The organism is Bifidobacterium sp. MSK.13.1 (assembly GCF_019131435.1).
GTDB lineage: Bacteria > Actinomycetota > Actinomycetes > Actinomycetales > Bifidobacteriaceae > Bifidobacterium > Bifidobacterium pseudocatenulatum.
In genome coordinates this window covers 461,374-519,044 of the sequence record NZ_JAHOMM010000001.1, presented here as the reverse complement: position 1 = coordinate 519,044, position 57,671 = coordinate 461,374, and the positions used below count along the sequence as shown (strand labels likewise).

General features: G+C 56.7%; 37 protein-coding genes, 1 tRNA gene, 1 pseudogene and 1 riboswitch (2 of these 40 only partly in view). Of the genes and pseudogenes, 28 read left to right on the top strand and 11 right to left on the bottom strand.

Going from position 1 to position 57,671, the window contains the following annotated elements; translation table 11 throughout:
• Positions 1 to 53: the 5' portion of a sulfur carrier protein ThiS gene (thiS, locus tag KSY55_RS02170; RefSeq protein WP_003833700.1), read on the bottom strand. It extends 142 nt beyond the left edge of the window; the window shows 53 of its 195 coding nt (coding positions 1-53); it begins with the start codon at positions 51 to 53; the stop codon falls past the left edge of the window.
• Positions 54 to 401: 348 nt separating this feature from the next.
• Positions 402 to 505, bottom strand: a riboswitch (TPP riboswitch).
• Between the two features lie 104 nt (positions 506 to 609).
• Here thiS and KSY55_RS02165 point away from each other — a divergent pair.
• From KSY55_RS02165 to KSY55_RS02150, 4 genes and pseudogenes are all read left to right on the top strand, one after another.
• Positions 610 to 1,662 (top strand): aldo/keto reductase, encoded by a 1,053-nt coding sequence (locus KSY55_RS02165; RefSeq protein ID WP_022244788.1) that lies wholly within the window; start codon positions 610 to 612, stop codon positions 1,660 to 1,662.
• A gap of 116 nt (positions 1,663 to 1,778) precedes the next feature.
• Positions 1,779 to 2,273, top strand: coding sequence for a MarR family winged helix-turn-helix transcriptional regulator (locus KSY55_RS02160; RefSeq protein ID WP_022244787.1), 495 nt, complete (start codon positions 1,779 to 1,781; stop codon positions 2,271 to 2,273).
• 305 nt (positions 2,274 to 2,578) lie between these two features.
• Positions 2,579 to 4,438 (top strand): annotated as a pseudogene (locus KSY55_RS02155) (ABC transporter ATP-binding protein); the annotation flags it as partial.
• Positions 4,439 to 4,547: 109 nt separating this feature from the next.
• Complete coding sequence (locus KSY55_RS02150) at positions 4,548 to 6,380, top strand: ABC transporter ATP-binding protein (protein ID WP_117791196.1); 1,833 nt, start codon at positions 4,548 to 4,550, stop codon at positions 6,378 to 6,380.
• A gap of 85 nt (positions 6,381 to 6,465) precedes the next feature.
• Here the strand turns inward: KSY55_RS02150 and KSY55_RS02145 are convergent, their stop codons facing one another.
• Complete coding sequence (locus KSY55_RS02145) at positions 6,466 to 7,434, bottom strand: FAD:protein FMN transferase (RefSeq protein WP_217749472.1); 969 nt, start codon at positions 7,432 to 7,434, stop codon at positions 6,466 to 6,468.
• Positions 7,435 to 7,603: 169 nt separating this feature from the next.
• Here KSY55_RS02145 and KSY55_RS02140 point away from each other — a divergent pair, with 169 nt between their 5' ends.
• The 8 genes from KSY55_RS02140 (at position 7,604) to KSY55_RS02105 (ending at position 17,726) form a co-directional block, all read left to right on the top strand.
• Positions 7,604 to 8,947 carry an MFS transporter gene (locus tag KSY55_RS02140; protein ID WP_226557226.1) on the top strand — a complete coding sequence of 448 codons (1,344 nt, stop codon included), beginning with the start codon at positions 7,604 to 7,606 and terminating at the stop codon, positions 8,945 to 8,947.
• Positions 8,948 to 9,339: 392 nt separating this feature from the next.
• A complete protein-coding gene (locus KSY55_RS02135) occupies positions 9,340 to 11,103 on the top strand; it encodes an FTR1 family protein (protein ID WP_181991355.1) in 1,764 nt (587 codons plus the stop codon).
• A gap of 91 nt (positions 11,104 to 11,194) precedes the next feature.
• Positions 11,195 to 11,857, top strand: a complete 663-nt coding sequence (locus tag KSY55_RS02130) for an iron transporter (protein ID WP_022244781.1) — start codon at positions 11,195 to 11,197, stop codon at positions 11,855 to 11,857.
• A 345-nt stretch (positions 11,858 to 12,202) separates the two neighbouring features.
• Positions 12,203 to 13,474: a DUF2318 domain-containing protein gene (locus tag KSY55_RS02125; RefSeq protein WP_118240082.1), complete on the top strand. Its 1,272-nt coding sequence runs from the start codon at positions 12,203 to 12,205 to the stop codon at positions 13,472 to 13,474.
• 16 nt (positions 13,475 to 13,490) lie between these two features.
• The gene (locus KSY55_RS02120; protein ID WP_217749471.1) at positions 13,491 to 14,846 is read left to right on the top strand and encodes an ABC transporter permease; all 1,356 of its coding nucleotides are present in this window, start codon (positions 13,491 to 13,493) and stop codon (positions 14,844 to 14,846) included.
• Between the two features lie 221 nt (positions 14,847 to 15,067).
• Positions 15,068 to 16,288: an ABC transporter permease gene (locus KSY55_RS02115; protein WP_117649796.1), complete on the top strand. Its 1,221-nt coding sequence runs from the start codon at positions 15,068 to 15,070 to the stop codon at positions 16,286 to 16,288.
• A gap of 2 nt (positions 16,289 to 16,290) precedes the next feature.
• Positions 16,291 to 17,112: an ABC transporter ATP-binding protein gene (locus tag KSY55_RS02110; RefSeq protein ID WP_117656123.1), complete on the top strand. Its 822-nt coding sequence runs from the start codon at positions 16,291 to 16,293 to the stop codon at positions 17,110 to 17,112.
• A gap of 56 nt (positions 17,113 to 17,168) precedes the next feature.
• On the top strand, positions 17,169 to 17,726 hold the full coding sequence (locus tag KSY55_RS02105) for an FMN-binding protein (protein WP_034880185.1): 558 nt from the start codon (positions 17,169 to 17,171) through the stop codon (positions 17,724 to 17,726).
• 139 nt (positions 17,727 to 17,865) lie between these two features.
• Here the strand turns inward: KSY55_RS02105 and KSY55_RS02100 are convergent, their stop codons facing one another.
• From KSY55_RS02100 to KSY55_RS02090, 3 genes are read right to left on the bottom strand one after another with little or no spacing between them, the layout of a single operon-like run.
• Positions 17,866 to 18,519, bottom strand: a complete 654-nt coding sequence (locus tag KSY55_RS02100; RefSeq protein WP_118240081.1) for a TetR/AcrR family transcriptional regulator — start codon at positions 18,517 to 18,519, stop codon at positions 17,866 to 17,868.
• A complete protein-coding gene (locus KSY55_RS02095; protein ID WP_022244773.1) occupies positions 18,516 to 20,708 on the bottom strand; it encodes a YhgE/Pip domain-containing protein in 2,193 nt (730 codons plus the stop codon). The genes KSY55_RS02100 and KSY55_RS02095 overlap by 4 nt, the downstream gene beginning before the upstream one ends.
• Positions 20,705 to 23,452, bottom strand: coding sequence for a YhgE/Pip domain-containing protein (locus tag KSY55_RS02090; RefSeq protein WP_055062927.1), 2,748 nt, complete (start codon positions 23,450 to 23,452; stop codon positions 20,705 to 20,707). Before KSY55_RS02090 ends, KSY55_RS02095 begins: the two co-directional genes overlap by 4 nt.
• A gap of 372 nt (positions 23,453 to 23,824) precedes the next feature.
• Here KSY55_RS02090 and KSY55_RS02085 point away from each other — a divergent pair, with 372 nt between their 5' ends.
• A complete protein-coding gene (locus KSY55_RS02085; protein WP_217749470.1) occupies positions 23,825 to 25,096 on the top strand; it encodes a putative ABC transporter permease in 1,272 nt (423 codons plus the stop codon).
• 160 nt (positions 25,097 to 25,256) lie between these two features.
• Here KSY55_RS02085 and KSY55_RS02080 read toward each other — a convergent pair whose 3' ends face one another.
• The 3 genes from KSY55_RS02080 to KSY55_RS02070 form a co-directional block, all read right to left on the bottom strand.
• Entirely contained in the window at positions 25,257 to 25,493 is a 237-nt protein-coding gene (locus tag KSY55_RS02080) for a glutaredoxin family protein (RefSeq protein WP_003833732.1), read from the bottom strand.
• 887 nt (positions 25,494 to 26,380) lie between these two features.
• Entirely contained in the window at positions 26,381 to 27,694 is a 1,314-nt protein-coding gene (locus KSY55_RS02075; RefSeq protein ID WP_217749469.1) for an InlB B-repeat-containing protein, read from the bottom strand.
• A 431-nt stretch (positions 27,695 to 28,125) separates the two neighbouring features.
• Positions 28,126 to 28,198 (bottom strand) — tRNA-Lys (locus KSY55_RS02070).
• A gap of 158 nt (positions 28,199 to 28,356) precedes the next feature.
• On the opposite strand from KSY55_RS02070, the gene KSY55_RS02065 reads away from it, so the two are divergent.
• Positions 28,357 to 30,012: a C69 family dipeptidase gene (locus KSY55_RS02065; RefSeq protein WP_217749468.1), complete on the top strand. Its 1,656-nt coding sequence runs from the start codon at positions 28,357 to 28,359 to the stop codon at positions 30,010 to 30,012.
• A gap of 354 nt (positions 30,013 to 30,366) precedes the next feature.
• On the opposite strand, the gene KSY55_RS02060 is transcribed toward KSY55_RS02065, so the two are convergent.
• The gene (locus KSY55_RS02060) at positions 30,367 to 31,398 is read right to left on the bottom strand and encodes a glycosyltransferase family 2 protein (protein ID WP_022245663.1); all 1,032 of its coding nucleotides are present in this window, start codon (positions 31,396 to 31,398) and stop codon (positions 30,367 to 30,369) included.
• A 305-nt stretch (positions 31,399 to 31,703) separates the two neighbouring features.
• The gene (locus KSY55_RS02055; RefSeq protein WP_117662931.1) at positions 31,704 to 32,513 is read right to left on the bottom strand and encodes a TetR/AcrR family transcriptional regulator; all 810 of its coding nucleotides are present in this window, start codon (positions 32,511 to 32,513) and stop codon (positions 31,704 to 31,706) included.
• A 217-nt stretch (positions 32,514 to 32,730) separates the two neighbouring features.
• Here KSY55_RS02055 and ftsY point away from each other — a divergent pair, with 217 nt between their 5' ends.
• The 9 genes from ftsY (at position 32,731) to KSY55_RS02010 (ending at position 44,809) form a co-directional block, all read left to right on the top strand.
• Positions 32,731 to 33,993 (top strand): signal recognition particle-docking protein FtsY, encoded by a 1,263-nt coding sequence (gene ftsY / locus KSY55_RS02050; RefSeq protein WP_217749467.1) that lies wholly within the window; start codon positions 32,731 to 32,733, stop codon positions 33,991 to 33,993.
• Positions 33,994 to 34,485: 492 nt separating this feature from the next.
• A complete protein-coding gene (locus KSY55_RS02045) occupies positions 34,486 to 35,781 on the top strand; it encodes an ammonium transporter (protein WP_034880156.1) in 1,296 nt (431 codons plus the stop codon).
• Between the two features lies 1 nt (position 35,782).
• Entirely contained in the window at positions 35,783 to 36,121 is a 339-nt protein-coding gene (locus KSY55_RS02040; protein ID WP_003814240.1) for a P-II family nitrogen regulator, read from the top strand.
• A gap of 194 nt (positions 36,122 to 36,315) precedes the next feature.
• Entirely contained in the window at positions 36,316 to 38,142 is a 1,827-nt protein-coding gene (locus tag KSY55_RS02035) for a nucleotidyltransferase domain-containing protein (RefSeq protein ID WP_217749466.1), read from the top strand.
• Positions 38,143 to 38,561: 419 nt separating this feature from the next.
• Positions 38,562 to 40,010, top strand: a complete 1,449-nt coding sequence (dnaB, locus tag KSY55_RS02030) for a replicative DNA helicase (protein ID WP_022245668.1) — start codon at positions 38,562 to 38,564, stop codon at positions 40,008 to 40,010.
• Between the two features lies 1 nt (position 40,011).
• Positions 40,012 to 41,520, top strand: coding sequence for a Mur ligase family protein (locus KSY55_RS02025; protein WP_217749465.1), 1,509 nt, complete (start codon positions 40,012 to 40,014; stop codon positions 41,518 to 41,520).
• A 65-nt stretch (positions 41,521 to 41,585) separates the two neighbouring features.
• Positions 41,586 to 42,344: a type 1 glutamine amidotransferase gene (locus tag KSY55_RS02020; protein ID WP_022245670.1), complete on the top strand. Its 759-nt coding sequence runs from the start codon at positions 41,586 to 41,588 to the stop codon at positions 42,342 to 42,344.
• Positions 42,345 to 42,501: 157 nt separating this feature from the next.
• Positions 42,502 to 42,750: a phasin family protein gene (locus KSY55_RS02015; RefSeq protein ID WP_034880148.1), complete on the top strand. Its 249-nt coding sequence runs from the start codon at positions 42,502 to 42,504 to the stop codon at positions 42,748 to 42,750.
• 202 nt (positions 42,751 to 42,952) lie between these two features.
• On the top strand, positions 42,953 to 44,809 hold the full coding sequence (locus KSY55_RS02010; RefSeq protein ID WP_254881822.1) for an AarF/ABC1/UbiB kinase family protein: 1,857 nt from the start codon (positions 42,953 to 42,955) through the stop codon (positions 44,807 to 44,809).
• Between the two features lie 2 nt (positions 44,810 to 44,811).
• Here the strand turns inward: KSY55_RS02010 and KSY55_RS02005 are convergent, their stop codons facing one another.
• Positions 44,812 to 45,831 carry a LacI family DNA-binding transcriptional regulator gene (locus KSY55_RS02005; RefSeq protein WP_065435409.1) on the bottom strand — a complete coding sequence of 340 codons (1,020 nt, stop codon included), beginning with the start codon at positions 45,829 to 45,831 and terminating at the stop codon, positions 44,812 to 44,814.
• A gap of 484 nt (positions 45,832 to 46,315) precedes the next feature.
• Here KSY55_RS02005 and KSY55_RS02000 point away from each other — a divergent pair, with 484 nt between their 5' ends.
• The 5 genes from KSY55_RS02000 to hypBA2 all read left to right on the top strand — a co-directional run.
• Positions 46,316 to 47,641 (top strand): ABC transporter substrate-binding protein, encoded by a 1,326-nt coding sequence (locus KSY55_RS02000; RefSeq protein ID WP_022245673.1) that lies wholly within the window; start codon positions 46,316 to 46,318, stop codon positions 47,639 to 47,641.
• Between the two features lie 297 nt (positions 47,642 to 47,938).
• Positions 47,939 to 48,865 (top strand): carbohydrate ABC transporter permease, encoded by a 927-nt coding sequence (locus tag KSY55_RS01995; protein WP_021913224.1) that lies wholly within the window; start codon positions 47,939 to 47,941, stop codon positions 48,863 to 48,865.
• A 19-nt stretch (positions 48,866 to 48,884) separates the two neighbouring features.
• Complete coding sequence (locus tag KSY55_RS01990) at positions 48,885 to 49,703, top strand: carbohydrate ABC transporter permease (protein WP_003836777.1); 819 nt, start codon at positions 48,885 to 48,887, stop codon at positions 49,701 to 49,703.
• 130 nt (positions 49,704 to 49,833) lie between these two features.
• The gene (locus KSY55_RS01985; protein WP_117675773.1) at positions 49,834 to 51,807 is read left to right on the top strand and encodes a glycoside hydrolase family 127 protein; all 1,974 of its coding nucleotides are present in this window, start codon (positions 49,834 to 49,836) and stop codon (positions 51,805 to 51,807) included.
• 406 nt (positions 51,808 to 52,213) lie between these two features.
• Positions 52,214 to 57,671 carry the 5' portion of a beta-L-arabinobiosidase HypBA2 gene (gene hypBA2, locus KSY55_RS01980; RefSeq protein ID WP_217749464.1) on the top strand. 125 nt of this gene lie beyond the right edge of the window, so only the first 5,458 of its 5,583 coding nucleotides appear in the window; its start codon is at positions 52,214 to 52,216; its stop codon lies off the right edge, out of view.

The window sequence follows — 57,671 nt, the reverse complement described above, 5'->3', positions numbered from 1 at the left end:
TCGGCCACGGTGATCGGCGTGGCGATGTTCTCTTCCTTACCGTTGATGATCATTGCGGTTCCCTTCTGTGTCTGTCATGACACATGCTTTCCTGCACTCCGGATGTCCGTTTCTGGTGAATCGGACATCCGGAGGTTCATTGTCGGTCTCTAAATGTCCGATTCTGCAGAATCGGACACGCACGGCATCTATTTCAGTCCACGAATGTCCGATTCTGGTGAATCGGACACGTAGGCGCTTGTTCGAGCCGCTTGTGCGTCCGTTTCTGCAGAATCGGGCACTCAAGGTTGGTACGAAAAAAGGGTCGCCGAAGGAACCGTACCCTATGAGGTGGTGCGCCCCTCCGTGACCCTAATCACGCGATATTCGGTTATCGCGAACGGAAGATGAGATACGTCTTGCGGCGTGAACAACCCGTCTCCTTACGGCGGCATTACCCGCATCAAGTCCTCGGTCGAAGCTCTATGAGCTCCCTCTCAGCCTTTCGGCTCCCGTTCGGTTGTGCCTTCATCTTCGCGCACGCGCCCGACAAGCTTGCGCCGGTTCACGTTGGGTTAGTCTTGATGTGAACATGTGCGAATCGGCTGAGTGCTTGCAAGGAAGGGGAAGATGATGATGGACGGCGAGTTGGCAGGATTTGCGATTCCTCGGCTTGGTATGGGAACGATGGCTTTGGCGATTGAGGGGCGCCCGGATCGCGATACCGCGATTCGTACGATTCATGCCGGTTTGGACGCGGGTGTTCGCTATTTGGACACGGCTTGGTCATATTATCTGCCGAGCGAGCCTGGCACCGGCACTGCGGAAGACCTTGGCTACGGCGAAAAGTTGGTGCGTGATGCGCTCACTTCGTGGAATGGCCCCCGAGATGAAGTGCTGGTCGCCACGAAAACTGGCTATCGACGCACCATGGAGGTCCCCGCTTTTGTTGCTCCTGTGTCCGATTCTGGAGAATCGGACAAACAGGGTGCCGGATTTGGGGTACAGATGTCCGATTCACCAGAATCGGACACTCAGGGGCGGGATTCTGAGGGATGCAGCCGTCGGCCTGGCGAGGAACGCCAGCATTTGCAGGCGGCGGGCAGTCAATACGGGTGGATGGCGGATTCGCGCCCCGAAACCATGATTCGTGACGCCAAGGAGTCCGCGTTGCACTTGGGCGTCGATACGCTCGACCTGTTGTATTCGCATGGCCCCGATCCCGCGGTGCCTTACGAAGACCAATGCGGCGCGTTGAAGCAGCTGCTCGACGAAGGCGTGATCAAATATGCGGGCATCTCCCGTGTGAATAACGAGCAGATCGATCTTGCGCGCGGCATTATCGGCAGCGGCTTGGTCGCCGTGCAAAACCAGTTCTCGCCGTCGCATCCCGATCCGGAACATACGATGGAGCATTGCGCCGAATTGGGGCTCGCTTTCGTCTGTTGGTCGCCGCTCGGCGGATTCCTCGATACGTTCGATCAGAGCGCGTACGATCCGTTCCGCACGGTTGCCGCGCAACGTGGTTGCTCCTACCAGCGTGTGGTGCTGGCGTGGGAATTGACCCGTTACGAACGTCTGTTCACCATTCCCAGCGCTCGCAATCCGCAGGAAATCAACGATTCCTTCGCTGCAACGCAACTTCAGCTCACTCAAGAAGAGCTTGCGATGCTTCCTTGCTGATTATCGTTTCCTTTTTGGGCGTTTTCCTGTACTTGCACGTTGCGATCGAAAAATGTTTACAGTAAAAGATATTATCGAGACATAACTGATGGGCATCGAATAAGGCGAGGTGAAGCGTGGGCTTCGAGCGGGAGTCGTTTGACAAGCTGATGAAAGTGGTCTGGGGTAAGAAGTCTCAGATGCAGCAGGCGATGTCGCGTGATTCCAAGGGCGAGCCATTCATTATTCGCGAGCTTGAGTTCAAGGGCGCGCAAACGCCCTCGCAGTTGGCTACCGCGTTGAAGGTCACGTCGGGCAGGATTTCCACGCTGTTGGCTGCGTTGGAAAAAAAGGGTCTGATCGAGCGTGAGGTCGATCCCAACGACCGACGCATTGTGCATGTGAATCTTACCGAGCAGGGGCGGGCGAAGGCCAAGCAGCAGCGCGAGGATATGCGCGACGCCGTCTGCTGGGTCTTTTCGCAGATGGGGGAGCGTCGCACGCGCGAATTCGTGGATCTTACCGAGGAATTTGCCACATACGTGACCATCTGCATCCCTGGCCAGCCCCGCCCCACCGCCGAAGAAGTAAAGCAAGCCTTCGCAAAAGCCGAATCTGAAGATCCTGCGTAGGGACTGCCTACCACGTAAGCGTGCGCCTCACATGTGCCGTTCGCGACTGTAAGCTTGGCCAAACGGCCTTGAGTGTGTCGCGAATGGTATATGTTGGCCGCGCGCGACCGAGCTGAGAAGAATCGCTCTCAGCAAATACACAGAAATATGAGATTGTCTTACACTGTAAGTAATTAAATATCGTAAGACAATTCAATAGGACTTATGTAAATCATTAATCGCAATTCGATCAACTCATGTAGTTGATCCAACCAATCCATCAATCGCAAAAACTTCAAACGCAACACAAGAGAAGGAATCCAAGCATGTTCCGCATTATGCGATACCTCTCCAAAGCGGAGATAGGCCAGATGCTCATTGCACTGGTCAGCATCGTCGGGCAGATCTGGCTTGACCTGACCCTGCCGGACTACATGTCCGACATCACCACCCTCGTGGAAACCCCTGGCAGTGAAATGCACGATATTTGGATCGCCGGCGGCAAAATGCTGCTTATTTCGCTTGGATCGGCAGCATGCGCCATCATCACCGGCTATTTCGCGGCACGCATCGGCGCATCGTTCAGCCAGCGTCTGCGTTCCATGGAATTCCGCAAGGTAGAATCGTTCGGACCGGCTGAAATGAGCCGATTCTCCACAGCCTCGCTGATTACGCGTTCCACGAACGATATTACGCAGATTCAGATGTTCATCACCATGGGATTGATGATGATTGTCAAATCGCCGATTATGGCGGTTTGGGCCGTCTGCAAGATTGCGGGAGACGGTCTCGAATGGACGCTCGCCACCGGCATCGCGGTAGTGGTGCTGCTGGTCTCCATCACGATCCTCATGGTTCTCGTCATGCCGAAGTTCAAGTCCATGCAGCGACTGACCGATAACATCAACCTTGTGGCGCGCGAGAACCTCACCGGCCTGCGCGTGGTGCGCGCCTACAATGCCGAGGATTACCAGGAAGCCAAGTTCACCAAGGCCAACAAGGAACTCACCGACACCCAGCTGTTCACCAACCGTGCCATGGCCTTCATGATGCCGTTGATGAACACCATCATGAACGGTCTTATGCTTGCCGTGTACTGGATCGGCGCCTACCTGATCGACGCGGCCGACGCGGCCGACAAGCTCACCACCTTCTCCAACATGGTGGTGTTCTCCAGCTACTCCGTGCAGGTGATCATGAGCTTCCTGCTGATGAGCATGGTGTTCGTGCTGTGGCCGCGAGCGGACGTGTCCGCACAGCGCGTGCTCGAAGTGCTCGACACCGAACCGCTGATCACCGACGGCACCCGCAGCGATGCTGGCGAAGCAGGCAAGCAGGGCGAAATCGAATTCCGCAATGTTTCCTTCACCTACCCGGATTCGCGTGAAGCCATGCTCGAAGGCATCAACTTCACTGCCAAGAAGGGCGAAACGGTCGCGTTCATCGGCTCCACCGGCTCCGGCAAATCCTCGCTCATCAACCTCGTGCCGCGTTTCTATGACGCGACGCAAGGCGAGGTGCTCGTCGACGGCGTGAACGTGCGCGACTACACGCTCAAGGCATTACGAGACAAAATCGGATATGTGCCGCAACAATCCTTCCTGTTCAAAGGCACGATCGCATCCAATGTCAGCTATGGCGACAATCCGCTCGACACCACCGATGCCGGCATCGTCGACATGACCGATACCTCGACCGCGGCCGGCAGAAAGCGCGAAAAAGAGCTGATCGCAACGCAAAACGAGCATCGCACACTCACTTCGGAACAGCGCGCCGACGTGCGCAACGCATGTGAAGTTGCACAGGCGACCGAATTCATCGCAACCAAGGAAAAGCAGTACGATTCCGCGATTTCGCAGGGTGGATCGAACGTGTCGGGCGGGCAGAAACAGCGTCTGTCGATTGCACGTGCCGTCTATCGTCATCCGGAAATCCTGATTTTCGACGATTCCTTTTCCGCACTTGATTTCAAAACCGACCGTGCCGTACGCGACGCGCTCGCCAAGGAAGCGAAAGATTCTACCAAACTGATTGTCGCGCAGCGCATCGGCACCATTATGGACGCCGACCGCATCGTGGTGCTCGACGACGGCAAGGTGGTCGGCCAAGGCACGCATAGCGAACTGCTGGAAAACTGCGATGTGTACCGTCAGATTGCGCAGTCTCAGCTGAGCGAAGACGAATTGAACGGCGGCAAGTCGGGCGAAAGCAAGCTGCCGGGCGAAACCGGCAAACCGATTGAAACCGGCAAGCCGTCCGTCGAAAGCGAATTGAACGAAAGCGAGGGTCGCTGATATGCCAGGAGGACCTATGGGACGCGGCCGCGGAGCCGTTGAAAAACCGCAAGATTTCGGTGGTGTGATGAAGAAACTGGTGCATTTCTGCCGCCACTACATTCCCGCCATCATTGTGGCGCTCGTATTGGGCGCGATCGGCACGGTATGCCAGATCGTCGGTCCGGACAAGCTCAAGGACATGACCAACGAGATCGCCAAAGGCCTGCCTGCGCTAGTCAATGGCAAGCCGGTGCTCGGTGCGATCGACATGGACGCGGTCACGCACATCGCATGGCTGCTGGTGGCGCTGTATGTGGGGTACGCGGTGCTGTGCTACGTGCAAAGCTGGATGATGGCGAACGTCACGCAGCGCACCGCACAGGAGCTGCGCGAAGCCATCAGCGTGAAGATCAACAAGCTGCCGCTCAAGTATTTCGACAAGGTCAGCTACGGCGATGTGCTCAGCCGCATCACCAACGATGTGGACGCCATCGGCCAGACGCTCGGCCAGTCGGTCGGCTCGCTGATCACGTCGGTCACGCTGTTCGTGGGCGCGCTCATCATGATGTTCTACAACAATGTGATTATGACGGTGTGCGCCATCGCTTCCAGCCTGGTTGGCCTGCTCATCATGGGCGCAATCATGAAGGTTTCGCAGAAGTACTTCTCCCGTCAGCAGATCGCATTGGGCGATGTCAACGGTCACGTCGAAGAGATGTACGCCGGCCACACCGTGGTCAAGGCGTATTGCGGCGAGGCTGATTCGATTCGCGCGTTCGAAAAATATAACGATGATTTGTACGATTCGGGATGGAAGAGCCAGTTCCTTTCCGGCCTGATGATGCCGTTGATGAATTTCGTCGGCAATTTCGGCTACGTGGTTGTGTGCGTGGTTGGCGCTGTGCTTGCGATGGATGGCAAGATCGAGTTTGGTGTGATCGTTGCGTTCATGATGTACATTCGACTGTTCACCCAGCCGCTTTCCCAGTTCGCGCAGGCATTCCAGAACCTGCAGCGTTGCGCGGCCGCTTCCGAGCGCGTGTTTGGCTTCCTTGAAGAGCCGGAGATGGCCGACGAATCCGACAAGCAGGCGCTGCTCGGCGTGAACGGCAAACCGGTGCGCGGTGACGTTGAGTTCAGTCATGTGAAGTTCGGTTACGATCCGAGCAAGACGATCATCAACGATTTCTCCGCTTCGGTGAAGTCCGGTCAGAAGGTTGCGATTGTTGGTCCGACCGGTGCCGGCAAGACCACGATGGTGAATCTGCTGATGCGTTTCTATGAGATTTCGGGCGGTTCGATTGCGATTGATGGTGTGGATACGAAGTCCGTGCCACGCTGGAACGTGCATGACCAGTTCTCCATGGTATTGCAGGATACGTGGGTGTTCCGTGGAACAGTGCGTGAAAACATCGCGTATTCGAAGCCGGGCGTCACCGACAAGCAGATCGAGGACGCGTGCAAGGCCGTGGGGCTGCACCACTACATCATGTCGCTGCCGAATGGCTATGACACAGTGCTTGACGACAAGGCCACGCTTTCGCAGGGTCAGAAGCAGTTGCTCACCATTGCGCGAGCCATGGTTGAGGATGCGCCGATTCTGATTCTCGACGAGGCCACCTCTTCGGTCGATACGCGTACGGAAGAGCTGATTCAGAAGGCCATGGACGCGCTGACCGTGGACCGTACGTCGTTCGTGATCGCGCACCGTCTGTCCACCATCCGCGATGCGGACATGATTTTGGTCATGAACCATGGCGACATCGTGGAAAGCGGTACGCATGAGGAGCTGCTCGCCAAAGGCGGTTTCTACGCCGACATCTACAACAGCCAGTTCGCCCTCACCGACTGATTCGCCGTTCTGGCTGGCTGATTCACAGGAGCCGCACGTCCCCAAAGACGTGCGGTCTTTGTTTATTTCGGCTGGTATTCGGCTGTTATGCGGATCGCAGGAAGAGTTCGGCCGGGAAGTTGCGGCTGACTGCGATTTGGCGGGATTCGTCCAATGTTGCGTATGTGAAATCGAACGTGCGTTGCAGTTGTGCTACGTCGGAAACGAACAGGGCCGTGGCCAGGCCGTCCGCAACGGCGGTGGGGTAGTCGCGTGCAAGATTGAGCGTTGCGTTCGCTGGAATGTATACCCAGCTGGCTTCGGTTTGTTGCGCGGGCAGTCCGTCGATGGCATTGAGCAGATGATGAATGGCGATTTGGGTGCGCTCGTTGACTGCCACGTTCCAATGGCGTCGGCTGGGTGCGCTTGCGCACAACGCTCCGTTCGCAATATGTGCGATTCCGATTGCGTGGGACTGATCTTCCGGATCCTCAAGTGCGACGGAAATGGGCTGTTCCGCATGAATCAGCAAATCACCTCCCGCATCAATCACGAATTGTGACGACTGCAGCATGCGCCCGAGCAGATCGACGAGATAGCCTTTGCCGCAGGCGCCGAAATCCAACTGCACCGGCTCATGCGTTACCAATGTGGTTCCGTGGCGGGTCACATCGCGTCCCCAAACGGCGCGTCCGCGCAATGCGCCCAAATGTTCGGGCGCATCTTGTGTAACCGTGAAACTCAGCGACGCATCGTATCCAAGTCGAATCAAATCCTCGCCGACGCACGGATCAATCGCGCCGGAAGTGGCGGAAAATAGCGCATCATACAGATCGAACAGCGGCGCGCACCAATCCGGAAAATCGAAACTTCCGCCATGCTCGGCCTTGCCGATCGCCGCAATCAGCGAATCATTGCGGAATCGAGACAGCACGTGTTCGTAATCCTCAATGAGCGATTCCATTGCGGAACGCACCTTGTCGTCGATCGGCGAATCCACGGAAATCACCATACCGGTGCCGAGCGCCCTATAAAACGCCGTGACAAACGGCATGCGTTGCGTCAAAGAATCCATGCCTCCGATGCTACCCGCCCATTTCCTCCAGCTACTGGGGGAAATGGGACTTTCGCGATGGGGCGCATGGTACAGTTGCCGGCAGGGCGTCAACATGGAGGTTGATATGGGGAACGTCGAGAATGCAAGTGCAGCCACGCGCACAACAAAAACGGTGAAGAGCCTGCCGATGCCCAAAGTCTGGGCTTTCGCCGTCGGCCAATTCGGCTGGGCGCTACTTTCCGGCATTATTTCGAATTGGCTCGTCTACTTCTACCAGCCTGACAGCGAAACCATCTCGCAAGGGCAAACCGTGTTCGTACCGCAAGGTCTTGCCGTACTCGGCGTGGTGACCGTAGTCGGCGGCATCACCGCGTTCGCCCGCTTCTTCGACGCATTCGTGGATCCGGCCGTGGCAAGTCTTTCCGACCGTTGCACATCAAAATCCGGTCGTCGCATGCCGTTCCTCAAATTTGCGGCCCTTCCGCTCGCCCTCGTCACCGTGCTGGTGTTTTGGAGTCCAATCAACGATACGAGCTGGATCAACGGCGCGTTCCTGTTCGTCACGGTGATCGGCTACTACATTGCGCTCACGTTCTACTGCACGCCCTACAACGCGCTGATCGCCGAGCTTGGTCACGATTCCAAACAGCAGCTCACCATCTCCACCGCCATCTCGTTCACGTGGGTGGCCGGCACCGCCATTGCATACGTGGCACCGGTGATTTGGGCTGGTTTCGTGCCGGGCTTGGGGCGTGTGAACGCCATTCGTTTGACGTTCACCATCATGGCGGCCATCGCATTCGTGTGCATGCTGGTTCCGCCGCTCACCATCAAGGAACGCGATTACGTCAACTCGCAGCCCACGTCCGAATCGACCATCGAATCGTTGAAGCAGACGTTCGGCGACGGCGAATTCCGCAAGTTCGTCTGCTCCGACGTGGTCTATTGGGTTGCGATCACTACATTCCAGACTGGTTTGCCGTTCTTCGTGACAAGCCTGCTCAAACTTCCCGAGACCACGACCACCATCTATTTCGTGCTCATGACCGCAGTGTCGGTGCTGTTCTACATGCCGGTGAATGTATTGGCGAATCGTGTTGGCAAGAAGCGGATTCTGCTGGTCGCTTTCGTGATTTTCACATGTGCGTTCGCGTTTGCGGGCGCGCTTGGCTCCGGTCTGCTCGCTGCGATTCCGCCGATGGCGCAGGGCTTGATTCTCTCGATTGTCGGCGCGATTCCGATGGCCGCGTTCGGCATTCTTCCGCAGGCGATTGTTGCGAATATTGCCGACGCGAGCTCGAAAACGACCGGTCAGGATCGTCAGGGCATGTTCTATGCGGCTCGCACGTTTGCGATGAAGATGGGTCAGTCGGTGGCGATGCTGCTGTTTACCGGCGTGAGCACGATTGGCATGGCGTCGGGCGCCGGCTATCGCATTGCGGCTGTTTGCGCCGCGGTATTGTGCGGCATCGGCGGTGTGGTGTTCGCGTTCTACAACGAACGCAAGGTGCTTGACGTGCTCGAATCCTGATTCCGTCCATGCGCCCGCTGGCCTCACGATTTTGTTTTTCGTTGCTTTTTCGGAATCGTGAGGTCACCAGGGCGGAATCGTGAGGTCAGAAAGTCCAGCTCCATCCCAAATCCCCCAATTCCCGAATCTTCCAATCGCACGAATATGCATGGAGAGGAACGGCGAAAGCGCCTCAAAAAATCACTATGTGAGACGACTCGCGCGGATTACAGAAAAGAAGAATGGCGGAATTCCGCCATTTTAAAGGTTTCTACAACAAAACTGCCAAAAAATCAAGACTGTTCTTTCGATTTTTTTCGTTTTATCTTGTGAAGTCGGTGCGCACTGTGCGTATGGCAAAGGTGGCGCACTCGTGAATCGGATTGTGAACGGCTGAGAGAGGAAGCGGTCTTATGTCATCCTGCGATACGCAGCGGGCTACAAGTGTGTCCGGTCGCCTTGTCGCGTTCATTGCGGCATTGATGATCGCGTTGACCACGCTTTTCGCGACTACCGCAGTTCCGCAGCCGGCAATTGCCGCCGATGACGGTCAAACGAATTTTGATTCCTGGACTGCCGCTGCGAAGAACATCGAAGACCAGCTTGCGACTGCCGAAAAAGACTACAATGACGGCAATTACGGTCAGGCCGGCACCGATTTCCAGACCGCGCATTGGATCGGTTACGACGCATCCAACTTCTCGAAAGTCGTCAACGACACCATCAGTGCCGACAAGCAGAAGGAACTGCTGCAGCAATTCACCGATCTTGAAGGTCTTGCCTACCAGCAGGACCAAGGCGACGCCATCGCAGCCAAAATCGACGCGCTGACCGCCGAAATCAACGCAACCGCGCAAACGCTTGACGCGAACGCAGACCTCGCCAATCCTAAGGAATACGCGAAGCAGCGTGCCGCGCAAACCGCGGAAGAGCGCAAGAAGCTCGACGCGGCCAAGAAGAATTCATCCAAAGGCAAAGGCGACCGCACGTGGAGTGAGGTTGCCAGCGAAATGACCGTCATTCTCGACCAGGCATACGAGGCTGCCGCTGCCGGCAAGGGCGACGAAGGCTCCACGCTGGTCAACAATGCCTACTACCAGTACTACGAGAAACTCGGCTTCGAAAAGAACGTGATGAACGTGATTTCCGGCGATCGTGTTTCGCAGGTCGAATACCAGTTCAAGATGACTCGTAAGACCATGCGCGACGGCGGTTCCGACAAGGAAATCAAGCAGCATGTCGACGATTTGAAGAGCTGGCTCGTGGAAGACGCGGCCACCCTTGACGGTGGCGCGTCCGGCAATGTCAACGGCTTCACCAAGCTCGTCACCAGCTCCGCCGGCCAGGCGTTCCTCATTCTGATCCGTGAGGGCCTCGAAGCGCTGCTGGTGGTGGCCGCAGTGATCGCCTACCTGGTGAAGTCCGGCAACGAGCGTTTCACTAGGTGGATCTACCTTGGCGTGGTCGCAGGTTTGGCCGGTTCCGGTTTGGTCGCCGTACTCTTTACGTTCCTGTTCGGCGGTTCCGGCCCGATTCAGGAGATTTCCGAAGGCGTGTGCGCGCTGATCGCCACTCTCATGCTGCTGTGGACCAGTAACTGGATGCTCAACAAGAGCTCCGTGGAAGCGTGGAACAACTACATCAGGAATAAGACCGAAGCGGCTGTGGCCGGCGCGCAAAGCAAGGTCGAATCCGGTCAGAGACTGGGCTTGGGCATGATCACCTCGCTTGCCATGCTGAGCTTCCTCGCCGTGTTCCGTGAGGGCGCCGAAACGGTGATCTTCTACGAGTCCATCTACTCCATGAGCCAGGATGCGCACGGCATGTGGGTTGGTGGTCTGGCCGCCGCCGCGGTGCTGCTCGTCATCTTCCTGATTCTGCGATTCACTTCGGTGAAGATTCCGATCGGCCCGTTCTTCCTCGTAACTTCGATTGTGATGGCCGCATTGGTTGTGATTTTCGCGGGTGGCGGCATCCATGCGCTCATCGAGGGTGATCTTATTGAAGGCACCTACTTGAGCACTGTGCCAACTAACGATTGGATCGGCTTGTATCCGTACGTCGAAACGATTACGGCACAGGTGATTGCCGCGATCGCGGTGGTTGTGCTGTTCGTGGTCGGTTTCATTAAGAAACACAGGATGAAGTTGGCCGCGCAGGCGGAACAGGCTAAGTAAGCGCCAATCAATAATCACAAGTAAAGATTTAGAGATTTCCATAAGTTTCCAACGTTCCTCAAGGGACCAAAGAAAAGGAAGAGAAAAAACAATGAAGAATAAGAAGATCGCCGCCCTGCTCGGCATCCTGCTGGCCGGCTCCATGGCCTTCTCCCTGTCCGCATGCGGCAACTCCAACGATTCCGCATCCGATGCCAAGTCCGACACCTCCACTTCGGACACCACCGACAAATCCAGCGATTCCAGCGCTGATGACAGCAACGGCGCCGGCTTCGAAGAGATTCAGGTCGACGAGAAGCACTCCGATCAGGATGTTGACGCTCTGACCGTCAACGCCGTGTACTTCCAGCCGATCGATATGGAACCGTCCGGCATGGGCCTGAAGGCTGCCGACGCTTCCTTCCACCTGGAAGCCGACATCCATGCCAACGAGAAGGGCACCGAGCTCGGCTATGGCAAGGGCGACTTCGTGCCGGATCTGACCGTGAACTACGAGATCATCAACAACGCGAACAACGAGACCGTTGGTTCCGGTACCTTCATGCAGATGAACGCTTCCGACGGCCCGCACTACGGCGCCAACGTCAAGCTCGACGAGGCTGGCTCCTACAAGCTCGTGCTGAAGATCGAATCTCCGGAGAAGAAGGGTTGGATGCTGCATGTTGATCCGGAAACCGGCGTCAAGGGCCGCTTCTGGACCGAGCCGCTCGAGGTCACTTTCCCGGAGTGGAACTACACCCCGCAGGAGTGGTGATCTGAAACGTGAGTTCCGGCACATGCCAAGCGAAACGGTTTGGATGTAAGCCTGAATTCATGTTGAGATTCAACTCGTGGTTAACGCCGTTCACGTATCGCGAAACGTATGCAAGTAGCGCGAATATGGGTACGGCGTTCGCGGTTGCCTGGATAGTCGTTCGACGCGCTCAAGGCCGTTTGGCCGAGCCTACGGTCGAACAACCATCCAAGCAACCGCTCTCTTGCGTTTTAGGGGATACGCTTTTGGGAGATAACGCGCTTTTGGGGGAATCTTGGTAAGGGGGTTCCTTTTGTGTGCCGAATTCACTAGGCTTTGACAGGGATATATAACGAAAGGTGTGAGATGCTGACGCAGTACGTCACGGTGTTGCAGGGAACGCTGGCACCGGCTTTGCTGATTATGGCGCTGAACGTGATGCTCACGGTCGGTGAGGGGCGTGACAAGCCGTTGAGCGCGTACTGGCGTCTTGCGGGCTTTGTTATCGGATTCGCGGGTGCCATTGCGTTCGCCGCGTTGCGTGCGTCCGCGGTGATCAATCAGCGTACGTTCGTCAATTACCCTACGTTGTGGTGTTGTGTGATTTTCGATATCGCGGTGTTCGTTATTGCGCTGTTCGCACGTCGCATCACTACGAATTGGCATGATCATCGCGCGTTGCTCGATATTGCGAATGCGATTGGCGCTCTTGCGATTGCCTCCACCACCTTCCGTGCGTTGCCTGATGTTATTTTGCGTTTGACGATTTTCGTGGAGCCAGGAGATCCGATCTTCACTTCGGATATGCTGCTTCGTGCGCTTGGTTTCGTATTGGGTGCGGCCACTGCGATTGTTGCAGCGTTGATTTTCCGTACGATGCGTTCCACTGCGATTCGTTGGTCGTTCACCACGGCCGTGCTGCTGCTGATTGCGCTGCTGTTTGTCTCGCATTTCACTGATCTTGCGCAGATTCTGCAGTCCAAGCGCATCGTTCATTTCCCTACGGAAGCGTTCCTGGCGTTGGTGTGGTGCATCAATCATCAGCGTCATATGGTCATTGCCATGGTGTTGGTGTTCATCATTCCGGTGGTCGCCAGCATTGTGATGGGCTTCAAAATCAAGCCGGAAGGCGCAAACGAGGCCATTGTGCGATCGCATATCGCGTTCCGTCGCCGTGCGAAGGCGGCCGGCGCATGGAGTCTTGTTGCGATGATCGGCATCACGTTCGCGCTCACGTATGGTGTGGCGCAAACGAAGAAGGTCATTACGCTGTCTCCGCCTGAGGATTATTCGCTGAGCGACGGCGTGGCCACCATCAAATTCAGTCAGATCAACGACGGTCACCTGCATCGCTTCCAATACAAGGCGAAAGATGGCACGGTAATGCGTTTCATCATCATCAAAAAGAATGGTGGAGCGTACGGTGTCGGTCTTGACGCATGCGATAACTGCGGTGACGCGGGCTATTACGAGAAGGATGGCAAGATCATCTGCAAGAAGTGCGATGTCGCCATCAACCTCGCCACTATCGGATTCAAGGGCGGCTGCAATCCTGTGCCGTTCGATTATCAGGTTGAATCCGGCAAAATCGTAATTCAAACTTCGACGCTCGACGCATTGTCGACGCATTTCCAGTGAGCGGAAAGAGGTAGTCATGTTCTTTTTTCGAATGATTTTCCGCTCGTTCAGCAGGCAGTTCAAACGCAGACTGCTGATCGCGGTCACCGTGTGCCTGTCGGCCACGGTCAGCGTGGCCATGCTGGGTGTGGTGTTCGACGTTGGAGACAAGCTGAACGCGGAACTGTCGACGTACGGTTCCAACATCACCGTGCAGCCCAAGGCCGATGCCGTCGTCAACGACCTGTACAACACGGGGGGTGACGCGAATAGCAACGCTTCCGGCACTTCCGAATCCGATCCGACCACATTTCTGAAGGAATCGGACGCACCGAAGATCAAAACCATCTTCTGGGCGTTCAACATCACGAATTTTGCCCCCGAACTTAATATCCATGCTGACGTGAACTGCGCGTCCGAATCGGTGGATTCCAGCTCCTGCAAGGCTTCCGGCGTGCCGATCGTGGGCACATGGTTCGCCAAGACCCTGCATATGGATTCCGGTGAATCCACGGTGGCGGGCATGAACGGCATGCGTTCGTGGTGGAAGCTTGACGGCTCCTGGCCGAAGGACGATAGCGCGCAAGGCCTGATCGGCACCACGCTCGCATCCAAACTCGGCGTGACCAAGGGAGATACCGTAACCCTCTACAAAACCACCGCCGACGGCAGCCGCAACAAGCAGCGGATCACCATCATCGGCATTTACGATTCCGGCGATAGCGACAACAATGCGATGTACATTCCGTCATCCACCGCGCAGGTGCTTGCGAATCTGCCTGATTCCATCGACAAGATCGAAGTCAAGGCTCTGACCACGCCAGACAATGATTTGGCGCGTAAGGCGTCGAAGAATCCGAATGCGCTCACGCAAGATGAGTGGGAAACATGGTATTGCACCGCGTACCCTTCGTCCATCGCCTATCAGATCGAAGAGGTCATTCCCGGTTCCGTAGCCAAGCAGGTGCGTCAGGTGGCCGCATTACAGGGCGATGTGCTGCAGAAAACGCAGGCGGTGATGGTGCTGATGACCGTGCTTTCGCTGGTTGCGGCCGCTATTGCAGTGGCGAATCTGATGGCCGCCTCGATTGGTGAGCGCGGTTCAGAATTGGCGTTGCTGAAGGCGATTGGTGCCACCGATGGTGCGGTTTCTCGCCTGATGCTCGCTGAGACGGCTGTGATTTCGTTGGTTGGTGCGATTGTCGGTGCGCTGTTGGGTTCCGGTGTTGCGCAGATTGTGGGACATGTGGTATTCGGTTCCGGCATTACGATGCGTCCGATGGTGTTTGTGCTGGTGTTTGTGCTGCTGACGCTTACCGTGCTGATCGCCTCGTTCTCGTCGATCCGTTCGATTCTGGGACTCAAACCTGCGGAGGTCTTGCATGGCCGTTGATTTCAACTTGGGTTCCGTAAACTCGGCCGCGGCTGCGGCCTCGGTCACGAACAGCGCACTGTGCTGTTCGTCCCGGAGGTGTTGCATGGCCGCTGATGTCAACTTGAGTTCCGTAAACTCGGCCGCGGCTGCGGCCTCGGTCACGAACGGCACACTGTGCTGTTCGTCTGCGGAGGTGTTGCATGGTAGGTGAGTTCAAGACAGTCCGTAAGGGGCATGAGATGACTAATCGCAAGATGTTCTTCACCATGCTGTGGGGCGCGGTGTTCCGCCGTCGTTCGCGGGCCGTTATGGCCGTGATCGCCTCCATGGTGGGCGCTGCCACGCTGTTCTGCCTTGCGGCGACGTGTATTGCCGTTCCACAGCAGATGAACGAGGAAATGCGTGCGTATGGCGCGAATCTTATCGTCACGCCGTCCGAATCAGCCGAAAAGTCCCACGGCATCGACACCGATACCGTCAAAGCGTTGAACCAGATGGTGAAAGGCTCGTACAGCGCCCGTTCCGCCGCTTACCGGTATGAAAGCGTGCGCATCAATTCTGCGCCATACACGCTGGCTGGCATCACAACCAAAGACGTGAAGGCGCTCAACCATCATTGGAACGTGACTGGCGATTGGCCTAGCGAAGGCAACGTGATGCTCGGCCGTGACGTGGCAGACGCGCTCGGTGTCTCCATCGGTTCGACCGTAACCATCGGCTACCGCGCATCCGACGATGCGCAGGATTCCGGCGCTCTTAGCCAAACCGAAGCGCAAGCCAAAGAAAACGGCCGCGTTTCGTCCGACATTATGGAGAACACCGGCACTGAATTCCGTGTCGGAGGCATCGTCGATACGGGCGGCAGCGAAGACGAAATCGTCTACGCGGTCAACGCTGACGTGGCCAAACTGGCCGGTTCCAAGCGTGGCGCGGACGTGATCGAATATTCCGTCAATGCGGTAGGCAGCGAACTCAACGATGTCGTCAAATCGATCAATGCGAATCCGTCAACCGGCGTGAAAGCGCAGACCGTCACCAAAATCACCTCATCCGACACCCGTATCATCGCCATGCTGCAAACCCTGTTCTGGATCGTGTCGCTGGTCGTGCTCGTGCTGACGTTTGTGGGCGTGGGCACCACCATCAGTTCCATCGTGTCTCAGCGACGCAACGAAATCGGCTTGCGCAAGGCGTTAGGCGCATCCTCGCGCGCTATCGGCATCGAATTCTATGTGGAATCCGCCATCTACGGACTGATTGGCGGCCTGATCGGCACTGCCATCGGCTACCTGCTGGCCCGCGTGCTGTGCGTATCCGTATTCGAACGTGCCATTGGCTTCAACTGGCTGTTGGGCGTCGCTTCGCTGCTGTTGAGCGTGCTCATCGCCGTCATCGCATCCATCCCGCCGGTTCGCCGCGCAACCCGTATCGACCCCGCCATCGTTTTGAGGGAGGAATAATCATGAGTTCCGAACATACGTTGAATACGTTGCTTGAATTGGATCATATTTCCAAGATTTACGGCGATTTGCGTGCCGTCGACGATTTGACTTTGACCGTTCCGCAAGGTGAATGGCTTGCGATTGTCGGTTCGTCGGGTTCCGGCAAAACCACGCTGATGAACATGATTGGCTGCATGGACACGCCTTCAAAGGGTTCCGTCATGCTGGAAGGCCGCAAGTTGGAGGATTTGAACGCCAAGCAGCTTGCCGACGTGCGTAAGAACATGATCGGATTGGTGTTCCAGAAGTTCTATCTGGTACCGCATCTGACGGCTGTGGAAAACGTGATGGTGGCACAGTACTACCATTCCGTAGTCAACGAGCAGCAGGCGTTGGAAGCATTGGAACGCGTCGGTCTGAAGGAGCGTGCCCACCATCTGCCCGGACAGCTTTCCGGCGGCGAACAGCAGCGTGTGTGCATCGCACGTGCGCTCATCAACTGTCCGAAACTGATTCTTGCGGACGAACCGACCGGCAATTTGGATGAGAAGAACGAGAAAATCGTGCTTGACCTGTTTCGTCAGTTGCACGAGCAGGGCACTACCATCATCGTCGTGACCCATGATGCGCTCGTCGCATCTTGTGCCCAGCGCGAGATCATGCTCAACCATGGCGTGCTCGTCGGTGAGAAGTGGAATGATGAAGCCGCAAAGAAAGCCTATGAGCATGCGGGTGGCAAGCCGGCATACACCGGTTCCACTGCGGAAGGCGCACAGAACGGCGAGACGGCCATCAGCTTCGCCGATCCGACCAAAGCCGCGAAAACCGGCGGTGAGGAATAAGCTGAAATCAGCCGAACAATCCAAGCCATAGCACTGACGAATCGTACGGAGCGAACATGAGCAACGAATCATCGAATGCGATCAAAGTGATCGCACTGTCTGCGGCAAGCCTTGCGCTGCTGTCGGCATGCGGCGAACCCACGGCGACACCGATGGACGATGAATATGCCGGAAATTCCGGCGAAAGCGTGCAATCGCAGGAAGAAAATTCGAAGAACAGCGGTAGCGCCACCGATTCCGGCGATTCCGCGGATTCGGATGACAAAAACCATGCCGACGATCCGAACAGCACCACATCCGACAAGCAAGACACCGGCAACTACGCCGACGGTACCTACTCGATCAACGGCCAGTACGGGCCGGTGGGCGAAGACACCATCGACGTGCATGTGACGGTCAAAGACCAGACCGTCACCAATGTGGAGGTTATCGGGCATCCGTTCACGTCCATCTCCAAAAAGCACCAGAATGCGTTCGCCGAAGCCATCAACGGCGTGGTGGACGGCAAGCCTCTCAAAGACCTCAAGGTAGACAAGGTGGCCGGTGCCAGCTGGACGTCGGAAGCGTTCAACAAGGCGTTGGACGTGGCCCGTCAGGAAGCGTCGATCCAGTAGGTCCAGTAGCGGCGAAAAGTCTGCAAACGTACAATGAGCGCCCCGGCTACAGCCTCACCCAAAGAGTGATTAAAGGCCGTAGCGGGGGCGCTCATGAGTTTCAGATACTACTACGTGCAACTCTGCTCTGCAATGCCTTTCAGACGGCCATAACGGGCCACAGAACAGCCGTCATGTTCTCAGGCCAAGGAATACTCGCGTCGCCATGCAACGCCTTACAGGCGAGCATGGAGCCGAGTATCGTGCTGAACAGGAATTGCGGATCCAATCCATTACGGAACACTCCGGCCTTCATGCCGCGCTCAACAAACTCAGAAAAACGCTTCTCCGCAGGAACAAGCACTTGATCGGCAATCGCATTCAACGAAGGATTATCGGAAGAAAGCACCACGCCAACTGCCTTCAAACCAAGCTCACTGTCGAAAAAACAGCCCTGAATGCGTTGCAGTATCGTCAGCAGACCGTTTTTCGACAACTCGACATCGCTGAAATCCGGCAATCCCGCAACTTCCAACTGCACGCGGCGCAACAGATCGTCCGCGTTCTTATAGCGGCGATAAATCGTGGTTTTCGCAACACCGGAACGACGGGCGACCTCTTCAATGGTCACCGCACCGACACCATCGGAAATCACAATCGCAAGCGTGGCCTTCATGATCTTATGATCGGTCTGCTCGCGAAGCTGCTCGCGCCGGCTCTGCGCCTTGCGAACAGCCGCATGCACGTCACTGACCGCGTCGGAAACCACATCGGAAACGGCTCCGGAAACCACCTCATGCACTCCGGTAATCATGCGACCACCTTGGTGCTTTCCACCTTCGCCACGTACCACCTATTGAACTTGACCAGCGGAATACGCAGCAGCAAGCCAATCAGCAGCAGCGGAATCAGGAACAGCAACAGCGAACCGATCGCATGCCAATAATCATTGTTGTAAATACCGGCAATGGCCGCACGCAATGCCGTAATCGCATGCGTGGCCGGCAGGAACGGACTGATATCGCCGATGATCTTCGGCAGCACGGCAAGCGGATACGCGCCGTTCGCGCCGGAAATCTGCAACACCAGCGTCAGCACGCCAATGGCCTTGCCCACGTTGCCGAAGCTCGCCACCATCGTGTAGGTGAAGAACGAGAACACGAGGGAGGCCACCCAGCCGGTCAACATGAACAGCCACGGGTGCACTGCCTGAATGTGCAGGAACAGCAGGCCGCCGCCCAGCGAGAACGTGCTCTGCAACAGTGCGATCACGGCGAACACGCCATAATGGCCGAGGAACAGCTGATGCGGCTTCGGATTGTCGAGCTCCTCACGATTCTTGCGCGACACCGTGGTCTTGAGTGTTACGGCCATAAGCAGCGATCCCACGAACAACGGCAGAATCGTGTAGAACGGAGCCAATTGCGAGCCGAAATTCTCCACAGGGAACACAGCCGTGCGCTTCACCTGGACGGGAGCTGCAAGAGCCGCCGCCAGCGAATCGGTGTTGTTGCCGAGCACGTCCTTGACGGTGTCCATATTGCCGCTGTTCAGCGCGTCGGAAAGCGTGCCATTGAACGAAGACAGCGCGGTGCTCGCCTTAGTGAGGCTTTCGGCGGTGGAATCCAACACCGTGCGAATATTGGTCAGCTGCTTGCCTGCCGACTTCGTGGTGCTGTTGAGATCTCCCAACGCGCCCTTCAGATCGGTGGCCGTGCTGCTCAGTGCGGTGGCCGTGCTGCTGATCGAATCGGAAATGTCGTTGAGCTGCGGCTTGAGCTGGCTGTCGAAATCGGTTTTGATGCCGTCGATGGAGGCCTTCGCCTGCTGGGCAAGCTGGCTCACGCGCTCGCGGTCGGCTGTGGTGTCGCTCACTTTCGCGTCGATATTGTCGGCGCTGGTGTTGAGTGAGTTCGCTAGATCGTTGAGTTGCGTAATGGTCGCGCCCACGTTGGTTTTGAGATGATTGATGGCGATTTTCGCGACTTCCGGCACCAGATTGTTGTTGCTGAGCTCGTCGAGGGCATCGTAGATGTTCTGATAGCCTTGCGCCTGCTTGGATACGTTCGCAGCCTGATTGCGCAGGGCGGTGGCCGTATTGCCGGCTTGGGTGCCCGCATTGTTGAATACGCTGTCAATATCGGTGGAGACAGCGCCGAAGCTGTTCGACGAGCTGCTCAACGCGGTGCTGAGCGCATTCGTGCTGGTTTTGACGGCTCCGGTCAGATCGTTGATGCCGTTCTTCGACTGTTTGAGCTCGTTGACGGCGTTCTTCGCGCTGCCGCTCACGTTGGAAAGCAGGCTGTTGGAACTGTCGAGCAGGTTCTGCGCGCTCAACGTCAGCGAGCTGAACGTGGTCAACGCGGATGACGTGTCGTTCAGCGTGTTCGCGAAGTTGTTCATATTGTTGCTGAAGTTGGTGAGCGTGGCCTGCGATTTCGGTTTGTCAAGCTCATCGGCCAGCTGCGAGGCGATGTTGAGCGCGGTGCTCGTCAACGTTGCGGAGAACATTTCGTTGATCTGTGCTGCCACGGTGTCGGCTCCCTGGCCGGTGATCTTCGGAGCGAGTGCGTTCTTCTTCTCGTTGTTGTAGTAGGTGAGTGTGGCATGGTCGCCGTCCGCGGTGAAGAATGTCATCATGCGGGTGCTGAAATCCTTCGGAATCACCACTGCTGCATAGTATTTGCCGGATTTGGTGCCGTCGATGGCCTCTTTTTTGGTGGTGAAGGTCCAGTCCATCTGGTCGTTGGCGCGCAAGGTGTTGACCACCTGATCGCCGATGCTGATCTTCACGGGAATGAGGTCGGACTTGTAGCCTTCATCGTCGTTGGCGACGGCGAATTTCAGATTGCCGGTGTTGGCGAATGGATCCCAGCTTGCGCTCACGTTGAACCAGGAGAACAGGCCAGGAATTACCACCAGTCCGATGACGATGATGATGGAGACGATGTTGCTGGTCAGGCGTCGAACGTCGCCGACGAACAGTTTCCAGATGTTTTTCATGCGTTGCTCCTTTCGCTGTTACCGTTGGGATTGGTGTTGCTCGCTGTGCCGGTGTTGCCGGTCGCGTTCATGGCCTGTACCAGTGTTGCGATGCCGTCGGCATCGGCTTGGCTGGTGTCTGCGACGTTGGCGATCGCCTGTTTGGTTTCGTGTTTTCTTCGTTGTGCCTTGCGCATCAGCTTGTCTCGCCTGATTTGTTGCGCACGCTTCTTGCGGCGCAGCCTTGCAGCTTGGCGTTCCACCAGTTGTTCGCGAATCGCTTCGTCGCTGAGGCTGCCGAGTTCCACCTGGCGTTGCAGGCTGAAACGCATATATTCGATGACCATCAGGAATCCGATGATGAGCAGCACCCAGATGATCCAGGTGGCAAGCACCACGATCTTCTCGCCGTTGGTGAAGGAGAAGATCAGCACCAGAATCACCGGCACAATGAAACCGGCAACCAGCGCGCCACGCTTGAGCTTCGGATACAGTTCGGCGAAGCGGCTCGCACGTTCCTCGATCGCCTCACGGTAGCCGCCCTTATCGGCGAGCACTTGAATGGCCTGGGACACGTTGTAGCCGCGTTCCGGAAGCTGTACCTCCTCGCCGATGATCATGTCGCTTTCCTTGATCTGACGGGCGAACAGGCGGTTGAGATTGACCAGCAGCGGGCGAATCGCAAGTCCGATGAAGAACGCGACCACGGCGAACATCAGTAGCGCGCCAATCGACTTGAGCCAATGCCCGTCGTAGAAGCCGGCAATCGTCTCACGGAACGCGTCAATCGAATAACTGAATGGTACGAACGGGTAGACCATGCGGAAGAATTTCGGCATCATCTCAATCGGATACAGGCCGGAAGCGCCCGGAATCTGCACGATGATCAGCGCGACGCACAGTCCCTTGCCAATATGCATGAACGAGGTCGACAGCGCGAAGGTGATGCTCAGATATACCAGCGACGTGATGACGCCGGTAAGTATGTACAGCGGCGCGTTCACCGTCTGCACGCCGATGATGAGGTTGCCGATGGTGGTGATCGCGCCTTGGATGGCGCCCATGATGCCGAGCAGCATGTAGCGGGCGAAATATTTTTCGGAAGTGGTCAAGTCGAGGTCTTCGAGGCCTTCATCGTCGACCTCCACCTTGAAGATCACCACGAAGGCGAACGCGCCCACCCACAGGGCCAGGTTGGTCATGAGCGGAGCCATGCCGGAACCGTAGGAGTTCATCGGATACACGTTTTTCGTGTCGATCACCGTGGGGGACTGCATGAACGAAGCGATTTTCTCCGTGTTGAGGGAGCTGTCGCCGGTCAGGCTTTTCAGCATGTCAACGCTGCCGAGCGCTTTCAGGTCGGTGCTGACGGTGATGAGCTTGTTCTCCACCTGCTCGAGCTGCTTGTCGGTGTTCTGCAGCGTGGTGCGGGTGTCGTTCGCCACCTGGTCGAGTTGGTCGAGCACGGCGGAGGTCTGGTTGACCACGGTGGTCTGGCTGGTTACGGTGCCGGACAGTGTGCCGGCGGTCATGGCGAGCGAGCTCAGACCGGAGTTGAGCTGGGGGAGCGCACCGGAATTCAACGTGTTGCGGGCATCTCCCATGCTTTTCAGCGAATTTTGCGTGCTGGTGTTGAAGTCGGTGGCGAGTTTGGACACGCTGTCGGACGTGGATTGCGTGTTCTCGCTCAACGTTTTGAGGTCGTTGAGCGTGCCAGCGGCCGTGTTGTTGGTGTCTTCGAGCTTCTTGATGATGTCTTGGTACTGTGCGTTGTCGCTGACGTTCTTGAGCTTCTCGATGAGCCGGGCGTTGCTGTCGGTCACGCTTTGCATGTTGCTGACGGCCTGCTGTGCGGTGCCGCTTGCGGACGAGACGGCCGTGGTCACCTTGTTGATGCTGGTGGTGGTGTCGCTGGCGGCCTGCGAAATCAGGCCGGAACCGTTTTCCAAAGCGGTGTTGGCGTTGGACGTGAAGGTATTGAGGCCGTTTTGTGCGGTGCCGATGGCGGTGGCGGTGTTCGCCAGTCCCTTGCCCGCGCTTGCTGCGGCCAGCTGCACGTCGTTCATTGCCTGACGGGCGGATTGCGTTTGTTGCGGCACGTTGGCGAGCTGTGCGTCAAGATCTTCGATGGTGGAGCGGATGAGGCTTACGTTCTTCTGGGTTTTGTCGAGTTCTGCTGTGGTTTCGTTGACGAAGGAGTTGGTTTTGCCGTTGATGGTGTCATTCGCGGAGTTCACGGCTTTAGTGAGTACTTCGCTGACGGTGGAGACGAAGGTGTTGTTGACGGTACGATCAACGGTGGTCGCGCCTTGGTCGGTGATTTTCGGGGAGATCGGGCTCGATTTTTCGTTGACATAGTATTCCAGCGTCGGCCGGTTCTTGCTGTCGGTCACGACGTTGGCGAGATCCTCGCTGAAATCGGAGGGGATGATGATCGCCGCATAGCAGTCGCCGGACTGTACCGCTTCCATCGCTTCGGCCTTGCCCATGAATTCCCAGCCAAGCTGGTCGTTGTCTTTCAGCGTGTCTTCGATCTGGTCGCCGAGGTTCATTTTGCCGAGCAGGGCGTTGTCGGTGCCTTTGTCGACGTTGGCCACGGCAACTTTGATGCCTTGGGTATTGCCATACGGATTCCAGAATCCGTAGATGTTGAACCATGCGTACAGCGGCGGAATGATGGTTATACCGATCATGATGACCCAGGCGGCAGGTACGGTGACGAGTCGTTTGAGGTCACGACGCAGAATCTGCAGTACGTTGCGCATTGTCTCCCCAGTCCAATGGATGTTCGACCGTGTTCGCGCGTAGCGATACGTTATTCGTAGCGCTACGCCTCCCGTATCGTAATACCCGCTCTCGGACAAATTTGGGCACAGGCGTAAATGCGCTCCGTCCATGACTGAAATAAACACGACAAACCGCGGCAGGACTGTGAATCTTGCTGTTGGAGACCGCGCAACTTGCCTTCTGTGTCTGCGCAAGTCGAGTCTGCTGTCTGCGCATCTTGTGATTGCGGGATGACATGTGACTTGCGCAGGCAGAAATCGCAGGTTGTGCGCGTTGCGCGCAAACAATCATCTCGTGTAGCGCACTGCGATCGGGTTTTGGTAGCGTTGTTCTGGGAAGGACGAACAAGCATGAGCAAGATTGAAGATGTGAGCGAGGCCATCGCCGACGAAACCGAAATCGCAGCAATCGAAGAGGCCGGCATCATTGCGCAATCGCAATCGGCGGAAGATGACGGCAATCCTGCTGACCGCAGGCTGCCGCTGATTGCACGTATTTACGGCATCGTCATGTTGATCGAAGGCGTGGTGACGTTGCCGATCATCGTGATTTCCTGCCTGTATGCAGTCCACGCCGCGCTTTCCGGCAAACTGGCGTTTGGCGCGCTGAATCTCACCACTATTCTGTCGGTTATTCATGCTGCAGTGCTGCTGGTCTCCACCGCATGCCTTGCGATTTTCGGCATGCTGCTGATTCTCAACAAGCGTCGGCATATCGCGCAATGGACGTATCTGATGATTCCGCTCACGCTTGCGGAAGGCCTATTGTCGTTGTCGTTGCAGGGTTTGGGTGTGAATCTGATCAGTCCGACCGTGCAGCTGCTTGTATTGGTTGCGTTGCATATCACGGCTGATCCGTCGCTGCGCGAGGAGCGACGTTTGCAGTTCGCGCTTCGTCGTTTGGATGCGCGCAGCGAGTATGAGACGGCTGTTTCGAAGGGTATGGCCGGCCGTGATCTGACCGGCAAGGGCTATATTTCGCTTGATTTCTTCAACCTGTTTTGGCTGTTTGTGGTCGGATGCGTGTTCGGTCTGGTAGTGGAGACGCTATACCACTATGTGCTGTTCGGCGAATGGCAGGATCGCGCCGGATTTTTGTGGGGGCCGTTCTCGCCGATCTACGGCTTTGGCGCGGTGATCCTGACGGTATTGCTCAACCACTTGTGGCGGTCGAATTGGATGCTGATCTTCTGCGCCAGCGCGGTGATTGGCGGCGCGTTCGAATATTTCACCAGCTGGTTCATGGAGGTTGCGTTCGGTATTCGCGCGTGGGATTACACGGGTCAATGGCTGTCGATTGATGGGCGCACATCCGGCAAATACATGTTTTTCTGGGGAATACTCGGCTTGGTGTGGGTGAAGCTGATTCTGCCGCATTTGCTTGCGATGATTCAGCGTATTCCGTGGAAGATTCGCTATACGTTGACGGCGGTGTGTTTCGCGCTGATTTTCGTTGACGGCGTGATGACGTTGATGGCGCTGGATTCCTGGTATTCGCGTATTGCGGGTATTGCGCAGGATTCGCCCGTTTCGCAATTCTTCGCCACGTATTTCGACGACGACTTCATGGCCAATCGGTTCCAGACCATGACGCTCGACCCGTCCACGGCCAGCCGCATGTAGTGTCTGACTGTTTTATGGATGACTGCTTTATGGGCTAGATGGCGAAGCTTTGTGGAAGAACGTGTATGGTGCGTCCGCTATTGGTTGCGCCGTGCACGGCTGCATGTGACCTGTGCCCGCACTGCCTTTGTGGACTCGGTGCCCTGCGACTTCTACGCGCTTAGGCGGCGAAGCTTTGCGCGAGCTGGCGGATGAGATCCGGCCTATGTCCACTCCATGAGGAGTTCGGTGAGATGACGACCGGAATCTGCTTGAAGCCAGCGTTTTTGATCTGTTCGAAGGTGGACGGGTTCTTCGTCAGATCAACGGTGTCGTAACGCACGCCCAGCTTTGCGAGCTCTTGTTCGGTGGCTTCGCATTGCGGGTTGCTCGGATTGGTGAAGACGGTCACGGTCATTCGATTTCCTCCCTATGCAAAAATGGCTTCCGTCGTTTGCGAAAGCCGTGTCGGCCACGTTCTTCGGTTATGCTCGCTTACGCAAGCCACTATCTAGCATACACACTACCGGTAGTGGTGTGTCGTGAGTTTCCTCACTGTATATAGTGGGGAATTCCCCAGAATTCCCCAAAATACGAACGTTTGTTCGAATATGTCTAGTGTACCCCAAACCACGGAATTCACGTCCGCGCGCATGTCGTGCGTGTTTTATGGAGAGGGTTGTATATAGGGGGGTGGCTTGGTGACGTCAATGCCTGCCTGATGGTACGGCGAAAACTGTTTATTCATATGTAAAACACCGGCAATATACCGCAAATGACCTCAGTTGTCACCCCCCCCCCCTAAAATGATAAGTATGCGTAGCGCGAATTTGCGTGGGCGTGTTGAACAACCTTGATGATTCCGATTTGCCTACTGTCTTAAGGACTGTTGGGCTGACAGGAAATTCTGAGGGGGCTGTGAGCATATTCGCGGGAATTGGCTCTACGGTATGCTGAGGTTCGGCGGTTTTCCGCTGAATACAGGAAACCCCTGGAAATCGTACGATTCCCAGGGGTGGATGGTTGGTCGCTGGCTAGGGCAGCGCATCAGGGTGAAGAAGTGTTTTCGAAGGCTCTTCCTCACCTATCAACTGCGTTTGAGGTATAGCCCTCGCCGGCAGCCAGCCAAGTCTTATCTTATACACCCTTAGCTATGTCGGCGACCTTATTGCAGGGTGTGTTCAATGAAGCCATAACGTGCCATTAAATACGGCAATTTGGCTCCGCGCAAGTACTCCAGGAGAAGTCGTTGCACGGAGCCAAATTAATCGCTTTCAGGCGAATGCCACCTTGACTGAGTTAGACTCAGGCGCGCTTGCGGAGCACGGTGATGCCAGCGAAGCCGAGCAGGGCAAGCACGGCGAACACCGCAACGCCACCAACGGTAGCGCCGGTGTTGCCGAGAACGGCCTTCTTGATCTTCTGGGCAACGGTCTTCTTGGTGTTGCCCTTGGTGTCATTCTTCTTGGTGGTGTCGGCCGGCTTGCTGTCATCCTTCTTGGAGTCGTCGGTCGGAGCGTCCTTGTACATGGCGTACACGGCCCAGTTGCCGGTCACTTCTGCGTTCGGGTCGACTGCGACGTCGCCGTCGTTGGAGGCGAAGCCCCAGCCGGTGAAGATCTTGCCCTCGACGGCCGGTGCCTGGATGCCCAGCGCGTACTGGGAGAACTTGACCTTGTCCTTGGCGTAGTAGCCGACGGTCTGGATCAGCTTGTCGGTGCCTGCGTAGAAGGAGACCACGTTCTGGGTGGTGTCATCCTTCTTTTCAGCGTTCTTGTACATCGGGTACACGGCCCAGTTGCCGGTCACTTCTGCGTTCGGGTCGACTGCGACGTCGCCGTCGTTGGAGGCGAAGCCCCAGCCGGTGAAGGTCTTGCCCTCGACGGCCGGTGCCTGGATGCCTGCGGCGTAGGTGGAGAACTTGACCTTGTCCTTGGCGTAGTAGCTGACGGTCTGGATCAGCTCGTTCTTGGTGTTGTAGAAGGAGACCGTGTTCAGAGTCTTATCTTCCGAAGTCGGAGTGTCCTTGTACATCGGGTAGACGGCCCAGTTGCCGGTCACTTCTGCGTTCGGGTCGACTGCGACGTTGCCGTCGTTGGAGGCGAAGCCCCAGCCGGTGAAGGTCTTGCCTTCGACGGCCGGTGCCTGGATGCCTGCGGCGTAGGTGGAGAACTTGACTTTGTCCTTGGCGTAGTAGCTGACGGTCTGGATGAGCTGGTCGGTGCCTGCGTAGAAGGAGACGGTGTACTGGGTGGTGTCATCCTGTGCCGGAGTATCCGCGTACGTTGCGTGTACGGCGATGTTCGTGGACACCTGATCAGTGTCCTTGAGCATGGTTCCTTCGGAGTCAGCCCAGCCGGTGAAGGTCTTGCCTTCGATGGTCGGTGCCTGGACGCCCAGGGCGTACATGGAGAACGCAGTACCCTTTGGCCAGCCGGTGCTCTGGAGAAGAGTGCCATTTGCGGCATAGAACGAGACGTTGACGATCGTGGAGTCGCTTTGAGCGGACGCGGCCGAGTTCTGGCTCTGATCGCCTTCAGCCATTGCGACTGCCGGAGCCAAGGCAGCCAGAGTCGCTACAGCTGCAACGCCCGCAATAATCTTTTTGCTAAAAGACATTTGGGGAAACCCTTTCTTAGTTACGTAACTAATTGCCCCAAAGCGATGCCTTCGAAATACCGCCCTGAATGCGTGGAGTTCCCCCTCATAAGAATTCCGAAGGACTATGATAGCTGCCCCCTAGCGACTTTTTCAAGAGGCTAGGGCGTGTTCGTTGGAATTGCAATCTTTTCTCGATTTCTCACTTTCCTATTGCCGCTGTATTGGCGGAAGCCTTTTGGAATCGGCAAGGCGCCATCCCGGCAAGGCGTCTTGCCTGTAAGGGTGAGGAATCCGATGATGGCGACGGCAGGGTGTTTACCGGCGCGGATGATGATGTGACAATCCGTGTTTGGGGCGCGAACAATGTGAGTGCGACTAATTGCGTCTGGAGCCAAAAATCGCGGGAATCGAAAAACCCTCGGAAGCTAATGTTTCCAAGGGTTTCGCGGTGCCCCCCGTGGGATTCGAACCCACAACCCACGACTTAAAAGGACGCTGCTCTAACCGTTGAGCTAGAGGGGCAACAGTGAGACAGTATACAGCATATTTACGCAAAACGCCACACGAATCAGCTGTAAGTAACAAAAAACGTGGATTATCACCAAGTCATCGCCGAATCATCATCGAATTCTCGCGAATCGCAGCGTCATTTCTGCATATCTGCTCGTACAGTGGAACGCATGTCATGTACTACGATTCTTGTAGGCAAGAAAGCCAGCTACGACGGATCCACCATCATCGCACGCGACGATGATTCCGGTTCCGGCCGTTACGATCCGAAGAAATTCATTGCGGTCGCACCGCAAGACCAACCGAGGCATTACCGCAGTGTGCTCAGTCATGTCGAAATCGACCTTCCCGACAATCCATGCCGATACAGCATCGTGCCGAACGTGCTGCCGAATCGCGGAATTCTCGCGGAAGCGGGCGTCAACGAGCGCAATGTGGCGATGAGCGCCACCGAAACCATCGCAGTCAACGAGCGCGTGCTAGCCGCTGATCCGCTCGTTGAACTGCAACCGGCGAACGAAGCCGCTAATACCCCCGAAGTTCCGGGCGGAATCGGAGAGGAAGACATCATCACCCTTGTGCTGCCTTACGTAACCACGGCGCGCGAAGGCGTCGCACGTCTCGCCGAACTGCTTGAAACATACGGCACCTACGAATCGAACGGCATCATCATTTCCGACGTAAACGAAATCTGGTACGTCGAAACAATCGGCGGGCACCATTGGATCGCCCGCCGCGTGCCGGACGACTGCTATGCGACCATCCCCAACCAGCTCGGCATCGACGATTTCGACTTCGACGACGCCTTCAGCACCCAACGCGAGTTCATGTGCAGTGCCGATCTGCGCGAATTCATGGACGCGCACCACCTTGACCGCACTATGAGCGCGGGTGCGAGTAGCGGCTTCGGATTCCAGCCGACGAGCGTTTTCGGAAACGCCAGCATGAACGGCGGTGGCAATAGCAGTAGCGGCGCGGCGCTGGGTCACAACCATTTCAATCCGCGCACGGCTTTCGGTACCGCCACCACCAAAGACCGCATCTACAACACGCCGCGTGCCTGGTATATGCAGCGCCACCTCAATCCAAGCGAGGACTGGGATTCGCCGGCCGCCCGCTACACGCCCGCATCCGACGATATTCCGTGGTGTCGTGTGCCTGAGAACGCTGTGACGCTCGAAGACGTCGACTTCCTGATGAGTGCACACTTCGAGGGGACCCCTTACGATCCGTACGGTACGCTCGGGACGCCGGAAAGCCGCCATCGCTACCGTCCGATCGGCATCAACCGCACCGGGCATATGGTGGCCATGCAGATTCGTCCGTACGCGCCGGAGGCAAGCCGTTCGATCATGTGGATCTCATACGGTTCCGGCCCCTTCACCGCGGCCACGCCGTTCTATGCGAACGTCGACGATACGCCCGCCTACCTGCGTGACACCACGCCGGAAGTCTCGACCGGCAACCTGTACTGGGCGAACCGTTTGATCGCCGCGCTCGCCGACGCGCATTTCTACGAAACCAGCAATGCGATCGAAGGATTTGCGGAATCGGCCCGCGCTTACGGCCATCGTCTGGTGGAACGTACTGATGCCGAATTGCGTGAGATTGCTGCACAAAAGAGCGTGTCCGAATCGCAGGAGCGTGCAGGGGCCGCGGAGATTACGGAAAACGCAAGTATTGCAATTATCGCAAAACTGCAGCAGTCCAACGAAGAAATGGCGGAATACTTGCGCACTCACGTCACGAAACTGCTCAACGACGTGCTCTACACGTCCAGCAATCTCATGCACAACAGTTTCGCCATGTCCGACCGCTGGAACTAAGCATAAAGCCCCGAAATCCGGCAAACCCGTCCCAATGAGCCAGGTTTCCGCGCTCGGAGCATTCCGCATGAACGCAGGCTGTTGGAAGCGTCAGTGCTGCTCCCAACAGCCTCACGACTGCATCTGCATTCTCGTACGTCAGTTTTTGCCCATATCTCGCTTATATATGGCAGATTTCGAGAGCTGACACGAGGCATTTCGCTTATATATATGGCACTCGTGCTTGTAGGCAAGGCGATTTCGGGGGTAAAATATACCCTCTAAGTCACCTTGCTATCAAGGGCATCTGCCATATATAAGGCAGATAGTGCTATCTAGACCGTCGATTGACCATCAAATCGTCGGAAATCGCGATCAGTTGAACCCGACGACGTGTTCCGCCACGAAATATCCCTTGCGAATCACGAAACGACCGATCGACCCGCGCAAATTCAACGCACGAGACATGGCCTTCTTGCGCACATCCTTGTAAATAGTGGGGGAGTACGCCTTAATGTCGTCCCACATATCCTTTTTCTTCTCATAATTTTCCGGATCGCGAGACAAAATCATGAACACACTTGCCACGGAACTTTCAATCGCCAGGAAGTGGATCATATAACGGTACAGGCCGTCCGGCACCGTGCCGCGTTCCGGAGTTGCACGCACCATGCACTGGTTGACGAGGCGCAGCTGGTCGACGCGGCGGATCATCACGTCGGTCTGCACGCTCTGGCCGTCGCGACCGATGAAATAGTGGTAGAACGGCGTATCCAAATACTTCATGGTCTTCACCCACGGGAACGGCTGGTACGCGTAAATGAAGTCCACGTAGAACGTGTGCTCCGGCAGCTGCATACCGGACTCTCGCACCACGGCGGTGCGGTACGTCAGCGCGTGCATGAGAATGTATTCAGCCAAGCCGAAATGCCCAAGATCGTTCCAGGTCAGGCGCTCGCCGGCCTTCATGGCATGGCGGAAGTTCACCACATGCTTGTTGCGTTTGCCAACCTTGTCATACACATAATTGGTGACGAGCATGTCGATCGGCTCGGTGGAATCGGCCTCTTCGCGCAGCACGGCCATGACCTGTTCGAGCGATTCGGGGCCAACCCAATCGTCGGCGTCAACAACCTTCACGTACATGCCGCTTGCCGCCGCGATGCCGGTGTTGACGGCTCCGCCATGCCCCTTGTTCTCTTGGTGGATGGCGCGCACGATGCCTGGATAGCGGGCTTCGAATTTCTGTGCCATTTCCAGCGTGCCGTCGGACGAGCCGTCATCCACGATCAGCACTTCGATGTCGTCGTTGCGCTTCGCTGCGATTAACGACATGACGCATCGTTCCAAATATTCGGTCATGTTGTACGCGGGCACCACGAAGGTGAGCGTCTTCTTCTCCTGCATAGTCTTCCTTGGTCGGCCGAGGTGACCTTCCGCGCGCGGCGCGTGGTCACTGCGTAACGAAACTAACGTAGCACCTTGTTTGCTTCAGAGGAACGGTTTGTATGCAATAGGCACCCTGAATAGTGCAATCTGCACCTGAAATTTCCCTTAAGGGTACCATTGTTGACAATTTGTAAGTTTTCGTCGATGCTTGTTGGCTTGTGCGATGCTTGCGATTCCCCTGTTGCTGGTACTGTTCGATTCTTGCGTCTGGCGCCTGTTGGCGTTGGCTGCGATGCTTGCGATGACTGGGGGCGGCTGGGTTGTTACGACTGCTGTTCGGCTTGCGTGCCTTGGCTTCCGGCTGCGTCTTGTTCGGTATTCTGTTCAGCGTTCTGCTCGGCTGGGCTTTCCGTATTGTTTTGTGATTGTGCCTCTTTTGCGGCCTTGCGCTCGCGTTTCGCGATTTCCTTGATTTCGCGCCTTTCCTGCTTTTCCGCCTCTTTTGTGGCTTTGCCGCTTTCGAAACGCAGTTCCGGCTTGGCTTCCATGCGGCTCAAGCCATGCCAGGCCAGATTCACGATGTGCGCGGCAATCTGCTCTTTACTGAGTTTGCGCTGGTCCGCCCAATACTGGCAGGTATATACGGTCATGCCGATGAGCATCTGCGCGTAGTATGGCACGCCCTTGGCCGGCAGATGCTGGCGTTTGAACGCTTCGGCGAGAATGTCTTCCACGCGCAGGGCGATGTCTCCCAAAAGCGAATTGAACGAGCTGGCCGGATCGGTTTTCGGCGAATCGCGGGTGAGCACTCGGAATCCTTCAGCATTCTCCTCAACATAGGTGAGCAGTGCCAGCGCCGTGCGTTCCACGATTTGACGGGGGTGCGCTTGTGGGTCGGAGAGCGCGTTGACGAGCGTGTCGGTAAGGGCGCGCATCTCACGGTCCACCACCACAGCGTACAGGCCCTCTTTGCCTCCGAAATGCTCGTACACAATGGGTTTCGACACTTTCGCGGTGGCGGCGATCTCCTCCACGCTCACTGCTTCGAACCCCTTCGACGCGAACAGCGAACGACCGATTTCGATGAGCTGCTCGCGCCGCTGATACGACGTCATTCTGGATGTATTGGCCATGCCGTCCAGTTTTTCATGCCCCGTGGATAGTCTGTCCGATTCTGGTGAATCGGACAACTGTGGTGCGTATGGCGTTGTCTACTTGTCCGTTTCTCCCGAATCGGTCATCTGAACGTCGGATTCGGATGGTTTGTTGTCCGATTCTGCAGAATCGGACATTCGTGGTGCGTCCGCGGGGCGGAGCCGGTGTGTCCGTTGCGCTTTTTAGGCTGGAGTCATGGATACGAATGTGATTATTGCGATTGTCGCCGTTGTCGTCATCGCGGCAATTCTGGTGATTGGCGGTTGGTGGCTCGGTAAGACCCGCAAGAACGCCGTCGATAAGTCCACGGAGGATGCGAAAGCCAAGGCTGACGCCCGTCTTGCTGCGGAAGCAAAGTCGGCTGCGGCTGATTCTTCCACGGTGAAGCCGTCCGTTGATTCCAATGTTGATGCAGCTGAAAAAGCTCCGGCTGAAAGTCAGCAGAAGTCCTCAGCTCAAGCTTCCTCTTCCGAAACGGCGGCTCCTGCACCAGCCACCAAAGCCAAGCCCGAACCGGTTCATGAAACCCCCGAATCCGCCGGCACGCGCATGCAGCGTCTTAAGGCGCGCCTGTCGAAATCCGGCAATCCGTTCGGCAAGGCTCTGTTCAACATTCTTGCGAAGGATCAGCTTTCCGAAGCCGACTGGGAAGACGTCGAAGACACCCTCCTGCTTGCCGATGTTGGTGCGGAAGCCAGTGAACAGCTCGTCGAGGAACTACGCAACGACGCCCGAATCGCAGGCCAGTCCGATCCGGCCGAAGTGCGTGCCGCGCTGAAGGACAAGCTGTTGAAGCTCGTAGGCACTGACACGGATCGCCGCCTCAATGCCAATAAGGAGGGTGCCAACAAGCCAAGCGTCATCATCATGGTCGGCGTGAACGGCACGGGCAAAACCACCACTGCGGGCAAGCTTTCCCGCCTGCTTGTTTCCGAAGGCAAGCAGGTCATGTTGGGTGCTGCCGATACCTTCCGCGCGGCGGCCGCCGACCAGTTGGAAACTTGGGGTGCCAAGGTCGGTGTCCCGGTCGTGCGTTCCGACAAGGATGGCGCCGATCCGGCGTCCGTCGCATTCGAGGCCAGTGCCAAGGCCAAGGAAGAGAACGCCGACGTGCTCATCATCGACACTGCGGGCCGCCTGCAGAACAAGGCGAACCTCATGGACGAGCTCGGCAAGATCCGCCGCGTTACCGAAAAGAACCTTCCGGTCGACGAGGTGCTGCTCGTGCTCGACGCCACCACCGGCCAGAATGGCATGACCCAGGCCAAGGTGTTCGCCGAAGCCATCGGCATTACCGGTGTGGTGCTCTCCAAACTCGACGGCTCCGCAAAGGGTGGCATTGTGATTTCCGTGCAGAAGGAGCTTGGCGTGCCCGTCAAGCTTGTCGGCCTCGGCGAAGGCCCGGACGATCTCGCCCCGTTCGATCCGGAAGGCTTTGTCGACGGCATCCTCGCCTGAGCTGATTGTGCTCCCGAGAAAGCCTCCCCGCGTGGGAGGCTTTCTTTTTACCCCTGGCCAGTCCTATTTCGCCTATATATGGCAGATTTGCCGGTTCGTCCGCTGGTTTCTCGCTTATATATGGCAGATGCTTTTGGAGAAAGTCGACTTAGAAGGTATATGTTTACCCCCGAAAGCACCTTTTTTGCGAGTGAGAGTGCCATATATGGGCGAAATGTCTCGTGTCAGTCCTCCAAATCTGCCATACATAAGGCAGATACGCTGAAAAATGGGCTGATAGTGGTTTGGCCTGAGAGCGGTGCGCAATCTGAAACAAAACGTGCCAGCCGCTTTATTCCGCCGTTTTCGGTTGACGTAATGGCGAGATGGCGTTACCTTGCTGTAACACGTCGTAACGTTTTCAAAACGCGGGCGGCGTTCCATACCGTTTTGTCAGCCCCATACGATGGGGCCGGAAATGTGAACTCAAAAAGAAAGAAAGAGGAGGGTGACATGGGTCAGCTTGATTCTGGAAATGCCGCGTGGATTTTGACGTCCGCGTCCCTTGTGTTCCTCATGACGCCGGGTGTGGCGTTCTTCTACGGTGGCATGGTCCGCGCAAAGGCCGTGCTGAACATGATGATTATGGAGGCGGCCGCTCTGTCCGTCACAATGGTGATCTGGGTGCTGTGGGGCTGGTCCATCGCCTACGCAGGCACTTCGGTCGGCGGTGTCTTCGGTGATCCGGCCACAGGCTTCCTGCTGAAGGATTCCATGGTTTCCGACGGCGGTGTCTTCACGTCGGCTTCGCTGAACTCCAACAACTACCCGGTCAGCGTCGATGTGGCGTTCCAGTCCGCATTCGCCATGATTACCGTCGCTCTGATTTGCGGCGCTATCGCTGAACGTGTCAAGTACTCCACTTGGATGATTTTCGTCGCGCTGTGGATTACCTTCGATTACGCTCCGCTCGCCCACATGGTGTGGAATGGCGGTCTGCTGAGCGCTGACGGCGCGATCTCCCAGGCCATCGGCGCTGCCGCCCACGATTTCGCAGGTGGTACGGTCGTGCACATCAACGCTGCAGTCGCCGCTCTGGTGATTGTGTTGATCATCGGCAAGCGCAAGGGCTTCGGCACCCAGCCGTTCCGTCCACACAATGTTCCGTTCGTGATGCTTGGCGCTTTCCTGCTGTGGTTCGGATGGTTCGGCTTCAACGCTGGTTCCGCGTTTGCCGCCAATGGCACCGCAGGCTACGCTTGGGTTTCTACTTCCGCTGCAACCGCCGCCGCAATGCTCTCTTGGGGCTTCACTGAGAAGATCCGCACCGGCCACTACACCGCCATGGGTGCCGCTTCCGGCATCGTCGCAGGTCTGGTTGCCATCACTCCGGCCGCCGATGTGGTTTCCCCGCTGTGGGCCATCGTGCTCGGTGCTATCGCTGGCGTGCTCACCTGCCTCGCTTGCGGCCTGAAGTTCAAGCTCGGCTACGATGATTCTCTCGACGTTGTCGGCGTCCACGGCGTCGGCGGCTTCACCGGCACTGTGCTTATCGGCTTCTTCGGCGAAGGTACCGGTCTGTTCGCGGGCGGCGACTGGAAGCAGCTGGTTGTGCAGCTCATCGTTGCTCTCGTTGCCATCATCTGGTCCGCTGTTGTCACCGGCATCATCGCCTTCGCTCTGGAGAAGACGATTGGTTGGCGTGTCACCGAAGCTCAGGAAGTCGGCGGTATCGATCTTGCCGATCAGGGCGAACGTGCTTACGATTTTGCTGGTACCGCCAGCTCTGTTCTCAAGGAGGTGAAGTGAGATGAAGCTCATTACCGCTATCATTCAGCCGCATAAGCTTGACGATGTCAAGGAAGCTCTCGCTGCCGCAGGTGTTCACGGTCTGACCGTGTCTGAGGCTAACGGTTACGGCCGCCAGCGTGGCCACACCGAGGTTTACCGTGGCGCCGAATACACCGTGGATCTCATTCCGAAGATTCGCGTCGAGGTGCTGTCCGATGACGCCGATGCCGAGACTCTGGTCGGTGTGATCGTCAAGTCCGCCGGCTCCGGCACCATCGGCGACGGCAAGGTCTGGGTTGCCCCGCTTGATTCGGTGACCCGCGTGCGTACCGGCGAGACCGGCTCTGCCGCTATCTGATAATTCATTCGGATAGATATTAAGGGCCCCGGGCTTGGGTTCGGGTTATCAATAGACAGATCCCCGTACGTGCTTCGCGCCGTGCGGGGATTTTCATACGTTTTTCGCGTCAGATTGTCTGCTTCGGATTTCCCCGCTTTCGCTTTTATCTGCTCAGATTTGATTGTTTTTGCGAAGATTCATAAGGATTTGCTATGACTTCAGCGGTTGATGGTCTTAAACAACGTTTCATGGATATGAGTCAGCCGGATGTCGACGGCGTGTACCGCAATGGTGCGGCGAAACGTAAGGCTCGTACGGATCTGGCCATGGATTGCCTCAAACAATTGTGGCAGGAGGCCTGCCAGACGGTTTCTTTTGACGTTCCGCAAGCTGGTATTGGTCTTGGCGCGGTGGGTTCGTTGGCCCGCGGCCAAGTGGGACCGAGTTCCGATCTTGATTTGGTGGTCATTTATGAGCCTCACGCGCTCACTGACCGGCAGCTCAATGAGCTTGCCAACAAATTGTGGTATCCGATTTGGGATTCGGGTCTTGATCTTGACCAGTCGGTGCGTACCCGCGTGCAGTGCGAGGCGGTGACCGACCATGATTTGCCTGCTGCGATGGGTTGGCTGGATGTGGTGCCGATTGCGGGAGATACGCAGCTGATCGAATCCACGGCCGTCTTCATTTTGGAGCGTTGGCGTAGGGCCGCCCGTAAGCGCTTGCCCGAATTGTTGGGCTCCGCCAAGTCTCGTTTGGATGAGTTCGGCCGTATGGCGTATAGCAATCAGCCTGATATTAAAGAGTCTCGCGGTGGTTTGCGCGATTCCGTGCTGGTCTCCGCGCTTGCCGCTTCTTGGCTTGCCGACCGCCCGCACGGCCAGTATGACGATGCCGTCGAACGGTTGCTGGATGTGCGCGATTGCATTCATTTGGTGGCCAATAAAGACACGAACATGTTGCTTGCTCCTTATCAGGCGAGGGTTTCGGCGATGTTGGGTTTGGCTGATCCGACGTTGCCGAATGGCGAGCGTGAGGCGAAGTCGATTGATGATTTGCAGACGTTGCTTGCGCGTGTTGGTCGCCAGATCGCGTTTTCGCTTGATTCCACGGCTTCTCGCGCTGAGCATTCGTTGACTCATGAGAAGCCTCGTTTTGCGTTTTTCCAGGTGTTCCAGCCTCGTGGCGGCGGTAAGCGTCAGGCGCCTACGTTTGATGTGATTGCGCCCGGTATCGCCAAGCATGAGGAGGAGATCGTGCTTGCGCCGGGTGCCGATCCGAAGTCCGATCCGTGTCTTGCGTTGCGGGCTGCTGTTGCTGCGGCTGAGTTTGGTCTGCCGATCGCGCCCGGCACGTTGCAGAATCTGAAGTCGTGTCCGATCGATGATCGCACGTGGAATGATGAGTCGCGTAGTCTGTTCTTGCGTTTGCTTGCGAGCGGTCCCGCGTTGTTGCAGGTGTGGGAGGAGATTGATTTTGTCGATATTCCGGGTCGTTTGATTCCGGAATGGTTGGCGATTCGTAATCGCCCGAGTGCTTCGGCTGCGCATCGGTATACGATTGACCGTCATTCGGTTGAGGTGGTCACGCGGCTTGGTCGTGAAACACCTCGTGGAAATCGTTATGATGATCGGCATTATCAGGCGTTGCTGTTGGCTGGTATTTTGCATGATGTCGGTAAGCGTCCGGGGGTTGCCGATCATGCGGCGGAGGGTGCGCGTCATGCGTCCATGGTGTTGAAGCGCATGGGTTTTGACCGTGACATTATTTGGTGGGTCACGTTGTTGGTGCGTGAGCATCTTACGTTGTCGGAGTTTGCGACTGGTCAGAATCCGAATGATCCTAATGTTGGTGACGAGTTGGCTTCTCGTCTTGATCATGATCCGCTGCTGCTTGACATGCTGTTCGATCTGACTCGTGCTGACGGTTCGTCGTTGGGTGCCACGGCCGGCGAGACCATTTCCAAACAGTACGGCTGGAGTAAATGGCGCGAAACCCTTGTCCGAACCATGTACAACGCCACCCGCTACCACATGTGAGGCCGCGTAGGCTGTGAGCGAATGCCCGGCAAAGCGACATGGTTGCCGATGCGGTACCCGCCGCGTCGGCGGAAACCCATCGTTTAAGAAAAAGTGGGGAACATATCACCTTCGGTTCACTTAAGCAAATCACAACCAGGGGAATGGGCACCCGTACGGAAGATGTCCCCAAGTTGTCCACTTGGTTATCCCCATTTGGTGGATAACTCGATATGTTTTCCACATAGTTATCCCCAGTATGTGGATAACTCGGGTTTTTTCGGCTTTCTTATCCACAGCGAACCGATTCGCGCGTGTCGGGTGATTCCGATCCTGTCAATGCGGAGATTCCTCCAGAATCTCATCGCAACATCATTCGTGAAGTGGCACAGGTATTATGGTTTTTCCCGGTACACCACACATCGAAGAGCTGGAGAAGCATGGCGGAGAGCAATTCTTGGAACAATGGCCTGAATCAAGGGCAAAACCGCGGTTTTTCAGGCAATGGCAGCATTTCCGGCGCGTCGGGAACGGCTATTCGCGACGCCATCTTCGACCGTGTGCCGCCACATGACGACGCCGCCGAAATGGCGGTGCTCGGCGGCATGCTCATGAGCAAAGACGCCATCGGCGAAGTCTCGCAGATGATTGACATCACCGACTTCTACCAGCCGCGCAACCAAACCGTGTACGAAGCCATCATCAACCTGTTCTCCGCATCGCAGCCCGTCGACGCGGTGCTGGTGGCCAACCAGCTGCTCAAAGACGGCGACCTCGAAAAAGTGGGGGGATCCGACTATCTGCACAGCCTCGTCGCATCCGTGCCGACCGCAGCCAACGCAACCTTCTATGCCGACATCATCCACCAGCGTGCCATCCTGCGCAATGTGATCGCAGCCGGCACCAAAATCGCACAGCTCGGCTACACCGCCGAAGGATCCCAAGCCGAAGACGTCGTCAACCTGGCACAGGCCGAAGTCTACGAAATGTCGACCGGCAAAGTGAGGCAGGATTACGCGCCGATCGGCACCGTCATCACCGACACCCTCGACCAAATCGACCGACTGCAAAACGGCGAGGTTTCCAAAGGCGTGCCAACCGGATTCCGTGACATCGACGACGTGACGCAAGGCCTGCAGCCGGGCCAGATGATCGTCGTTGCAGGCCGACCGGCCATGGGTAAGTCCACGCTCGGCGTTGATTTCGCGCGAGCTGCGGCGCTGCACCACAATATGACGTCCGTGATCTTCAGCTTGGAAATGAGCAAAACCGAACTTGCGCAACGAATCATTTCGGCGGAAGCGAATATTCCGCTGTCAGCCATGCGCCGAGCGGAAGAAATCACGCAGGAACGTTGGAATATCCTCAATAATCTGCAGGATAAACTGCAGAACGCACCATTATTCATCGACGATAGTCCGAACATGAGTTTGATGGAGATCCGTGCGAAATGCCGCCGATTGAAGCAGACGAACGATCTGAAATTAGTGGTGATCGATTACCTGCAGCTCATGACTTCCGGCAAGGCCGTGGAAAGCCGCCAGCAGGAAGTGTCTGATTTCTCGCGTGCATTGAAGCTGCTTGCCAAGGAATTGGAAGTGCCGGTGGTGGCGCTGAGCCAGCTGAACCGTGGCCCCGAAATGCGTCAGGATAAAAAGCCGCAGCTTTCGGATTTGCGCGAATCCGGTTCTATCGAACAGGACGCCGACGTGGTGTTCCTCGTGCACAGGCCGGACGCCTACGACAAGGAAGATCGCCCGGGCGAGGCCGATATCATCATGGCGAAGCATCGTAACGGTCCGACGCAGACGTTCAATCTCGCGTTCCTTGGCGCATACTCCAAGTTCAAAGATATGCCGCAGGACTACCAGAGCCAACAGGAGGTATAGCATGGCGTGGAACTCATTCGCAACGCCGTTGATCGGCAAGGCCGTGCGTGCGGCCTCCCGCCTGGCACATGGCGGCGGCAGCGCGTTCCCCGGCAAAATCGTGGAACGGATCGACCCGCAATTCCTCGCACGCACCCTGCAGCAGCTACCGCTTGGCGTGGTGCTCGTATCCGGCACGAACGGCAAAACCACCACCACGCGCATGGTGGCAAGCATGCTGGAATCGTTGGGATTGAAGGTATTCACCAATCCGACCGGATCGAATTTCACCCGCGGCGTGGTCTCGTCGCTGCTGGCCGAAGTCTCGCTCGGCGGCAAACTGGACGCCGACATCGCCGTACTGGAACTCGACGAAGCGTACGCGGTGCATTTCGTCAAACAAGTGCAACCCGACTACTGCCTGCTGCTCAACGTGATGCGCGACCAGCTCGACCGTTTCGGCGAAATCGACAATACCGCACGACTGCTGAGCAAAGCCGCCGAAGCGACCACCGGAACCGTAGTGCTCAATCGTGAGGATCCACGCATCGCACGACTTGCTGACGTCGCACATACTGAAGATGGTGTGGAAGTGCGCTATTTCGGTCTTGACGGATCGTTGCGCAGCTTCTTCCCGTCCGACGACGACATGCGCACGACAGTCGATACTGCATCGTCCGCTGATATTGCATCGTCCGAATCTGCAGAATCGTCCGCAAATATTGAGATTGACGATGCTTCGGCAATCGCGAAAACTGGGGAAAATGCAGAAAAATCGGAAGATGCGGCAATTGCGGAACAGCTACCAGCTGACGTGACCTTGCTTGCCGTGGGCGACCATCGTGCCCGTTTCGGCATCGACGGTGAAACGTACGAAACCGGTGTGAGATTGGAAGGCGTGTACAACCTGTACAACGCGGCGGCCGCGCTGGCCGTCGTGCGAGCGGTCGTGGCCGATGCGCAGGCAATGTTCCTGCCGTTCGAGCAGAACGTAACCGACGAACTATTGCGACAAGTGGGAATCTCACAGCGCATGATCGACTTCGCGCATTCCACCACGCAAGCCATGATCGACGCGGCAGCCGAAGTCACTCCGGCGTTCGGACGCGGCGAGGTCATCGACGTGAACGGCTCGCCGGTGGAGCTGCTGCTCGTCAAAAACCCCATGGGATTCCGTCTGTCGCTCGCATCCTTCACCCCTGAAGGCTGCGACACCATGATCGCCATCAACGACGAATACGCCGACGGGCGTGACATGAGCTGGCTGTGGGACGTGGACTTCTCCTCGCTGCGAGACACCGGTGTGGCCATGGTTTCGGGCGTGCGCGCATGGGACATGGCGTTGCGCCTCGAATACGATCAGGTGCCGGTGAATAGCGTCAACACGGAACTTGAAGAGGCCGTCTCAACGTTCGTGAACGCGAATCCGGGCACCCCCAAGCACATTTACTGCACATACACGGCAATGCTCAAAACGCGAGCCGCGCTCGGCAAAATCGCCGAAGTCGCCGACGCTGGCGTGGGCAAATAACAGCGCGAATCCGCGCAACGCATGAAAACGCATGAAGAACGTATGAACCGCATGAGGGAGACGATATGAGCCAGGTAATCGACATCGTGTCGCTATATCCGAAAGACATGAACATTTACGGCGACTCCGGCAACGTGCTCACCATCCAGCGCCGTCTCGCCCTATACGGCTACGAGCCGCGCGTGCACGCCTACAATCAGGGCGACGCGTGGCCCGAACACGTCGACATGATTCTGGGCGGCGGCGGCCAAGACACCGGCCAGAAGAAAATCATCGACGACTTCTTCAAACGCGCCGACCTGCTGCGATCGCTGGCCGCCGGCGGCACCCCCATGCTCATGATTTGCGGTCTGTACCAGCTGTTCGGCGAATATTTCGAAACGGTGGATGGTTCCCGACTCGACGGCATCGGCGTGATCGGCGCGTACACGGTCGGTCAGGAAGTGCGCATGATCGGCAATCTGACCGAGCATTCCGCCGATTTCGGTGACATCATCGGCTACGAAAACCATTCCGGCCAAACCTTCCTGCGCGAAGGCGTGCAGCCGCTCGGCACCGTCGACGCGGATAGCACCGGCAATAATGGCGAGGATCATACGGAAGGCGCCCGCGTCAACAATGTGATCGGCACATACATGCACGGCTCGCTGCTGCCGAAAAACCCCGCGATCGCCGATTTTCTGATCCGCACCGCCGCAGAACGCCGGTATGGTTCGTTCGATCCGGCCGCTGCAGGGCAGACGGAAGCGCAGCGTGCGGAACTTGATCGCATCAACACGATTGCCAGCAACGCGCGTCGCGTGGCCATGTCACGACCGCGCTGATTGTTTTCGCGCTGTTTCGTAGTTTTCGCGTTTTCGTACGCTGTGAGCATACGGCAGCGAGTCTTCCGCAGAATTGTAACGATTGACTAGTTTCGTTGACGTTATTTGTGAAGAAAATGCGATAGAGTGGGTACCACCATCACCTAAGGAGGTAATCATGGCTGATTTTGATTTTGGTGACGGCCTGCGTAAGGTCTTCCTCGCCGGCGTTGGCGCTTTGGCGACCACGGTTGAGAAGAGCCAGGAAATCGTTGACGATCTCGTCAAGAAGGGCGAGCTGACCGTCGAACAGGGCAAGGCCCTCAACGCCGAACTCAAGCACAAGGTCGCGGAGGTCAAGGAATCCTCTGAAGCCAAGGCTGCAGAGGAAACCAAGGAAGCCGAACCTGAAGCCAAAGCCGAGTAACGTTCAATCGTTCACATCGCCGTCTGCTCGTCGCATCACGTTCAGACGGCGATTTGTTATGCGGAACTTGCGAAACATGCGAACGGCCGTGTGCGGAACGTAAGAAACGTGCGAAACATGCGAATCGCATGAAATACGCGGGACGCAAGTCTCCTCATGAATCCCACTCATCGTAATCCGACCAACGTTTGCGAGCAGCGATATGTCTTTGAATTCTCCGATCGAGCCGGATGCGGCCCGACCCGAAAGCGTGGAGCCGGTCACACTTTCCGACCGAGTCAACGCGGTGATCAATCCGACGGCGAACCCCTCGTCCGACGCGGCTGCGGCAACGGCAGCCAAATCCGCGGGAAAAACGGGAATCCCGCAATCGCAAGGCAAGCAGAACGACGCAACCTTTACGCAATCCGAAACCATCGGACTGTTCGGCCCGCGTAAAGACTCATTCTCGCAGCGCTACCACCTGACTCGTCGAGGCAAACTGAAGCGACTTGCGCAAATCGCGCAAATCGTCAACCAATTCGACATTGTGCACGGCCTGACCCCCGTCAAAATGCGGCTCATGTTCGAAGCGCTTGGCCCAACTTTCGTGAAAGTCGGACAGATCCTGTCCATGCGCTCCGAAATCCTGCCCCAATCGTTCTGCGACGAACTCGCCAAACTGCGCGCCGACGCCGACCCCATGCCGTACGGCACCGTCCTGCAAGTGCTGGAAGACGAATACGGACGCCCGGCAGGCGAAATCTTCGACCATATCGACGCCACACCGCTCGGATCGGCAAGCCTCGCGCAAGTGCATCGTGCGAAACTCACTACCGGAGAAGATGTGGCCGTCAAAGTGCAACGCCCGGGCGTGCGCGAAACCATGGCGCAGGATGTGTCCATCATGCGCACCATCGCACGAATAGCCGCCAAAACCATGCCCAGCGCCCAAGTGGTCGATCTCTCCGGCGTGGTCGAAGAACTGTGGGACACCTTCGAAGCCGAAACCGACTTCATGATCGAAGCGCGAAATCTGGCGGAATTCAAACGATTCTGCGAACACTACAAATACATGGACTGCCCGAAGCCATACTCCGACCTGTGCACCGAACACGTGGTGGTCATGGACTACGTCGAAGGCATTTCCGTCTCGCATCCTGATGAGCTCATCGAAGCGGGCTACGATCTGAAGGAAATCGGCACCAAACTGGTCGACAATTACGCCACGCAAGTGCTTGACGAAGGCTTCTTCCACGCGGATCCGCACTCGGGCAACATCATGGTGCGCGGCGGGCAGATCGTGCTGCTCGACCTAGGCATGACGGGCCGGCTTAATGCCAAAACCCGTTCCGTCTTGAAAGACATGATTTTCGCGGTCGCCAAACAGGATTCGCCCGCGCTTGCCGACGGTCTGCTGCGTTTCGCCGGTGCCGAGGCCGATCCGGAGGATTATCCGGCGTTATTGGCCGACTTGGATGTGATCGTCAAGGAATTCGGCACAGTGGATTTGGCCGAGCTGGATATCGCCGCCATGCTCACCGCGTTGACGCAAATGGCGCAACGACACGGCATTGAAGTGCCGAGCACCGTCACCACGGTCGGGCGTGCGCTGGTCACTTTGGAAGGCCTGCTCGACGAGTTCATTCCAGACGTGAATATGATTCAGATCATCTCCGACCATATCGCCGCAAGCACGTCGAAGAAGGATTTCGCCAAGGATGAGGCGAAATCGCTGGTTATCGAAGGTCATCAGGCGCTGCACAGCCTGCTCGCTGCCGCCAATGAGCTGAAAGTGGCCTCCCGTATGCTTACGCGCGGCCAGTTGCGCGTGAATATGGAGATGGTCGGCTCGCAGGAACCGATCCATCTGCTTGCCAACATGGTGAACAGGCTTACGATGGCGCTGATCGTCGTCGGATTGTTCATCGGCTCGTCGATTGTGTACTATGCGGGCATCAAACCGGTGATTTTCGGTATTCCGATCGTTGGTTTCCTCGGCTATGTGATCGCGTTCGTTTTGTCCGTCTGGATCGTGTTCGACATTTACTTCAAGGGACGTTCCAACAAAAAACGATGACGCTAGGCTAGGGGGAGGGTGGATTCGCGTTGGATGAGGCGGCAGGGGAGATATTCCGTGCCGTGGTGGGGCTGGCCGTTGATGGCGTCCATCAGGTAGCGGGCGGCTTTGCGGCCGATGAGTTCCGTTTCATTGTCGATGCTGGTCAGCGGCGGGCGGGAGCTCTTGGTGAGCACGTCCCAATTATCGTGGCCGATCACCGCCACATCCTCAGGAATGCGTAGATGCTGCGACTTCAACGCGTCAATGCATCCTCGTGCCAGCTGATCGCTCTGGCATACCACGGCGTCGAACTTCACGCCTTGGTCGAGCAGCAGTCTGGTGGCGGCACGCCCCCAATTCTCGTCCCAACGGCCATAGCGAATCGGGCCAGCCGGTTCCAAACCAACCTCGGCCAACGCTTCCAACGCGCCCTTGGTGCGGTCGGTGGAGGCCGTATACGTTTCATCGCCGCCAATAATGGCGATACGGTTGCGTCCGCACGAAATCAAATGATTCACGGCCATGCGCCCGGCGTCCACATTGTCACACGTCACCGAACAATCGTTGGTGTCGGTGGAAGGACCATACACATACACCAGCGGCACGCCCCAATCACGCCCCAGCGACGGGCGCGGATTCGTCTCGCACTGCACAATCAGCAGGCCGTCCACTTTCAGCGACAGCAGTTTCTCTACATGGCTGCGTTCCAGCGCATCGTCACCGCGAGCATTGGCGAGTAGTACCGATGTCGATTGTGCGCGCAGCTCGTTTTCGGCGCCAATAAGAATAGGCGTGGAGAAACGGCCTTGCAGATCGGAAGTGACCAAACCGATGGTTCCGCTTCTGCCGCTTGCCAACGATTGCGCCAGCTTGTTCGGGGAATAGTTGAGTTGCCGCGCTGCCTCCATCACGCGCTCGCGGGTGTCTTCACTGACGCGCGGTTTGCCATGCAGCGCCTTTGAAGCCGTTGCCAAAGACACGTTGGCCAGCGCTGCTACATCTTCAAGCCTTGCTGTTGAGTGAGTATCTGCAGTTGCCATGATGTTCCCCTTTTTTACGGTGTGACGAAAACGTTGGCTGCGCGTCGATGCGCTTCGCCGCCCTTGTATTGCGTAATATTATACGACAAAACTGCGAAAGTTTTCGCATTGTGTCAAAAAGTGGACAAAACGGCTTTATATAGCCGATTGCTGACATTTCACTTGCAAATTGCGAAACTTTCGCATTTGCGAAAATGAACACATTTTTCTTTCGCATTTTCTGCATCTCACGTCATTTTTTGCTGTCATAAACGATTCTTAAAATGCTAAGAATCGTTTATTTATAACGGTTTTATCGACATGAATACCTTTGCATTCTGATGTGCGAAAGCGATTTTGCAAAATCTGGAAAAAACCATATACTGAGAAAAGGCTTTCGCACTACGGTTCAATCGAAGGAGAACAACCGGAAATCGTGAAGGCAGACGGCGGAAGGCCCGCCGGATGGCTCAAAGCTGAGCGATACATAGAGAAAGAAGTAGACATGGTGTCTTTCAACAAGGTCACTCGCGTTATTGCCGGCATCGCGGCAACCGCGTTGCTTATTCCGATGGCTGCATGCGGCGGTGGTTCCAGCAGTGGTGGATCCGCGGCTCCGGCCGATATTCCGGCAGCCGGCACTGATGACGGCACTGAGATCACTCTGTGGACCCGTTCTCCGCTGGAGCGTCAGGCCAAGAACGCGGTGAAGGCCTACAACGCCTCCCACAAGAACCAGGTCAAGCTGGAAATCATTCCGAACGACGATATGGAAGGCAAGGTTGGTGGTGCTTCCCAGACCGATTCCCTTCCGGACATTCTCGCCGGTGACGTGGTGCGTATTCCGTACTGGGCTTCTGAAGGCATCTTCACCGACATCACCAAGCAGATCGACGGACTCGACAACAAGTCCGACCTGCAGCAGGGCCACATTGAAGCCGGTACCGTGGATGGCAAGGAATACACGCTGCCGTTCATCACCGACGTTTCCGTGATGGTATGGAACAAGAATCTGTACAAGGAAGCAGGTCTTGACCCGGAGAAGGGTCCGAGCAGCATCGACGAGTTCGTTGAGCAGGCCAAGGCGGTCGCGGCCCTCAACAAGGACGGCGTGGCAGGCTCCTACTTGGCCGGCCAGTCCGGTGGCGCTCTCGTGTTCGACCTGTTCCCGTCCGTGTGGGCTGACGGCGAATCCGTGATGAACGCAGATGGCACCGAAGCCACCCTCGACAACGATTCCATGAAGGCCGTGCTCGACGCCTACAAGGAACTCGCCAACACCACCAACGGCTTGGGCGCAGGTTCCAAGGAAGAAACCGGTGCCACCTGGACCGCTCCGTTCGCCAACGGCAACATCGGTGTGATGCCGTATCCGAACACCTCCTCCACCGCACTGTTCGAAGCTGAGAAGGACGGTGGCTTCGAAGTCGGTGTCACCCCGATCCCGGGCACCAAGGAAGGCAAGACCTCCACGTTCCTCGGCGGCGATGCCATGGGCATCTCCAAGGACTGCAAGCACGTCGCTCAGGCTTGGAACTTCCTCGCATGGCTCATGAGCGATGACGCCCAGAAGGAAGTCTTCGCAGCCAACGGCGACACCGCATCCAACATCCAGACCCTGAAGACCGCCTACGACGATGCCGATCCTCGCGTCCAGACCATCAACTCCGTAATCATCGACGGCAATGGCCAGACCCCGAAGTCCGCAGCTTTCAATGAGGCCTTCAACGCAGCCGGTTCCCCGTGGCAGCTGCTCATCCAGAACGCAGTCTGGGGCGATGGCGATCTCAAGGCCGACAACCAGGCCATCACCGACGTGCTGGGTCAGTGAGGTGAGCCACTGAAAACAAACTTCTCCTCCTTTTTCTCCTTTCCCCGATTTACATAACTTAAGAACAACTGAATATCGAATAATTGAATATCGAAAACAAAAATCGACAGACCACAGTTGTGGTCTGCCATGGAGATCGACAATACTTCAAAAACAATGTCGGTCTTCATGGCGGATTTCAACGGCCGCACGAGACGGAATCGCACTTCCAAACGCATATCCAATCGCTTGGCCATTTATGTCGAAAACCCCGAACGATTCAAGAGAGAGTCGCCAAAAGTGTTCCAAGGAGGGAATATGACTACTGTTTCCAAGAACGCTGCGCCAGTGAAGACGCATCGTTCCAAGGCCAAGGCGGAGGCAACCCGTCGTGGCCTGCTGTATGCGCTGCCTGATTGGCTGATGATCATCATGCTGTTCTTCGTGCCAATCGTGCTGCTCGTCATCATGGCCGGTTCCCGCTGGTCGTTGATGGGCGGTAACCGTGGTTGGAATTTCCCTGAGAATTTCGTCAAGGTTTTCGAAAATAAACTGCTCGGACAGTCGGTGTTGTTCACACTTGAATACACCGTGATCGTCACGATTTTCCTGCTGGTGCTCGGCCTTGGCCTGGCGCTGATCGTGCAGGAAAGCACCAAGTGGAACAATATGCTGCGCACGTGCTTCCTGCTGCCGTCCGCAACCGGTCTCGCCTCCGCTTCGCTGCTGTTCTACGCGCTGTACTCCCCGCAGGTGGGCCCCGTCACCAAGATCCTGAGCTTCTTCGGATTGATGGATGAGGGCGGTTCCGTGCTCGCCACCGGCCAGAGCGCGCTGTGGGCCACCATTATTGTGATCGTCTGGCGTTTCTCCGGCTACTACATGCTGCTCATGATGATCGGCCTGCAAGCCATTCCGGGCGACCTGTATGAGGCCGCGCGCATGGACGGTGCTGGCACGTGGCGCATTTTCCGTTCCATCACCCTGCCGCTGATGAAGCCGACCATCGTGATGTGTCTGATCTACTGCGTCACCGGTTCCATCCTCGCGTTCGACCAGTTCTTCATTCTGACCAAGGGCGGTCCGAACAATTCCACCATGACCGTGGTGCAGCTCATCTACAACTTCGCATTCGATTCCAAGAAGGATCTGGGCATGGCGGCCGCACTGTCGCTGATCGTGCTTGCGGCCCTCGTAGTGATCAATTCCATCCAGATGCGCGGTATGCGCGACAACACCAAGTGAGCAAGGGGAGGGAACTCACATGACTACTCCATTGTGGAAGCGCGTAATCGTCTATATTCTCGAAGGTCTGCTGGCTCTGGTCTTCATTTCGCCGCTGATCTGGGTGGTGGTCTGCTCGTTCAGTCCGCAGCCTGGTTCCGCACAATCCAAGGGCTGGGGTGTGAACAACTATCTGACGTTGTTCGGCTACCAGGAAGGCCTGCCGAAGTACCTGTTCAACTCGGTGGTGGTGACGTTGGTCGCCGTGGTGTTCTCCGTGGTGGTGTGCACGCTCGCAGGCTATTCGTTCTCCCGTTTCGACTATCCGGGCCGCAATCTCGGATTCATGGTGACGCTGTCCATTTTGATGGTACCGTATGCGTCTCTGCTGATTCCGCTGATGGTGTGGTACAAGGATATTGGTCTGAACGATTCCTTGCTGGGTGTCGGTTTGGTTATTACCTTGTTCCAGCTGCCGATGAGCACGTTCATCATGCGTAATGCTTTCGATGCGATTCCGAAGGATATGGAAGAGGCCGCCATGGTCGATGGCTGCAACTCCCTGCAGTCGCTGATTAAGATTCTGGTGCCGGTCGTCAAGCCGTCGATGGTCACTGTCGGTCTGCTTGCTTTCCTTGAGGCTTGGAACAATTTCATGATTCCGCTGTACCTGTCGAGTTCGTCGAACGCCACGCTGCCGCTCGCTTTGGTGAACATGCGTCAGCAGACTATGGGCGTCATTGATTACGGTGCCACCGAAGCTGGCGTCGTGATTCTGATGATCCCCGCAGCCATCCTCTTCCTAGCCCTCCAGAAGTACTACGTCAAAGGGTTTATGGCTGGAGCAGTCAAGGGCTGACACCTGGCGATGTCAGCCCTTGGGAGACAGCCCAGTGGACTGTTTCCAGGCTCCGGCCTGAGCAGAACCGAAGGCGGAGTAGCCAAGAGCCGTCAAGGGCTGGCGAAGTCCTTAATCTTAAGGAAATATCATGAATGTAACTATTACTTCTCCTTTCTGGAAGCAGCGTCGCGACCAGATCGTTGAATCCGTCATTCCCTATCAGTGGGGTGTGATGAATGATGAGATTGCCACTGAAGTTCCGGATGATCCGGCTGGCAATCAGCTTGCCGATAATAAAAGTCATGCCGTGGAGAATCTGCGTATCGCAGCCGGTGATGAGGCCGGTGAATTTCATGGCATGGTCTTCCAGGATTCCGACATATATAAGTGGTTGGAGGAAGCGGCTTACGCACTGTCGTATCATCCTGATCCGCAATTGCGGGAACTGTGCGATAAAACCGTCGACCTCATCGCACGTGCGCAACAATCGGACGGATATTTGGACACTCCGTACCAAATCAAAACCGGTGAATGGGCGCATCGTGAGCGTTTCACACTGATTCAGCAAAGCCATGAAATGTATGTCATGGGCCACTACATTGAGGCTGCTGTCGCCTATCATGAGGTGACCGGTAACCAGCAGGCGCTTGACGTGGCGTGCCGTATGGCGGATTGCATCGATGCCAATTTCGGCCCGGAGGACGGCAAGATCCACGGTGCTGATGGGCATCCGGAAATCGAATTGGCGTTGGCGAAGCTGTATGATGCGACCGGTGAGGAGCGCTATCTGAATCTGGCGCGGTATCTCATCGACGTGCGTGGTCAGGATCCGCAGTTCTACGCCAAGCAGATCGCCGCTGTCGACAACGACTACATTTTCCGGGATCTGGGATTCTACAAGCCCACGTACTTCCAAGCCGCGCAGCCGGTGCGCGAGCAGCAGACCGCTGACGGCCATGCTGTGCGCGTGGCCTATTTATGCACTGGAATCGCACATGTGGCGCGTATTACCGGCGATCAGGGCTTGCTGGATGCGGCGCATCGTTTTTGGAACAACATCGTGTCGAAACGCATGTATGTAACGGGTGCGATCGGTTCCACACATGTGGGGGAGTCGTTCACGTACGATTACGATCTGCCGAACGACACCATGTATGGCGAAACGTGCGCTTCTGTGGCGATGAGCATGTTTGCCCGCCAAATGCTTCTGTTGGAACCGAATGGTGAATATGCCGACGTGCTTGAGCGTGAGCTGTTCAATGGTGCCATCGCGGGCATCAGCCTTGATGGCAAGCAGTATTACTATGTGAATGCGTTGGAGACTTCGCCGGACGGTTTGGACAATCCGGATCGGCATCATGTGCTTTCGCATCGTGTCGATTGGTTTGGCTGCGCATGCTGCCCAGCTAATGTCGCGCGATTGATCGCGTCGGTGGACCGTTATGTGTATACCGAACGTGACGGCGGTCGCACGGTGCTCGCTCACCAGTTCATTGCGAATCAGGCAAGTTTTGATTCCGGGTTGCATGTGGAGCAGCGTTCCGATTTTCCGTGGAACGGTCATATTGAGTACATGCTGGAATTGCCCGCTGAGGCGGCTGATTCGGTACGTTTCGGCGTGCGTATTCCCACATGGTCGGCTGATTCCTATGCGCTGACATGCGATGGTGTTGCTGTGAAGACGGCTCCGGAAAACGGTTTCGTATATTTCGCAGTTGCTCCGGGAACTGCATTGCATGTGGTGCTGGATCTTGATATGGCAGTGCGATTGGTGCGTGCCAACTCTCATGTGCGTTGCGATGCAGGTCGTGTTGCGGTGATGCGAGGTCCGCTCGTCTATTGCGCGGAGCAAGCCGATAATGCCGGCGATCTGTGGACGTACCGTCTTGCTGATGGCGTGGATGCTGCGGATGCCACGGTTACTTTCGAGAGTGATTTGCTTGGAGGTGTTGACGCGGTGACGTTGCCTGCCGTTCGTGAGGCTGCGGATGCCGTGGACGCCCCGTTGTACATGTCCGCTCAGCGTGACGCCTCAGATGAGCGGACGTCGCTCAAGCTGGTGCCCTACTACGCATGGGCCAACCGCGAACTCGGCCAAATGAACGTGTGGTTGCGCAGCTAAACAAAAGAAAGACTTGCTACCCGGCGCTATGGGTGCCATGGTGCCGGGAAGCGGGTGAGCGCGGCGTGATCGATTGGAGCCGAATGCGCCGCGCTGACTGGAATGAGAGACCGGCTGCCCCTTATGGGGTGGCCGGTTTTGTCATAGCCCCTAGTATAAGACGGGAAATGCGAAAACTTTCCTTTTCGCATAAAAGCCATCGTATGGCAGTTCACTTAGAAAAGCATTGGAGAAAACTGAAAGAAAATTTGCGAAACCGTATTCGCGTCATGTATTCTTGAAATGTCGGTGGACGCTCCAATCTCATGTCCATCGCACGACTCTCATTCCTACAGAAAGAAAGTTGGATGCCAGGGAACGAGCCTTGGCAACCAAGGGCCAACGATGGTCCATGTAGGAGGAATTGATGACACCATCAACAAGGAAGAAAGGGATTGTCACGTCATTGGGCGTGCTGACGGCAGTGGCCACACTGTTGTCTGGCGGTGTGACGACCGCATACGCCAATGACGCGCTGGCCAATCCGAACTCTGCCATGGGGTATCCGAGTTTCAAGGGGGCCGCCGACCCGATTCCGGGCACCGGCGTCGCTTTCGATCCCTCGACAAGCTACCTCAAGCAGGTGTTCGATGCGGATGTTGCCAACGGTGCCGGAACCGACACCGCACACGACTTCTGGATCGACAAGATGCTGACGCGCACAGGCACCGCACCAAACGGTACCGGCACCAACGATGCTGGCGACTACAACTATGCGGGCGCAGACAAGAACGAATACCTGTTCTCACGTGGCCGTGCCGCATTCATGTACACGCATACGCCGGAAGCACTTGGTTTCGTAGGAGATGTCGCATACTGGGATCAGACCGGCAACGACGGCTTTACCGTTGAGGTAAGCATTGGCGGTTCCAAGCAGACCCTGCGCGAGAACACCGACAAGCGCAAGCAGACGCCAAGCTACTTCACCACGGAATTCACCAACGGCGACAAGACCATTACCGTCACCGAAGTCAAGTACATCACCTACACCAATGTGATGGTCGCGAATTTCACCATCACCAGCACCACCGGCGGTGACGTAACGCTGACAGCAGCCTCGCCATTCGCACAAGACGGCAATGACGGCGACACTGAACTGACCGGTCGCTTCAATGTGAAGAACGATCTGACCACCATCTATCCACGGTTCTCCGGCAACGGTTTCACCGTAAAGGACGGCAAACTCGCTTCCACCCTCACCTTGGAAGCGAACGTGCCACAAACCACCAAGCTGCAGCTTGGCCTGATCGCCAACGAGTTGCCGGACTCCACCGCGGAATACGAAGCCCGATTCAACGGCGATCTCACCGATCCGGCCGCTTCCTACAAGGATTCCGTGACCACCTACAACCAGTGGTGGGTCGATAACATTCCTTACGTGGAAACCCAGGAGCACAATATCGACAAAACTGTGTTCTACCGCTGGTGGCTGAGCCGTTTCAACATGTTGGACGCCAATATGCCGGGCAATACGTTCCAGTATCCGACCTCCATCGAAGGCGTGCTCGGATACAACAACCAGATCGTGCTGACATCCGGCATGTTCATCAACGACACCAAGTGGTTCCGTAACGCCGAATACTCGTACGGCACTTGGGTGTCGGCCGGGCAGACAGCTAAGAAAGGCCAGTCCGGGTATTACTACTACCACGACAATCCGGGCGATCCAGCCAATTGGAACCACAGCTACACGCAGTACATCACCAAGGCCGGTTGGGACTCCTACAAGGTGCACGGCGGCCCGTCATCATTGGCTGAAGCGTTGGGTGATTACGGTTCCGAAGATGTCAAAGGTCTGCTCAATTCGCAAAGCGAGCCAGACAGCAACGACAACCAGAATAGCAACGGCAACAAGCTGATCGACTGGTCGTGGTGGTCCATGACCGGCAACGATGCCGACGCGGTGTCGTTCTCCGAACCCGGTCGTTCCGGCCAGCGTATGGACCGTGCCGACGGTTCCGCCAACATGTGGGCCAACGCCAATGCCGCCGCGCAAGCATACAAGGCTGCCGGAGACACCGAAAAAGCCGCTGAAATGCAGCAGATCGCCGACGCCATCAAGCAGGATGTGCTCGGCAACCTGTGGGATTCCGACAGCAAACTGCTGCTGCACAAGTGGCTGAACGACGGTCAATTCGCGAAATACAAGGAACTCAACAACTACTATCCGTATTCCGAAGGTCTGATGCCGATCGGCAATGATGATTACGATAGTGCGTTGCGCTTGTTCGAAGATGCCGACGAATTCCCGATTTTCCCGTTCTTCACCGCGAATCAGGCAGACAAGAAGGCGCTGAATTTCCCAGGATCAAACAATTTCTCCATTATCAATGCAACTCCGCTGCTGCAAATCTATTCTGCGGGAATCCGTGATTATAATGCTGCAGACAACGGATATATCACGAACGAATCGTTCAAGAAACTGCTGTATTGGGTGGCGTTCTCGCATTATCAGGGAGGCGACAACCAGTATCCGGACCAGAACGAATTCTGGAATATGGATAATAATTCCGCAGGAAGCACGATTCCGGAGAAGAACGCCGACGCCAGCAAGAACGGTGGAAAGATCACCTACCGTTCCTGGATTCACCACACCCAGCTTGGCACCACCAACTGGACGATTGTGGAAGACGTGGCAGGTATGGTTCCGCGTGAAGACAACAAGATTGAACTCAATCCGATCGAGATTCCCGGTTGGAACCACTTCACCGTCAACAACCTGAGCTACCACGGGCAGGATCTGTCGATCGTATGGAACAACGACGGCGCCTACAACGCTCCGAAGGGATACACCCTGTATGTGGACGGCAACGCCGTGTTCACCTCCGATAAGCTCGCCCACCTCATCTACGATCCGGCCAGTGGAACCGTTGAGGTTGCCGATGATTCCGGAGCGGTGATCACCGGCGCGACCACCGCCACCATGCCGAACGCCAACGAAGTGACCTACGCATCGAACAGCAGGGTTACGCAGATCTTCGCGCAGTCCGGACAGAACGTGGACGAAGCGTCCAAGAGCCAGGCCAACGTGGCCAAGGACGCCGATGTGGAAGCCACTTACGAAACCAAGGGCTACCCGGCAACCAATGCAGTGGACGGCAAGAACGTGATGGAATCCTTCTGGGGCACCAAGGGATCCAAGAACGCCAAGGATTCGCTGACCGTAACGTTCAAGAACGGCGTGCAGAACATCGACGACGTGCGTTTGTACTTCTACCAGACCTCGTCCAGCCAGACGATTGCCGGCTACAGTGAGCCGTCGGTGTACACGCTTGAATATCAGGATGAGGCCGGCGCATGGCATGTCCTGCCGAACCAGGTGCGTACGCCTACTTACGCGGGAGCCAACTACAACCGCGTGCAGTTCTCCAAGGTCGTGGCCAAAGCCATTCGTGCCACCTTCACTCCGCAAGCAGGTCAGGCCATTGGCTTGAAGGAGATTCAGGCCTACGAAACCGACATTGTGCCGGAAGGCGAACCTACGAACCAGGCGCCAAGCGTTGACGCCTACATTGCCAGCAGCACCTCGTCCGGTGCGCAGCTGGTGGGCACGGTGAAGGACGACGGCCTGCCGTCTGACACGCTCACCACCACATGGGAGCAGGTGTCTGGCCCTGAAAACGGCGAAGCGAAGTTCGTCGACGCAACCGCTGCCAACACTACGGTCACGTTCAACCGTGAGGGTGACTATGTGCTCAAACTCACCGCATTCGACGGTGAGAAGACCGGTTTCAAGGAAGTCACCGTTCACGGCATTCCTTCCGACGGCACGGTGAATGTGGCTTCACAGTCCACTGCGAGCGCCAGCTTCACCAATCCATATCAGGCGAAGGACAATGCCAAGAAGGTTATCGACGGTCAGGTGTTGTATACCAATACTCCGAATGAGACTTGGAATAATTGGGGTGACAATACCGGTACCGAGCCGTGGCTGCAGCTTGCCTGGGATGGCACTGTTCCGTTGAAGAAGGCGAAGCTGTTCTTCTGGACTGACGGTGGCGGTGTGCCGATGGTCAAGTCGTGGAAGTTGCAGTATGCGGATGAGAATGGCGATTGGCAGGATGTGAAGCTTGCCGCCGGCCAGTCTTATACCACGATGCAGGGTGAAGGCAATGAGGTTCGTTTTGCCGAAACGGTGGAGACGAACAAGTTGCGTGTGCTGTTCCCGAAGGGTGCCATTGTTGGTGCTACCGAATTTGAGGCGTATGCGCTTGATCCGGTGAGCGTGGATGGCGTGAATCGTATGGTGCAGACTGGCAGCAAGGCTGCCGATGTGAATCTGCCGAAGACGGTGAGTGCCAGCTATACGGACGGTTCCCGTCGTGACTTGAGTGTTGCGTGGGATGCCATCACTGACGATCAGCTTGCTTCCGATAGCGAGTTTGCGGTTTCCGGAACGGTTATTGGCGCGCTCGCTGGAACCAAGGCCACTATTGGCGTGCGTTCCGACGCGCAGTCTCAGACTGCTGGTGCGGCTCAGCCGATCGAACAGACGGTGTACCAGAATTCCAAGTCGGTGGCTTTGCCGTCTGTGGTTCCGGTGCGATTCCCCAACGGCATGCTTGACGATCGCACGGTTATGTGGGATGAGGCAAGTGTTGCCGGCGTCAAGTTGGACACCATCGGCGATTATGAGGTGTCCGGCACGGCTGAGGGTTCAAGCTCGCAGGCCAAGATTACAGTGCATGTGGTCGCCGATCCGAATGGTGGTGCCGATCCTGATCCTGAGCCGACGCCGGATCCCAAGCCGGAGCCCGATACTCCGTTGACTGGTTGGATTGAAGGCAGGGCCATTGACACCACGGTGAGTGCCGAGGCGAGCTGGTCTCCGGCTTCCGGCAAGCTCAACGATGGTGTGCTGGTTGACGATACGTGGCCGTCTGATGATGACGCCGATGTGAATGGCCGCGTGTGGGGCAGCTGGGGTCAAGCTTCTGCTGGCATGTACGCGCAGTACACCTGGAGCAAGGAAGCCACCGTCGATTCCAGCCGTGTGCAGTTCTGGGCCAACTTCGCGGAGCGTAATGATGCCAAGGGTGGTTTGGATGTTCCGGACAGCTGGAAGATTCAGTACTTGGCTTCTGATGGTATATGGAAGGATGTGGAGAATGCGCAATACTCCACCGTGCGTAATTCCCCGGCCTCACGTGCCTCTGACGATGCTCAAGGCTGGAGCGTGGCCACGTTCACTCCGGTGAAGACCACGTCGTTGCGCTTGGTGCTTGATCCGCCGACCGCCGAGGGCGTCACCTTCGGTCTGGCGGTTGCCGAGTGGGGCGTGCATGCTGCGGAAAGCACTCCTGATCCAGAACCGACTCCTGACCCGGATCCAACCCCTGATCCGGAACCAAGCGTGGACAAGAGCAGGCTCGAATCCGCCATCAACGCAGCCGGTTCCGTGCAACAAGCTAATTTCACGCCGAACAGCTGGAAGGCATTCTCCGAAGCCATGGGTAACGCTCAAAAGGTGTATGCGGACGAGAGCGCCACCCAGGATCAGGTGGATGCGGCCATCAAGCAGCTTGAAGAAGCCCAGCAGACACTGGTGAAGAAAGCCGACACCACTGAGTTGAAGACGGTTCTTGACCAGGCACAGGGCGTCAGCGGTGACCTCTACACCGAAGCCAGCGCCAAGAAGTTGGCTGAAGCAGTGGATGCCGCCTCCAAGGTGCTGAACGATGAGAACGCCACCCAAGCTGATGCGGATGCCGCAGTCAAGCAGCTGACCGAGGCCATCGCCGGACTTGAACTCAAGCCAGCACCGAAGCCGGACGACGACAAGACCGACCCCAAGCCGAATGCCAAGCCTGGAAACAAGCCGGTTT

Coding starts and splice junctions, on each gene's coding strand:
- KSY55_RS02045 (WP_034880156.1), top strand. CDS start 34,486: ATGGGTCAGCTTGATTCTGGAAATGCCGCGTGGATTTTGACGTCCGCG.
- KSY55_RS02060 (WP_022245663.1), bottom strand. CDS start 31,398: ATGCAGGAGAAGAAGACGCTCACCTTCGTGGTGCCCGCGTACAACATG.
- KSY55_RS02005 (WP_065435409.1), bottom strand. CDS start 45,831: ATGGCAACTGCAGATACTCACTCAACAGCAAGGCTTGAAGATGTAGCA.
- KSY55_RS02025 (WP_217749465.1), top strand. CDS start 40,012: ATGGCGTGGAACTCATTCGCAACGCCGTTGATCGGCAAGGCCGTGCGT.
- KSY55_RS02010 (WP_254881822.1), top strand. CDS start 42,953: ATGTCTTTGAATTCTCCGATCGAGCCGGATGCGGCCCGACCCGAAAGC.
- KSY55_RS02115 (WP_117649796.1), top strand. CDS start 15,068: ATGACTAATCGCAAGATGTTCTTCACCATGCTGTGGGGCGCGGTGTTC.
- ftsY (WP_217749467.1), top strand. CDS start 32,731: ATGGATACGAATGTGATTATTGCGATTGTCGCCGTTGTCGTCATCGCG.
- dnaB (WP_022245668.1), top strand. CDS start 38,562: ATGGCGGAGAGCAATTCTTGGAACAATGGCCTGAATCAAGGGCAAAAC.
- KSY55_RS02020 (WP_022245670.1), top strand. CDS start 41,586: ATGAGCCAGGTAATCGACATCGTGTCGCTATATCCGAAAGACATGAAC.
- KSY55_RS01985 (WP_117675773.1), top strand. CDS start 49,834: ATGAATGTAACTATTACTTCTCCTTTCTGGAAGCAGCGTCGCGACCAG.
- KSY55_RS02150 (WP_117791196.1), top strand. CDS start 4,548: ATGCCAGGAGGACCTATGGGACGCGGCCGCGGAGCCGTTGAAAAACCG.
- KSY55_RS02140 (WP_226557226.1), top strand. CDS start 7,604: ATGCCCAAAGTCTGGGCTTTCGCCGTCGGCCAATTCGGCTGGGCGCTA.
- KSY55_RS02000 (WP_022245673.1), top strand. CDS start 46,316: ATGGTGTCTTTCAACAAGGTCACTCGCGTTATTGCCGGCATCGCGGCA.
- KSY55_RS01995 (WP_021913224.1), top strand. CDS start 47,939: ATGACTACTGTTTCCAAGAACGCTGCGCCAGTGAAGACGCATCGTTCC.
- KSY55_RS02105 (WP_034880185.1), top strand. CDS start 17,169: ATGAGCAACGAATCATCGAATGCGATCAAAGTGATCGCACTGTCTGCG.
- KSY55_RS02075 (WP_217749469.1), bottom strand. CDS start 27,694: ATGTCTTTTAGCAAAAAGATTATTGCGGGCGTTGCAGCTGTAGCGACT.
- KSY55_RS02085 (WP_217749470.1), top strand. CDS start 23,825: ATGAGCAAGATTGAAGATGTGAGCGAGGCCATCGCCGACGAAACCGAA.
- KSY55_RS02130 (WP_022244781.1), top strand. CDS start 11,195: ATGAAGAATAAGAAGATCGCCGCCCTGCTCGGCATCCTGCTGGCCGGC.
- KSY55_RS02145 (WP_217749472.1), bottom strand. CDS start 7,434: ATGGATTCTTTGACGCAACGCATGCCGTTTGTCACGGCGTTTTATAGG.
- KSY55_RS02100 (WP_118240081.1), bottom strand. CDS start 18,519: ATGATTACCGGAGTGCATGAGGTGGTTTCCGGAGCCGTTTCCGATGTG.
- KSY55_RS02120 (WP_217749471.1), top strand. CDS start 13,491: ATGTTCTTTTTTCGAATGATTTTCCGCTCGTTCAGCAGGCAGTTCAAA.
- KSY55_RS02165 (WP_022244788.1), top strand. CDS start 610: ATGATGATGGACGGCGAGTTGGCAGGATTTGCGATTCCTCGGCTTGGT.
- KSY55_RS02035 (WP_217749466.1), top strand. CDS start 36,316: ATGACTTCAGCGGTTGATGGTCTTAAACAACGTTTCATGGATATGAGT.
- KSY55_RS02125 (WP_118240082.1), top strand. CDS start 12,203: ATGCTGACGCAGTACGTCACGGTGTTGCAGGGAACGCTGGCACCGGCT.
- KSY55_RS01990 (WP_003836777.1), top strand. CDS start 48,885: ATGACTACTCCATTGTGGAAGCGCGTAATCGTCTATATTCTCGAAGGT.
- KSY55_RS02015 (WP_034880148.1), top strand. CDS start 42,502: ATGGCTGATTTTGATTTTGGTGACGGCCTGCGTAAGGTCTTCCTCGCC.
- KSY55_RS02040 (WP_003814240.1), top strand. CDS start 35,783: ATGAAGCTCATTACCGCTATCATTCAGCCGCATAAGCTTGACGATGTC.
- KSY55_RS02090 (WP_055062927.1), bottom strand. CDS start 23,452: ATGCGCAACGTACTGCAGATTCTGCGTCGTGACCTCAAACGACTCGTC.
- KSY55_RS02065 (WP_217749468.1), top strand. CDS start 28,357: ATGTCATGTACTACGATTCTTGTAGGCAAGAAAGCCAGCTACGACGGA.
- KSY55_RS02055 (WP_117662931.1), bottom strand. CDS start 32,513: ATGGCCAATACATCCAGAATGACGTCGTATCAGCGGCGCGAGCAGCTC.
- KSY55_RS02080 (WP_003833732.1), bottom strand. CDS start 25,493: ATGACCGTGACCGTCTTCACCAATCCGAGCAACCCGCAATGCGAAGCC.
- KSY55_RS02135 (WP_181991355.1), top strand. CDS start 9,340: ATGTCATCCTGCGATACGCAGCGGGCTACAAGTGTGTCCGGTCGCCTT.
- KSY55_RS02095 (WP_022244773.1), bottom strand. CDS start 20,708: ATGAAAAACATCTGGAAACTGTTCGTCGGCGACGTTCGACGCCTGACC.
- KSY55_RS02110 (WP_117656123.1), top strand. CDS start 16,291: ATGAGTTCCGAACATACGTTGAATACGTTGCTTGAATTGGATCATATT.